Raw genomic sequence first — 57671 nt, 5'->3', positions numbered from 1 at the left:
AAATATTCGACTAATATGCATTCACTAGCAAAAAGGAGGGCACAAATGATCGCATATCTGTTCCCTGGACAAGGGGCTCAAGCCAAAGGCATGGGAGTAGAACTATTTGACGAATTTCAGGAATTGGTTGCAAAAGCGGATGCTATTCTTGGTTATTCTATTAAAAAACTGTGTCTTGAAGATCCTGCCAATCAACTAGGACAAACGGATTTTACCCAACCGGCGCTATTTGTCGTAAACGCTTTGAGTTATCTTAATACATTAAAAGAGACTGGAAGAAAACCTGATTATGTTGCAGGACATAGCCTGGGTGAATACAATGCCTTATTTGCCGCAGAGGCATTTGACTTTGAAACGGGCTTGAAGCTGGTTAAAAAAAGAGGAGAGCTGATGGTCAAGGCTACCGGTGGTGGTATGGCTGCGGTCATAGGCTTGAAGGAGGAAGTATTTAGAGAAGTTATCGAGAAAAATAATTTAAGGGAGATTGATGTTGCTAATTTTAATTCGCCAAGCCAGATTGTCATCTCAGGACCGAAGGGCATGATTGAACGGGCGCAGCCAATTTTTGAGGATGCAGGAGCCACAAACTATGTGATTTTAAATGTAAGCGGAGCATTTCACTCTAGGTATTTGGAAGATGCCAGACAGAGATTTGAGGCCTATGCGTCACAGTTCGAATTCTCAAAATTAAAAATACCAGTCATTTCAAATATCTATGCCAGACCCTACAGGCAGCAAGATGTAAGAAGTACGCTGATCAACCAGATCGTAAGTCCGGTCAAATGGTCGGAAAGTATAAGATATCTAATGGGTAAAAATGTAACCCAATTCATCCAGGTTGGACCTGGAAAAGTCATAACAGGGTTGGTTAACGCAATACAACGAGAAGCAGAACCGCTGATTGTGAGGGAGGGTGAAGAACGTAGCGAGCAGGTACAGGAAGTAAAGTCGAAGAATAGTATATCCGGCCAACGATTTACGGCAGAGTCTCTTGGTCATAGCGAATTCAAACAATATTATGGACTTAAATACGCGTATCTTATGGGTTCGATGTATAAGGGAATATCTTCAAAAGAGATGGTCGTAAAGGCAGGTAAGGCAGGAATGATGGGATTCTTTGGGGCAGGGGGAGTCAAGATTGGGGCCCTTGAAGAAGCTATAAAGTATATTCAGAAAGAATTGAACCAAGGCGAAGCCTATGGAATGAATCTTATTCATGTTCCCGATCACCTGGAAATAGAAAATAACATCGTTGATTTATACATAAAATACGGTGTTAGAACTATTGAAGCCTCTGCGTTTATGAGTATAACGCCTTCTTTGGTAAGGTACAGATTGAAAGGTTTGAAACGAAATGAAAAGGGGATCGTAACAGCGCAGAACAGGATTATAGCGAAAGTATCAAGACCCGAGGTTGTGGAGGCATTCTTAAGTCCTGCGCCTCAGAATATCGTGAATAAACTGCTAGAGGAAAATAGGATAAGCCGGGATGAGGCCCGGATGGCCATGGAAATCCCTATGGTAGACGATCTGTGCGTCGAGGCTGATTCAGGCGGGCATACGGATCATGCGGTTGCATATGTACTGGTTCCGTTGATGCTTAAAATGAGGGATGAAGCGTTACTTAAGTATAAATACAATAAAAGTATAAGGGTAGGGGCTGCCGGGGGAATAGGGACTCCACAAGCAGCTGCGGCAGCGTTTATACTGGGTGCGGATTTTATCATGACAGGCTCAATCAACCAATGTACGGTTGAAGCAGGGACAAGTGATGATGTAAAAGATTTGCTCCAGCAGTTAAATATACAGGATACAGACTACGCTCCCGCAGGGGATATGTTTGAAATAGGAGCGAAAATTCAGGTTATGAAAAAAGGAGTTTTTTTCCCGGCCAGGGCGAATAAATTATATGATCTTTACCGTAATTATAACTCCATAGATGAAATTGATAGCGGAACCAAAAAATATATTGAAGAAAAGTATTTTAAGAAGAGTATTGAACAAGTATATGAAGATATTAAAGTTTATTATCCGGCTGAGATCATTGAAAAAGCTGAAAGAATTCCTAAACGTAAGATGGCGTTGATATTTAGATGGTACTTTACTTATTCTACACGACTTGCAATGAATGGAGACAAACACAGTAAGGTTGATTATCAAGTACACTGCGGACCAGCCCTTGGCGCTTTTAACCAATGGGTCAAGGGAACAGTCTTTGAAAATTGGAAGAACAGGCATGTTGATGAAATAGGACAAAAAATAATGGTTGAAACTGCGGAATACCTGAATGAAAGGTATAAAGCTTTAACGATAATGTGAGTATAAGTATGGAGAAAAATAGAAATTATTAAGATAATAGGGGATAAAAGAAAGTGAGGTTTTTCATGCATAGTTATAGGACTCATAACTGTGGAGAACTGGATCAAAAACATGTCGGCGAAGTAGTGAGAATCGCAGGATGGATAAAAAATATGCGTGACCATGGCGGGGTTATTTTTATTAACCTTAGGGACCATTATGGAGTAACGCAGGTTGTTGTTTCTGATAATAACGAATTGAAAGATTTTGTATCAAAGATCAGCAGGGAGTCAACCATTTCTGTTACAGGTACTGTATGTAACAGATCTGAAAATACGATTAGTCCCACTATGAAAACCGGGCATATTGAGTTAGCTGCCAATGAGATAAAAGTTTTAGGGAAGGTAGTGAATCCATTACCTTTTGAAGTAACTTTAGCAAATGAAGCTCGGGAGGATTTAAGATTAAAGTATCGTTTCTTGGATCTGCGGAATGAAAAACTACACAATAATATTATACTTCGTTCTAAAGTAATTCAAAGTATCAGAAGAAAGATGATCGATTTGAATTTTTTAGAGATTCAGACACCTATCCTGACAAGTTCATCTCCAGAAGGCGCCAGAGACTATTTAGTTCCTAGTAGAGTGCATCCAGGTCAATTTTATGCCTTGCCTCAAGCACCTCAACAATTTAAACAATTATTAATGGTTTCGGGCTTTGATAAATATTTTCAAATTGCTCCTTGCTTTAGAGATGAGGATGCAAGGGCAGACAGATCACCAGGCGAGTTTTATCAGCTGGATTTGGAAATGGCTTTCGCAACACAGGAAGATGTCTTTAATGTAGTTGAAAATATGCTATATGAAGTTTTCTCTGAATTTACAAATTTTAAAATCTCAAAGCCTTTTAGCAGGATTCCATATCAAGAAGCCATGCTCAAATACGGGAGCGATAAACCTGATTTAAGAAATCCATTAATTATCCATGATGTTACAGAGCTGTTTACAGAGACTGATTTTAAAGTATTTGAAAATAAAACGATAAGAGTTATTGCTGTTCCTGGTTGTGGTGCACAGCCAAGAAGCTTTTATGACGATATAGTAAACTTTGCTGTTGAGGCTGGAGCGAAAGGCCTATCATGGATTAAGTTCAATGATGATATGTCTCTTAGTGGCTCTATTGCAAAATTCATCTCTGAAGAGGTGAAAAACCAATTAATACATGTTACGCAAGCTAGTTCAGGATATGCACTGTTTTTTGCTGCTGACCAACTTCAAAATGTAGAAAAAATAGCCGGTGCTGTCAGAAATCAATTAGGAAAAAGACTGGATTTGCTGGAAAAGGATATATATAAATTTTGCTGGATAGTTGATTTTCCTATGTTTGAATTGGATCCTGATACTCATAAAATTGGATTTAGCCATAATCCTTTTTCGATGCCACAAGGTGGTATGGATGCATTGCTGAATATGAATCCTCTTGATATCCTTGCGTACCAATATGATATTGTATGTAATGGGATTGAACTGTCCTCGGGTGCTGTCCGGAATCATGATACGGAGATTATGGTAAAAGCCTTTGAGATTGCAGGTTATACATATGGAGACATCAAGAGTAAATTTCCTGCACTCTTTAATGCTTTTCAATTTGGGCCGCCGCCTCATGCAGGTATAGCACCTGGAATTGATAGGATTGTTATGATCATTGCAAATGAATCGAATATCCGCGAGGTTATTGCTTTTCCAATGAATAGCAAAGCGCAGGATCTATTAATGGGAGCACCTTCGGAGGTTACTGAGAAACAATTGAGAGATGTTCATATAAAATTGGTAAATACTCAGCCAGAAACAGAATAAACAGATTCAACAACATACTGAAAGCAAAGGCTCAATCCGGCACGTATTTAAATCTCATTGAGTGTGTTAAAAACTCTCCCTGCTAGATGCAGAGGAGAGTTTTTTTATTTAGCTCAGATTAGGGTTGTTCACGATGACAATCTTTATCGGTACACTGGAAGGTATGCAGGCTTATCGAGTGGAGCTATACCAAAAAGTAGAAATTATAGGAATACAGGAAAATCGAAATAGCTAGAAACGAAAGAATCAGCGTCGCGGTGTATGCCTTTCTTAACCATGTAGTTTGGGTAACACTGCATCTTCTTACAGCAAGATAGGCGGCCGATACAAAGGCAAGCCCCAGCACCCAGAAAAAGATAATATTCAAATTGAAATTGGACATAGGCTGATAGGGGTCGCCTATCAATTGGATGCTTGAAGCAATGAGATTGACGATCACAAGCAGACCCAGCAAGGGGATTACGGTTACACTGTCAGGCAAGGGAAGCCGCGAAGTACTCTTCTGCTTTCTTGCGTCCTTGAGCTTCCGCAGCCATCCAATAATACCGAAAATAGACCCAAGCGCAAACCAAATACCACATCCCCCGACCAGAATATAACTGAAAATAGATGTTTGCAGGAAGGATATCGGCAATTGGTCATCGATCACTCCATATGACAACTGCGTCACTTTACCATCGGCATTGGTTAAGAAATAAAGACGGCTGATGTTTAGGCCCGCGTGATCATAAGGAGTGCTCCCTGGAGTCACGCGTTCAAAAAAATAGGGTTTGGTTTCTACATAATCAACATTAATATTCATGGATGGAATACTCAGAGTGATTCCGCCATGGCCGTTGGCTGTGACCACTTCTTCCGCATTGGATAATACGGGTATAAGCTTCAATATACCTGATGATACTGCGCGAGCAGAGCGGTATTTTCCCGCCACATCCGCGCTATGCTTCAACGTGCTGTCCGCTTGCGGAGTAGCGTCGGAACCCCCGACAAACAGGTCAATGAGTTCGCTTCTCGCCCCGGACATTTCATTTTCCACATTAGTCAGAATACTGATCCCAAAGTTTTGATCTGGCACGATAGAGACCAGAGAGGAGAATGAATCTGTATTTCCACCGTGCTCGATAACACGATAGCCTCCCGCAAACCGTTCCCAAAAGCCGTGGGCATTCCCCGGAAGCTCGGGATAGTGGGTATACGAAGCCTCATGCATTTCTCGCAAGGTTTCATTCATGTTGAACAGCGAATATTTTAAGGAATGGTCCATGTTCAGATGAGCAAGCATAAAATGAGCCATGTCTTCCGAAGTAATGTTTAACGCACCAGCCGGCACATCATTAAAGAAAACATTCGGCTTTGGCACCCAGTTTCCATCCTTCTTGGAGTAGCCTGTTGCTTTATGTTCGATAACCTCTGGGATAAGATCATACCGTTGTGTAAAGTAAGAATGTTTCATGTCTAGAGGCTCAAATATATGTCTCTGAATATAGGTTTCAAAAGGCATTCCAGATACACGTTCTATAATATAACCGGCCAGGTTGGTCCCATAGTTGGAATAAGCAATCACTGTTCCAGGCTCATAAATCTGCTGAGGCTGATTTCCGGGTGCGATATGCTCCTTGAGAGGCCTAAGATCAGCAGGATCATGAACCAAAAGTTTTTCCAGGCGCTCCTCAAAACCTGCCGTGTGGCTCATCAGTGATTTCAGGGTAATAGGCTTATCAAAAGAAGGCTTGAGAAAGCCGTTAGGCAAGTATGTGCGGATGTCCGTATTCAAATCCAGCTTTCCTTGCTCAACCAATTGCATTACTGCCGTCCAGGTGAACAATTTCGATACGGAACCGGCCTCCATATAGGTTGTTTCCGTACTCATGGGTGTTTGTTTCTCGATGTTTGCGTATCCGTAACCTTTTGAAAAAACAATTTTTCCGTCCTTTACTATGGAAACCGCAGCACCAGGAATCGCTGTTCCTATATATTTTTTCATAATTTGATCTGTTCTGTTTTCGATTTCGGAAATCGGAATTCCAGAGGGAGTGGTTGGGACGGACCCAGAAGCATATGCCTGGACCGGGATAAATGCCATCAATGCCAACAGGAACAAAGAGGCAAATCGTTTTTTCAATTTCATATTAAGTCTCCTTTTTGCTGCGCTTGAATCTTTAAGAGCAGTCTGTTTTTTGGAACATTTTTAGTGTAGCAGTCAAGTCTTTCTTATTTCTCTCCTGTTCCTTACTTTTTTCTTTCTCAAATGAAGCTTCAACTCTCAAATGATTTACCGAAAAAAAGCTATATTTACGTTGGTAAAGCTTTATATGTATGTTGACAACCTATAAAATAAAGACAAGAAGAATCCTCATAGCTGAAAAAATAGGAGATGACAATAAATGAAGGCCTGTGAACCTCTGACTATTTCATCTGAAAGCGGATACAATCTTCAAGCTGATAGAAGTGTGCCCATTGCCCACGCTTGGAATATGATTGCGCGAGATCATAAGCAAGTGTTTGGCTGCGAGCCATTGCTAACAGAAGTAGAGCCCTCGATCATTATCCGTTATGCGCAGGAAGGAGATAGCTGCCCGCATTGGCCAGAGGGCTATTGTCTGCGTTTTGTTGCTGGTAGCAAGGGAACGGTACTCCATATTATTGGCCGTGATGAATTAGGGATTATTTATGGACTGCTTCATTACAGCCGTTTCGCTCTGGGTGTGGAGCCGTTCTGGTTCTGGGCGGAGATTCTACCGCCTAAGCGGGATACCATAGTTTTGCCGAGTCAGAATGTTGACAGTATACCGTCCAAGGTCCGATATCGGGGATGGTTTGTCAATGATGAGGTATGCTTGATTGGCTGGAAGGATGATTATCCACCGACGGAGCAGGTGTGGCAGCCCGTTTTTGAAGCGTTACTGCGCTGTGGTGGAAATATGGTGATTCCCGGAACCGATTTACCACGCACAGGTATCCATCATAAGCTTGCAGCAGACATGGGCTTATGGATCACACATCATCATGCTGAACCGTTGGGGGCGGAGATGTTTTTGCGCGCCTTTCCGGGTAAACAAGCTAGCTACAGAGAGCATCCCGAGTTGTTTGAACAGCTGTGGCAGGAAGCGATTGAACGGCAAAAGGAAGAGAAGATTGTATGGGTATTATCTTTTCGCGGGCAGGGTGACAAGCCTTTTTGGGAAGATGATCCTTCCTTTAATACGCCGGACAAACGTGGACAATTAATCTCGTATGTGGTTCGCAAGCAGTACAATATGATCTGTGAATTTGTGGAGCATCCTGTGTGCTGTATGGCGATGTATGGTGAGATTGCCGAGTTATACAAGCAGGGGCATATTGAAGTACCCGAAGGGGTGATCAAAATATGGGCGGACAATGGTTACGGTAAAATGGTATCTCGGCGCCATGGGAATCTTAATTATCGTATACCAGCATTGCCTGAGGCGCAGGATGGGGGCAAGAATGGAGTATATTACCATGTGACCTTCCACGACTTGCAAGCGTCAAACCATCTTACCCAATTTCCCTCCTCAGCCAGCTTGATTGTAGAGGAATTAACAGCAGCGTTTACTTCAGGGGCGGACGAGTACCTGCTAGTCAATTCAGGTAATATTTTGCCACATGTATATACGCTGGATTTAGTAGCAAATTTATGGACGAAGGGTGAAGTGGATGCTGAAGATCAGCTTACTGATTTTATCGGGCGGCTGTACAGTAGTCAGCTTCAAGAGATTTCCCAATTATACCGGGATTATTCCCGTTGTACGATCGTTTATGGCCCGCACAAGGATGATCGAGCAGGGGAGGAATTCTATCACCATCCAGCTCGGCAAATTATGGGGTATTGGCTACAAGGCAAGGAAGGCCGTGATGAACGGCTGTACTGGGCTACTGGAAAAAGGCCTTTTCCTGAACAGATACGCTGGTTCAAGGAAAAAGCCGAGTCGGCAATCCCGGACTGGGTTGAACTGCGAGAGCGGTGTCTACGAATCATGAAGCAGTTGTCAGAAGATGAATGTCGAAGGCTGTATAATCAACTGCTTGTGCAGATTGAACTGCATCTAAGTGGCTCACGTGGACTGGCAAGCTTATGTAGCGCTTATGGGCTGTTCCTTGAAAAAGATTATCCACGAGCATTTATACAAGCTTCTCATGCCGTTTGGAGCTACCGAATGGGTAAAGAAGCTTTATCGCTCGCAGGAACTGGAAGATGGGAGCATTTCTACCGGGCAGATTGGTTAACCAATCTAGATAACACTATTTCTCATGCGGACACTGTGCGGAGATTTCTTCGTCTTCAGGGAGACAGTCCGGATATGTTCCTGTGGTCCAAACAATATTTAATGCCAGAAACAGAGAAATATATCTACCTAGAGAATACGCATCGCAAGCCCCTTCCCGATGATGAGTTGGCACGCAGTCTGGAGAAGGTATTATATTAAAAAGGAAGGCATGTAGCATAAGAAGCAACAGCGTCTGCTTGCAACTTTTCCAGCTTATACTACGTCAATGAAGTTGTTAATGGCCAAGCGGCCTAATTCAACTACAAGGTGGAACTTAACATGAGTATGAGAAAAAGTGCATTCGCAGCCATTACAACCGTAGCCATTTTGTCCTTCTCCTTTGGAAGTCAATTGTCTGCGGCAGACAGTCAATTCAAGGATTTGAACAACGTAAGCGGCAAAGAAAAAATCATATCCCTTAAAGATCAGGGTCTACTCAAAGGTGTCTCTGACACGCAGTTTCTCCCGTCATCTAAAGTGACCGCTGCCCAAGGCATTCAGTTGATCTCCGGCGGACTCCAGCTCAGTTTGGCCGCGATTGATTTTAATAAGGCACCACAGGCCAGCGGACTGTTTACCCATGTTAAGGATACTGCATGGTATGCCGAAGCCTTTATCAACGCGCATTATAATGGCGTAGACATTCCAAAAGATATCGATCCTGCCAAAGCGCTGACCAAGGAAGAGTTCACCCACATGCTGATTCAGGGCATGGAAAAAGCAGGCGTTCTTCTCATGATTAAAATTGCACCTGCGAATATTGCGGATGACAGCGAACTAGAGCCTTCCTACCAAGGTAGCATTCAACGCTCGCTAGTTTACAAGGTCAATGTCTTGGATGCGAATGAAAAGTTTCATCCAAAAAGCGAGATTACACGTGCTGAAGCTGCTGTTATGTTATATAATGCATTGGAATACTTGAATGCTCATACAAAATCGTAATAAATACAGCAATAAAGAGCTTTTCTTCTGAGGGAATTAAGCTTTCAGTTACTTGACATCATTATCGTTAATGTTATAATAAGGAAATCGAATTTAGACCTGCGGTAGCTGATTACCGTAAGGATATTTTCCTGGTCCTTCGGCATATAACACAGGTAACGAATAAATAAGCTGGCTCCGGATGAGGAGTTCAGCTTATTTTTTTGGATCAAAAAGCTTACCGTTTTCACAGATCTACATATTGAGAGGAGACAGGGGTATGTTTGGAAATGACTGGGATGATGTACTACGAGAAGAGGTCGAAAAGCCATACTTTAATGAATTAAGGTATACGTTAGCCCGAGAGTACAAGTTACATAAGGTATATCCTCCAAAAGAAGACTTGTTTTCCGCACTTAAATTAACGCCATTTCATCTGACCAAAGCGGTTATATTGGGACAGGATCCATATCATGGAGAGGGACAAGCTCACGGTTTGAGCTTTTCTGTTAGACCTGGTGTGCGAACACCGCCATCTCTACTAAATATATATAAGGAGCTTCGCGATGATATCGGTACTCCCATTCCGAATCAGGGATACCTCGTTCCTTGGGCTGAGCAAGGTGTGCTGCTGCTAAACAACGTGTTAACCGTGCGTGAAGGACAACCGCAATCTCACCAGGGAATAGGTTGGGAACGTTTCACGGATGCTGTCATTGAAGCGATTAATGAGCGCGAGCAGCCAGCAGTGTTTATTTTGTGGGGGAGCCATGCTCAGAAAAAAGCAAGCTTCGTGAATACCAGCAAGCATTTGGTGCTGAAATCCGTTCATCCGAGTCCATTGGCGGCTCACAGAGGCTTTTTTGGCAGCAAGCCTTTTTCGCGTACCAATGCATTTTTGCAGGAGCATGGAATGGAGCCGATTCGGTGGGAGATTCCTAACCGCTAGCACTGGAGGTGAGGACATGCGTCAATGGAAGGGACGTCAGGTCATTTTATATCACGGCAACAACGATCATACCCAGAAGGTGCGCGGCACGCTTGAAAAATGGGATGATATACGAAAGTGCGTTATTTTAGGCCCGAAAATGCTGGCTATTCCTTTTGAAAATATTACGTATATTACCATGCTTCCTCCGGGGCGTGAGCGTAGAAGCCGCCATCCGGCGAAGCTCAACGCTATCGGTTATGTAATGAGTGTTCCGTTACAGTTTGATAATGCCATTCATTTTCAGTCGGCGGTGATGATTTGGAGAGAAGATCAGCTGATTGCTTATAATGTAAAGCTGGTTAGTCACTCGGCACACAATGTAATCCTTGAAGATGGACAAACCTTATCTAAAGAAGAGCATTTGTTTGTGGTAAGGTCACTGCGTGGAGAACTTTAACTGTAATTATTCACCTTTTTTTGATGAAGGGTTCAATTTAGTAAGCTGCTAACCGATAAAAGTAATGGGATTGTTAATTCTATCCTATTTTATAGAGATGAAACTAAGGGAGAGAAACGAATGGAGCGTATGAAACGTATGAGCAAACGGAGTACCTTCTTACTTGCTTTGCTGATGTTTGTATTTGCAGCATGGCCAGCGGGTTTGATCCGGGCTGAGGAGAGCACGACCTCCACGGTACAGTGGGACAGTCAAAATCCGACTACATTGAATCTGGGTGGAAGCCCCGCTCAATTAAAACTGTGGTCATTGACTGAAAAGGGCAAAGAAGATGTTACCCAAAAGGCAGAATGGATCTCTGGGGATTCAAGCATTTTAAAGGTTGATAAGGGGCTCATTACTCCTGTGTCAAAAGGGCAGATTAAGATTGTTGCCACATATGAGAAGCAAACGGTAAGTACAACGATTACAGTAAAATCGCCTTACAGCAAGCTGCAATTAAATCCGTCTAATCCCATTAATTTGACGATTGGCGGAGAATCAAAGCAATTGACTGCTCAAGGTGTACTTACTGGAGGTGGGACGGAAAATGTATCCGGTGTCGAATGGACTTCTTCGAATGCGGCTGTTGCTACCGTTGAAGATGGTCTTGTTCGTCCACTTGCCAAAGGCGTGACTTACATTAAAGCAAGCAAAGATGAACTTAAAGCACAAACGATGGTGTATGTGCGTTCTTCTTCTCAGGCGTTAGTATTGAGTGCAACTGGGGCCAAATCGGTCTTTCTAGGTAGCTCCCCAATTCAGGTTAGTGCAACCGATGTCAACCTGACTGGCGGCAAAACAGATGTAACCAACACGGCAGAATGGACTTCCTCCAATCCGCTGGTTGCCACAGTCGAGCAAGGTAAAATCACACCAATGGATGCAGGCAATTCGACGATTACAGCGTCCTATCACGGTTTGAGCAAGACTCTGAAGATTAATGTACTTCCAACGGTTGAAAAACTGGTTTCGAGCAAAGCCAGTCTGACTCTCGAAACAGGAGGCAAAACTTCTCTTCCGAGTATATCTGCTTATTTGGTCAATGGAGCAAAAAAAGCAGTTCAATCCGATGTAAAATGGAGCTTAAGCAGTGAAAGTGCAGTTAAAATAGCAAATGGTAAGCTAGTTGCAGTGAACCCAGGCAGTGCAACATTGACAGCAACGGTAGGTGCACTCAAACTGGATATTCCAGTGACTGTGCAATACAAAGTACTTAAACTAACCGCTTCAGAGAAAAAATACGTATTGGTTGCAGGCCAAGAAGCAAGTATTCCGACAGTAAAAGCACACATGGCTGGTGGCGGAATCCTTGATGTTACCAATCAGGTAAGCTGGGTAGGTACAACAGCCGCAGTTACAGTAGCAAATGGTAAAGTAAAAGCGGTGAATGGCGGTAACTCTGGAATTAAGGCTATGTATATGAACAAATATGTGAAAGTACCTGTCATTGTGGAAGGAGCCATTTCTACATTGACACCAAGCTTTTCGAGTGCTGATATGAATTTGAAAGGAAGTAAGTCCATCAAAGTCATCGGCATATATACAGAAGGTAAAAAAGCTACGCTGAGCAGTAAAGTAAAATGGACAACATCGAATGCTTCCGTAGCGATCGTAAAAGGCTCTTCCATTAAAGCCGTTGGAATTGGAAACGCAACGATTACGGGCACATATCAGGATAAGTCGTTTAACGTTGAGATCAAGGTCACACCTAAGCTGCTCAAACTGGTATTGAGCAATAAAAACCTGAAGCTGCCTAAAGGTTCCTCTCAAGTGCTTAGTGTGAATGCAGTTTATGATTCAGGCGCAACTACCAATGTGACAAGCTCAGCGGTATGGACATCTTCCAAACCGTCGATCGTACAGGTTACTGGCGGTCAGGTGAAGGCGATTGATACCGGAAGTTCCAGTATCAAAGTAGTCTATGGTGGTAAGACTGTAGCGACATCGGCTAGAGTGTTAAAATAGTCTACGCATATTGCCACATCCACTTATACAAAATAACCCCCGGTCCAAAGACCGGGGGTTATTTTCAGCTTATTCTACGCCGTCCTGATAATGATTTTTCCAGTGCTTATCGCCTTTGTGTGCGAAGTCTTCAACTGTCTTTTCCAAAGTAGCTACCAGTTGGGCTTTAATCTCAGAAATTGTGTCTCGGAACAGTCTTTCTTCTGTACCATTGATTTTTTCACCATATAGAGCCTGAGCGGCTACAAATTGACGATGTTGCTCCACAAAACTGTCAATCGAATGCAATGCATGCTCCACGTATTGGGAAATGCTATGATGCTCGTTAGGCAGTTGCAATTTTAATTCATGAACTCTGTTTAATAATGCCATGATGATCACCTCGTGCGTTTTATTATGTCAATAATTATACATCATTTTCGGAAAACTTTCATTAAATTTTGATTAAAATGTGACTTTTATTATGTCATGATTGCATTTTCACTGGTGATTAGGCATAATTTTCGGAATTATTTCGTTATTTCCTTTGTGTCGTGATTTTAAAATTTAATATATATGATACGAAGATGATATAAGAGCAAGCTGCGACAGCTGTCTTTCTGACATGTTATAATGGGGAAAAAGCCCAGTCGGAAAGGTTGTCAGTAAGGTATGAAGCTTTTTAAAGGTTTATTTTGGGGGATTCTGATCAGTCTTCTCCTGTGGTGTGCTTTGTTCGGGCTTGTCCACTGGATGTCTCATTAAGTCGCTCCCTGTATCTTATACAATAACTCTTGCGACCGTATCCACGTCATTAACGGAAATCGTATATACGTGTTCGTCATCGTAGAGCTTGAATTGCTGAGTTTCTTGGTCAGATAGGAACTTAGGCCAGCCAATTAAGGTACTTCCATTCAGTAACCGGATTATAACGGCTTGCATTTGGCTCACGGCCAGTTTGATCTCATCGTTCATTCGTACAACCTCCTCTCTATACTATTTGTCGTCGAATATTCAACCTTTGTTTATAGTCAGTAAGGGGTTACAAAAAAATAAAATCCGGGGATTACCTTAGTTGAAGGTATCTACTGGAATAGCTTGAAGGGAAGAGGGAAATTGAAGAAAAAATTGCTAAGTTTTATAGCTTTAGTGCTGCTAGCTTTGGGCGCGTACTGGTTTGAAGGAGGCAATCTTCTTACGAAAATGACAGGAGAGAACCCGCCTTCATCGGCTCAGGTTACGCTGCAATTCCCGTCAGGTCGTTACCCTGAAACGGCGCAGCATATTAAGGAAGCCATTCAGGCGGGAAAATCACCGGTATGCACAATTGACCGTGAAGGAGCCGAGCAAAATCGCAAGCATTCGCTTGCAGGTGTTCCCACTCGTAAAGGATACGATCGTGACGAATGGCCGATGGCTATGTGCTCAGAAGGTGGTAAAGGTGCAAATATCAAATACATAGCCCCTAAGGATAATCGTGGGGCAGGATCATGGGTCAGTCACCAATTGGATGAGTATGAGGATGGAACTCGTGTGAAATTTGTTGTGAAATAGTGCTATTACTTTTTATTACCTTGGGCTGTTTCCTGTCTGGCCTTAATCAACGCCAGAAAATCAAAAAAATCACCTAGTGTATTGAAGCCGGCACCTAAAATGGCCAAGTCTTCAGCGGATAGTTGGTCAAACCATTCCATTTGCTTAGCATCAAACATATTATCACCGCCAACCATTGATAATGTATAGTATGTACTGACGGCAACGAAGGTCAGGGCTCTGGCATACCATTTAAGTATGCTTGTTTTTTGTGCAGAGGATGTGTAGAACGCATGTTTAAATTTAATTTTTATACTAAAATCGTCTCCATCGTTATTGTATTGCTTATACCTGTGCTGATCCTGTATGTCTATTCTAATCAGACAACGACAGGTGTATTACGTGAGGAGCTGAATCAATCTAATTATAATCAGCTGACTTTTTTTCAAAATCAGGTGAATACGAATATTGAAATGATTTCCTCCTGGCCGCATCTGCTGATTCATGATCCCGATGTAGCCAGTTTTCAAGCGATTTTTTTGAAGGACAAGGTTCTCAATCTGGATGGAATTAATCTGGTCAAACGAATCCAAACCAAGCTTGGGCTTCAGGAAAGCTCTTCTAATTGGAGAACAGGGCTGAGTATCTATTCTCCTTCGCTTGGACGAGTTGTATCGGAGAATGGAGCAGGTTTCTATGACCAGAAAAAACTAAATCAGCTGATAAAAGACGGCTGGCAGGTATCCAAAAAAAGATCATACGGGAAAGACCAATTTATATTTTCATTGTATACATTATCCCCATTTTCTTCGCTTGGTAATCCAGAAACCGCTAACACGATTATTAAAGTTGAATTTGACAGCAGTAATATTCAGGATATGCTTGACCGCTTCAAAGGTGATGGCCGAAAGGAGCCTTTTTATTATAAAAAAGGCGTAGGAGCGATCTATAATCGTACTGCCAATGAAGAGCTGTCTGGACAGCTGATTTCAAAATTAGAAAAAATGGGGCTCCATGAAGTTGATAATCTGACTGTGAAAATTGGAGAAGAAAGCTACCTGGTTCATGCCGTTCTTTCGCAAACGACGGGGTGGTATTTGATTGATTATATGCCTTTGTCCGATATGATGTCTCCGATTTACTCATCGAATCGACTGTTTTATATAACTGTTGTTGGCTCGCTGCTGGTAGGCTTGATTGGCGCTTACTTGCTTCATTCACAGGTACAAGTGCCGATTCTTCAGCTTGTGCGGGCATTTCGGAGACTAAAGGATGGAGACTATGCTGTTCGATTAAGTCTAAGGGGGAGTCACGAGTTTGCTTTCCTGTCTAGTCAATTTAATCTGATGGTCGAACAGATTCAGGAGCTGTTTGAGAAGGTGTATGTTGAGCAGCTACATGTCAAGGAAGCGCGACTAAAGCAGCTCCAGTCACAAATCAATCCGCATTTTTTTTATAATTGTTTTTCGTTTATTACAAGTATGGCGAAACTGCGCAATCATGAGGCGGTCGTGGCCATGGCTCATAATTTATCCAGGTATTATCGATACACAACCAGACAGGAGCGGGATTTGGTTCCATTGTCAGAGGAAGTCGAATTTGTTCAATATTATTTGAACATACAGCAGATGCGTATGCCAAGGCTAACGTTCTTAATTCATGTTTCTTCACAGGCTAGCAGTCTGCTGATTCCGCCGCTTGTAGTGCAGCCACTGGTGGAAAATGCGGTGCTGCATGGGATAGAGCCTCAAGCGGAGGATGGTGTAATTCATATTTTAACCGAGCGTGTTGGCTCGTATATGTACCTGATTGTGGATGATAACGGACTCGGTTTGAGTAGAGAGGCTATAACTGCCCTGACATCAACGCTTGACAAGCCTGTGGGAGAGGATCATGGATACGGTTTGTGGAATGTGCATCAACGTATGCGATTACATTTTGGAGAAGATGCAGGACTGGAATTCTCTTTGTCTCCAATGGGAGGATTGCGTGCAGTTTTAAAATGGTCGCTCTCAATAGAAGGAGAGCATGCGAATGGTTTAATTGAGCCTTCGCCAAATTCGAATATAGTTAAAACGGAGGGAACAGATGATTCAGATATTACTAGTAGATGATGAGAGTTATGTAACAGAAAGTCTGGCAGCTACCATTCCGTGGGAGACGCTAGGCATCGAGAGGGTTCATCAAGCGGCTTCCGCATTAGCAGCAGTGGATGTGCTGGAAGCGTACGATATTGATATTCTGGTTACGGATATTCGTATGCCTGGTATGACGGGACTGGAGTTGATTGTTGAAGTAAACGAGCGATGGCCGCATATCCGAAGTTTGTTACTGACAGGCTATGCCGATTTTGAATATGCTAAAAAAGCGCTCCAGCTTAAGGCTTTTGATTACATTTTAAAGCCGGTAGATGATGATGAGTTTATCAAATGTGTGTCAGCCGCTATGGATTCGCTAAAGGAAGAATGGGAAGCATTTGACAAGGTTCATCAATTACAATATAGCCGCAGAAACGATTTTGGTGTACTGCGGACCCATTTGATGCATGATTTGCTACTCGGGCGTGATTTACCAGTACCCAAAATAGAGAGCAAAATGTCTGAGTACGAAATCAAGCTACGCACGGGACATCCTGCCAGTATGCTGCTTATTCAGCTAGGAAAGCATTTTTCTGATATGGACTATCATTCAGTCTCCTTAATTGAGTATGCGATTGGAAATATTGCCGAAGAAGTGTTCGCACCTGATTTTCACGTTTGGCATTGTAAAGCGCCGCATGACTGCTTAATTGTATTAATAGAAGGGAATTGGAATTCATTTCCTGAACGGAGTGTGGATGAGCAGAATCGTTTTTTGAGTGCGGCGATTGAGACCTTTCGAAAAAATGTGAGCAATTACTTGAAAGGGGAAATTTACGTTGCATTAACCGGATGGTTTAAGTTTCCAGAGGAACTGCCTAAGCTATATCAGACAGCGATTAGATCCTTATACTGGAACCATCAGGAGGAGACGGATACACTGCTATTTATAGAAGAACAGACAGAACAGCCACACAGCTCAGTTAAGTCACTGGAGGGGCTATATATGCCCCCTACGCTTACTCATCTGCTTGAATCCAGACAATGGGACGAGGCCGAAGCGAAAGTGAGCCGTGTATTTGGAAAAATGGAAGAGGTGGGATATACACGCGAGCATTTATATGAGCTGTTTATCTCGGTGACGAGTGCCTTTATGTATACAGCGCACAAACAAGGACGTTTCATTACGCAGATGGATCAAGTAGGCTTCGATCCGTTACATGCGCAGAAAATGGTTCATTCGTTCTCCCACCTCAAAGAGTGGATATTTTCCATGATGAACAAACTTAAATCTGAATGGTCCGCAAGCGAGCAAAGCGCTAAAAGCTATGTGGTCAAGCAGGTTCAGGAGCTCATCTCCCAGGATAAAGGCCAGGAGCTGTCTGTTAAGACGATTGCTGATCAGGTTTATCTTCATCCGGTCTATCTGTCTAAAATTTATAAAGCTGAAACCGGAGAAGGTCTGGGTGACTATATTATCCGAATGAGAATGGAGCGGGCTCTTTATTTGCTCAAATATTCCAACAAAAAAATATACGAAATTACGACGGAACTAGGCTACCAGAATCCCCAATATTTCAGTAAGATGTTCAAAAAGCATTACGGAATAACTCCGCATGAATTTCGGGACCAGTAAGGACGAAACCAGCAAAGATCAGTTGGGAAAGGTGCAGAAATATTTATTTTGTGACATAGGCTGTGAAGAAAAGCCCTCTTATAATAAAAGAGTAGATAATGATTTTTAGAGGGGGAACAATATGCGAGTTCATTCGAAGAAAAAGCTGTTGTCGTTGCTCGCCGCAACTATGGTATTAGGAGTGGGCCTTGTGGGCTGCTCAGGTACGGGGAATGATGGAAATGCGGACAGCACAGCTAAAACTGAAAACGTATACAAAGAAAAATACAATCCAGAAGTCACAATTTCCACGGTATGGGGTGTAGATCCCGCCTTGAAATTTAAAAATGGTGAATCTATCGAAAATAACATTGCGACAAAATGGGCTAAAGAGAAATTCGGTATTAATATCAAATCACTCTGGTCCGTCACGGATACGAATGGCGCATTTGCTACGAAACTGCGTTTGGCTATGTCCTCCGGTCAGGAGATGCCGGACGTCGTTGTACTGGGGACGGAGAATGAGCAACTGGCACAAGACATGATTGATTCTGGTATGTTTGCAGAGGTGGACCCGTTGTTTGATAAGTACGCTTCGGATTCTTGGAAGCAGGCGATGAATCAGGATACAAACGTATGGAATCAGTATAGCCGAGATGGTAAGAAAATGGGTATTCCTGTGCTTGATTTTGCCTACAACCATGATTATGTATTGTGGGTACGACAAGATTGGTTGGATAAGCTGGGTATGAAGGCTCCTGAGACGATGGATGATCTGGAAAAAGTGATGGATGCCTTTAAAAATAAAAATCCGGACGGACTGGCTCCGAACAAAGTGATTCCGCTCAGCATCGGTTTCAAAACATCCATGAACACTTGGATGGGTGACCCATCCTGGATTTTCGGGGCATATGGCACTCTACCTCAGCAGTGGAACAAAGGTACAAATGGCAGTTTGGAATATGGCTCCGTGCAGCCTGGCATGAAGCCGGGTTTGCAAAAGCTGAGCGAGTGGCTCAAAAAGGGATATATTCCTCAGGAAGCAGCATTGTGGGATGAAAATAAAACGGCAGAACCTACAGTCGCAGGAACAGCCGGTATGATTCCTGGACCATATTGGATGAGCGGCTGGCCGCTTCAGGATACAGTCAAAAATGCGCCGGGTGCCGTGTGGAAGCCGATCAAGATTCCAGCGGGTCCTGACAACAAAGCCATGCGTCACGGAACGCAATACACCAATGGTGTTGTATTAATCAACAAACAAATGCAGCATCCTGAAGCCTTTTTCACTTATCAAAATTATTTGTTTGACCATTATGCTAATGCCAAACCGGACGGCGATTTGTCGAATGGGCTGTTTAAGGGCTACGATTATGATTTGGATGCGGGCGGAAAGCTAATGTCTATCGATAAAATACCAGGCGGTTATGTAAACTCTATTCGTTATTTGCTGGTTCGTGATGGTGCGCGTATACCTGATGCCCAAATGAAGGCTTTGCTAAGTTTGGCTAACGGCGCAGAACCGAAGACCCGTCTGGAGAAAGATGTAATGGTGAACTACGGGAAAGATACTCCCGCAGCTGCCAAAGTGCTTATGGAACAGAAAGATATCTCCATGAAAGATCAGTTCACGGGCCCTACTACGCCAACTATGAAGGCTAAAAAGGACTATCTGGATAAGATTGAAAGTCAGACCTTCAATGAAATTATTTATGGCAAGCAGCCGATCTCTGCTTTTGATACCTTTGTGCAGACGTGGAAAACAGCTGGTGGCGAACAAATTACAAATGAAGTAAACGAATGGTATAAAAGCGTCGAAAGTAAAAACCAATGATGTTGTAACAGAGTAGGAGGGCTGTCCCGAGGTGGGCAGCCTTTTTACTACAGCTTTACCCGTATCGAGTAGAAATGAATGCGCTATCATGGTGTATTTGAAAAAAAGTTTTATTCGTTTGGCGAGCTTAAAAAAATGATTGCTTTTGTGCCATGTATGTTGGTTTTTTGAACTGTTGGGACAGCGAAAACGCTTTTATAATTGAAGTATACCATGAGAGTTACAGGAGGAACTGCAATGAGAAGTCTGCAACGTACGTGGCCATTTCATATCATGCTGCTGCCAGCCATCATTTTCTTAATTGTATTCAGCTACATTCCGATGGGCGGCATCGTGATGGCCTTTCAAAATTACAAACCTTGGCTAGGCATAACGGGTTCCGAGTGGGTTGGACTGGATAACTTCCGCTTTTTGTTTCAACGGGAGGACAGTCTTCAAGTCGTCTGGAATACGCTAATTATTGCTGTGTTAAAGATGTTTTTCAATCTGGTGGTTCCGTTTGTTTTTGCTATACTGCTGAATGAAATTCGCAAGGTTGGACTTCAGCGATCCATTCAAACACTGGTTTATCTGCCACACTTTCTGTCGTGGGTCATCTTGGGCGGAATTCTGATTGACCTGTTGGCTACAGATGGATTTATGAACCGTATTCTCGGTAGTTTCGGGATTCAGCCTATCTTTTTTCTAGGAGATAATAACTGGTTTCGGTTTACTGTCATTGTATCGGATATATGGAAGGAGTTCGGATACAACACCATTGTATTTCTTGCTGCACTGGCGGGTATTAATCCTTCGTTGTATGAGGCTTCTGAAATGGATGGAGCAAGCCGCTGGAGACAGACGCTACACATCACTGTACCTTCGTTAATTCCGATGGTAGTCGTTGTTGGAACGCTTGCACTTGGCAATGTACTGAACGCCGGTTTTGACCAGATTTTCAACCTTTATAATCCGCTAGTTTACCAAAAAGGCGATATTATTGATACATTCGTCTACCGGACAGCGTTAATCAATGGGGAAATGGGCTTTGCCACTGCTATCGGGTTGTTCAAATCCGTTATCAGTATGATTCTCATTCTGATATCTTATCGACTTGCTTACAAATGGGCAGGTTACCGCATATTTTGATTCCACGAGGCTGAAAGAGGGAGAGTCATGTATCATAAAACAACGCCATACCGCATCTTTAATGTGTTTAATATTTGCTTGCTTGTGATTTTGTCCATCATGTGTATCGTTCCGCTGATTCATGTGTTAGCTGTATCATTTAGTGCTAAATCAGCTGCAGATGCCAATCTGGTTGGACTGTGGCCGGTACAATTTTCATTAGAAGCCTATAAGAAGACGATGAATAACCCGATTTTTCTGCACTCCATCTGGATTTCTGTCTGTCGGACTGTATTGGGAACCGGCTTAACACTGCTTATTACCTTTTTAGCTGCTTATCCACTTTCAAAGGAAACATCTGTGTTCCGTAGCCGAAACGTATATTCATGGTTGTTCGTATTCAGCATGATTTTTAACGGTGGTCTGGTTCCATTCTATATGGTTATTCAAAAGATCCACCTCATGGACAGCTTCTGGGTACTTGTTTTGCCAGGAGCGGTCAACACATTTCTGGTCATCCTTATGTTGAACTTTTTTAGAGGAATTCCCAAAGAGATGGAAGAGGCCGCATTGATCGACGGAGCAGGACATTTTCGGACATTGTTTAGTATTTTTTTACCGATATCCATGCCTTCCATTGCGACGATTGCGCTGTTTAGTATGGTATTTCATTGGAACTCCTGGTTTGACGGTCTGCTCTATTTGAGCAATGCAAAGGATTATCCGCTGGCGACGTTCCTGCAAACTGTAATTATTCAGAAGGACATGAGTTCCATGAGCATGAGTCCCAAAGAGATGGAATTACTTTCTCAAACGACGGTTAATGCAGCGCAAATTTTCATTGGTGCAGCGCCTATTCTCATTGTATATCCATTTTTACAAAAGTATTTTGTTAAAGGTATGACGCTAGGTTCTGTCAAAGAGTAATAGAATTTATAGAAGGAGATGATTTGTAGTGACGAATCAAAACATAATCAAGTACCCTCCCATTAGTGAGCGAGTTCCACGTATGCTGCATGGAGCGGACTATAACCCGGAGCAATGGCAGCATTACCCTGAGGTGTTAGCGGAGGATATCCGTCTAATGAAACTAGCCAAATGTAACGTGATGTCTGTCGGCATTTTCTCATGGGTTTCATTGGAGCCTGAGGAAGGCGTATTTACGTTTGAATGGCTGGATCGTATTCTGGATTCGTTTGCTGAGAACGGAATCTATGCGTTTTTGGCCACTCCGAGTGGAGCAAGACCAGCCTGGATGTCACAAAAATATCCTGAGGTGCTGCGTGTGGAGGCTAACCGTGTCCGTAATCTGCATGGGTTTCGCCATAATCACTGTGCTACGTCGCCTGTTTACCGGGAAAAAGTACGTATCATGAATACGAAGCTAGCCGAGCGTTATGCTAACCATCCTGCTGTTATTGGCTGGCATATTTCAAATGAATTTGGTGGAGATTGCCACTGTGATTATTGTCAGGAGGCATTTCGCGCTTGGGTCCAGGATAAATACGGTACGCTGGACAAGCTTAATCACGCATGGTGGACGACCTTTTGGAGTCATACGATTACGGACTGGAGCCAAGTTGAGTCCCCGGCACCTCACGGTGAAACACAGGTCCATGCCATGAATTTGGACTGGAGACGGTTTGTGACCGATCAAACCGCAGATTTTATCAAGCATGAGATTATGCCGCTCAAGGCTGCCAATCCAGCCATTCCAGTCACAACCAATTTAATGGAGTTTTTTGAAGGATTGAATTACTGGAAGTTTGCTGATCTGCTCGATGTTATATCCTGGGATAGTTACCCGACGTGGCATGACCGTGAGGGAGATGATAGCCGTCAAGCTGCGAAAGTGGCATTGATGCATGATATTATTCGCTCAATTAAGGGAGGAAAGCCTTGGATGCTCATGGAGAGCACGCCAAGTTTGACGAACTGGCAAGACGTTAGCAAGCTGAAGCGGCCGGGAATGCATCTGCTATCGTCTTTACAGGCTGTGGCACACGGGTCAGACACCGTTCAATACTTTCAGTGGCGGAAAAGCCGCGGTTCGAGTGAAAAGCTGCATGGTGCGGTTGTCGATCATGTCGGACATGAGCACACTCGGGTATTCGGGGATGTGACCCATGTCGGTAATGCGCTGGAAAAACTGGAGGAGGTTATCGGGACATCTGTACCGGCGGAGGCCGCAGTCATTTTTGACTGGGAGAACCGTTGGGGAATCAACGATTCACAGGGACCGCGGAACAAAGGTGTGAAATATGAGGAGACAGCTGAAGCGCATTATTTGGCACTTTGGGAGCAGGGTGTGCCTGTAGATGTCATTCATATGGATGCAGATTTCTCCAAATATAAACTTTTGGTAGCTCCGATGTTGTATATGGTCCGCAGTGGTGTGGGGGAGCGTATACAGAAATTTGTTGAAAATGGCGGCGTTTTCGTAGCAACCTATTGGTCTGGTATCGTAGATGAACATGATTTGTGCTTCCTTGGAGGCTTTCCGGGCCCGCTTCGTAAGACGCTGGGGATCTGGTCGGAAGAGATTGACGGATTGCATGATCATGACCGTAATCACATTTTGCCGGTTGAAGGCAATGAGCTGGATCTGCAAGGGGAGTATGAAGCTGTAGAATTGTGTGATCTCATTCATACGGAGGGTGCAGAGGTACTGGCTGTGTACGGCTCAGACTTTTATGCAGGACGTCCGGCTTTGACGGTGAACCGTTTGGGACAGGGAAAGGCTTATTACATCGCATCACGCAACATCGGACTATTCCACAGTCATTTTTACAGAAGTTTAATTGATGATGCAGGAATCAGTAAAGCGCTCAATGTGAAGTTGCCTCATGGAGTGAATGCGGCGATTCGTACCGATGGGGTTCATGATTATATTTTTATACTGAATTTCACGCATGAGCCGCAAAAGATTACGTTGGATGGACGAACTTATGCGGATATGCTTGAAAATCATGCGATAGAAGACGGTAGCGTTCAATTGGATGCCTACACTGTTAAGGTTTTAAAGACAGAGCGCAATAAATAGAACATGATATTAAAGTGTGATCTCTATCGTTTTCCCGAGTGAGGGAGCTGGTAGATTGGACAGAGGCAATGAGAAGTATACAATTCGGATGGGAGATGACTTATGAAAACAGGTAACCGCACGATGGTATTTGCGATGTTGATCTTGTTATCCAGCTTATTGTATCCGTTCGGCTCTGTAGGGTTGGGTGCGGCTTCGGCCGCCCCTGCTTTCGCCAAAGGAGCAGATATAAGCTGGGTAGCAGGAATGGAAGCGCAAGGTATGACTTGGAAGGATAAAAAGGGTGTTCGTCGAGATATACTGCAAATTTTGCGAGATGACTATCAGATCAACTCGGTACGTATCCGTGTGTGGGTAAACCCTGACATGAAAGATTATGCAAGCGGATACATGAATGCCGAAAAGGCAGCAGAGCTGGCACAGCGAGCTAAAAAATTGGGCATGAGCGTGATGCTGACTCTACATTATAGTGATTCCTGGGCAGATCCAGGGCAACAGAACAAACCTTATGCGTGGCGCAATTTCACATTTACACAACTTATGGATGCAGTCTGGTCTCATACGGTCTATGTTATGAACACGATGAAAAGCAAGGGGGTAACACCGGACTGGGTGCAGATCGGTAATGAGACGAACAATGGAATGCTCTGGGAAGACGGCAAAGCTTCGGTGAACATGAAAAACTATGCCTGGCTCGTCAATACAGGTAATAATGCTGTAAAATCGGTTAGCAGCAGTACTAAAACGATCGTACATTTAGCCAACGGGGATAACGGTTCCGTGTTGAACTGGAATATCGGTGGGCTGATTGATAATGGAGCTCAGTTTGATCTCATCGGGCTGTCTCTGTATCCGTCTCCTTCTGACTGGCAGGGTAAGGTGGACCAGACGATTACCAATGCCAATAACCTCATTGCCAAATACGGCAAAGGCATTGTCATCAGTGAAATCGGAATGGAATATAACGAACCTGCTGCTTCCAAGGCATTTATTTCTGCAATCAAAACAAAGGTTCGGAACATTGGAGGCGGCAAGGGTACAGGGGTATTTTATTGGGAGCCGGCTGCAACTCCAGGTTATAATCAAGGTTATAACAAAGGTGCTTGGCAGGCTGACGGTAAACCAACCTCAGCTTTGGAAGGGTTTATAAATTAAGAAGTATGTAAGAGTATATCAAAGAACCTCTAGTTTGCTTCTATGCAGACTAGAGGTTCTTTATTGTTATCTTGAGTTACTTGGAAGTTATAAAATTAAGCTTCTCGGTTCACTTTGAAGAACGAAATGAGCTCTTCCAGCTCCCCGGACATCAATGTAAGCTTGTCAGAAGCTTGGACAATAGAAGCCATAGACTCAGCCTGTTCTCCAATGGTATGCTCGATTTGTTTGCTGCTGTCGACTGTTTTGCTAACTGTCGAAGACAACTCGTCAGAGGTAGCTGACATTTCCTGCGTGCTGGCTGAAATCTGCTCCGTTGCGCTGGATACCTCTTGAATTTGTGACGACACTTTATTAGACGCATCTAAGATTTCAGAGAACATTTCGCCTGTTTGCTTCGTAACTTCTAGCCCAATGTGAACTTCTTTTGTACCAAGGCTGATGCCTTTTACAGTCTGCTCAATTTCTTTTTGGATTTCTTCAATAAGCTCTGCAATTTGTTTGGCAGACTCTTGAGACTGTTCAGCCAAATTACGCACCTCTCCCGCTACTACTGCAAAACCTTTGCCCTCTTCACCGACTCTGGCAGCTTCAATAGAAGCGTTCAGTGCAAGCAGATTCGTTTGACTGGCAATGCCTGTAATGATGCTGACGATGTTGCTGATTTCGTTAGAACGGTTCTGCAGCGCATTAACGGAATCAGCTGTACTTTCCATTGTAGTGGAGATGGAGTCCATTTGAGCGGAAAGCTTTTGGGCTACTTGATTGCCTTCAACGGAGCGTTTTTCCATAGAATAAGCTTGATCCGCTACGGAAGAGGAGCTCTCGGCAATCGTTTGGATAACTGTCGACATTTCATTCATAGCTCTGGAGCTTTCATGTGCTGCGTGATCCTGAGCTTCAAGCCCCTGGGTTATTTCCTGAATATTGCTGTTAATGACGTTCGTATTCGTACTGTTTTTCTCGCTAATGCTTAACAATTCCTGGGCAGATCCCGTAACTTCTTGCGTCGTATCCTGTACTTTCACCATGGTATCGTTAAGGCGTTTGATCATAGAATTAAATTTTTGATTGATAATGCCAAGGTCGTCCTCGCCTGTCTTGATTTGTACATTCAGATTCCCCTCGCTGACTTCTTCAATGCCCTTCATCAGGCTACGAATCGGGGAGAGGGTACGTTTTACCAGTAAATATTGGACCGTTAAGAAGATCGCAAGGAACAGAATGAGCAATGAAACACCATATACAAGCAATTTATGAAGTCCGTTAGGTACAGAGCTCGCGTCTACGTCAAAGTATATCGCACTTGTGATTTTACCGCTTTCATCTGTAATTGGGTAAACAATGGTCGTCCATGTACCAAAATCGTCAGTATAAAAGCTGCTAAACGCTGAGTCTTTAGATTGAAGCATTTTATTTACACCTTGTACATTTTCGTCTGGAAGAGTGTACATATCCCCAATATTCAACTTCGAGTCTTGGAAAGCTTGGACTAAATTTGTAGGAACGCCAATAATGGAGGTTTGATTTCCTTCTGTTAGTTCTGTGCCAAATATGTAAGCTTGGGCAACATTAGGATAAAATGTGTGGATAGAATCTAGGAATTTGCGTAAATCCTGTTGAGCAGAACCGTTATAATCTTTTTCGCTTAATGCTTGTTGTACTTTTGTTTTGTCAACATCTTCTGCCCATTTTTTAGTCAATACTTTAACTTGGTCTTGCAGTTGCGTGGTGAGAATGTTCTTTTGAAGTATATAGCTGGATGTGATGAGAATAGCACCTATTAATACGATGTTAAGAAAAGAGATTAATAGATTTTTACCAAAAAAGGACATAGTTCTCCACTTCAAGTTTTTCACGTTTTCTTCTCCTTTGAATTAGCAATTTAGTTTCATATACAACCTACCCCATATATATTTCGACAATTTGCTTTCTAAATGTTAGGTATTTATTAAAAGGGAGAGTAGAAGGTTATTCAAAAAGAACGGCGGCCCCTAGTGAATGAAACGATGGGACCGCCGCTTGTCGGCAAAACTGGATTTTATGTTGTTTTTCCAACTCAATTCTTACTAAATCACTTTATTGTTCAAACAATATTTAAAAAATAAGATAAATGAGAGCAAACGGGTATGCTTTATACCTATAAATACCTGGATTGCATTGAGGGTTCTTAAGTTTCTGTCCCTATAAAAGAAGTGAAATAAGTAAGGGTAGTGAAATGAGCGATAAGACTGAGCTAATAACAAATGCAGATGCAGCTTCCGTTTCTAGTGTTTCATAACGGGTAGCAATCATAGCGGCCACAGCCGAGCCGGGAAAAGCGACAAGCAGTACGGCTTTGGTTACATCTTCATGGGATAGTCCTATTAGAACAGCAATACCGAGCATAACAATAGGCATCACGATGGCTTTCAGCACAGCGATGCTAAGTGCTTTTGGACTGAACGTAATCTTTTTGATACCAATGGTTACCCCGATGGCAAATAGGGCTGTACCAGCAGTAATATTGCCGATTTGATCAAACATGGATTGCAAAAGTTTCGGAGCGTGGAATCCACATAGAGTCAATACGACACCAAACAAGGGTACGCAGGCAAGCGGCTCGCTGAGTCCATGAAGGACTGATTTCATAGTGACTTTAAATAAGTTGCCTTTAGTGCCGTCGGATTCTGTTGTTTTGCGCTGACCGACCGTTCCCAAAATACTTGCAAGCGGATCAAGAATGGCATTAACGACGATCCCAGTAATCGCAATCGGGATGGCGACTGCCGCACTTCCGAACAAGCTGCCCAGAACCGGAATTCCCATGAATGCAAAAGAAGGCTGTGTCGAATTCAATGCGAACATGGAGGATTCAGTCAGGCCTTTTTTGGCAATTAAGCGATAAACAATGAGCAATACAATATAAAAGCCGATTACACCAAGTAGCAAAGCCACAAGAAAGGGCCACTTTTGAATCAACGTCTCTCTGGGTGTCGTCGTGATACCAATAAACAAGTGTGCAGGTAGAGCAAACTTCGTCACGAGTGTATTTAATCCCTTAGAAGAAGCAGGGTTAAAAGCCTTAAACAATCCTGCGAAATAACCAATTAAAATGACAAAGAAAATAGGAATTAAGATAATAAAAATATGACCTGTAGCCATGATGTCGCCTCCAATGAAGATGTCCGCCAAAAATGGCGGACATCAGTTAAATAATCACTTTGCATATGCAAGTACAAATTTGATGTTGTTCGCTATTTTTTAAACCAGGACCGCTTCCTGACCATATTGTTTGATGGGTTTATATTTGCAGTCCCACATCGCATCTCGAACCGCTTGTGCGATATCGTCCGGTTGATGACGCGCTACTCCATCCTGAACTGCTGCCTTAGCTACAGCCACGGCTACCGCTTCAGATACTTCTCGTAGCTCGTTGATTTTTGGCAGCAGGGAAGCACCAGGCTGCGACAAATCAACCATTTGAGCTACTGCATGGGCAGCTGCTGCAAACATGCTATCTGTTATAATTTTGGATTTTACCACGATTGCGCCGAGACCCAGACCCGGGAATACGAAAGCATTGTTGGATTGCCCAATTTCAAACTTAATATTGTTATAGATCACTGGCTCGAAAGGACTTCCTGTTGCAATGAGGGCTTTTCCTTCGGTCCAGTGGATCAAATCTTGCGGAGTTGCTTCTGCCAGTGGAGTCGGGTTGGACATAGGCATAATAATAGGACGTTCTGTATGCTTGGCCATTTCTTTAACGATTTCCTCACTGAATGCCCCAGTAACACCGGAAGTACCGATCATAATCGTCGGTTTCACGCGGCGAATGACTTCAAGCAAAGGGATTTTGCCATCCTCAGCATGTTCCCAGTCACGGCATTCTGCAACATCACGCACATAAGGGACCTGGAATGGAAAAAGTCCTTCTGTTTCGTTGGTGAGCAGGCCGCGGTAATCATAAGCCCAGAAGTTACGTCTTGCTTCTGCTTCTGACAGTCCTTCCAGCATCATGGCAGCGCTAATTTGGTCTGCATTGCCGATTCCGGCAGCTCCTGGACCAAAGACTAGCACCCGATGCTTGCTCAGTGGGATTCCGGACAATTGAACACCAGACATCACACCTGCGAGCGTAACCGCTCCAGTACCTTGAATATCGTCATTAAAAGTCAGAATACTATTTCCGTATTTATTGATAATGTTCCGTGCGTTGACATTGCCCAGATCTTCCCAGTGCAGCAGGGCATTCGGGAAAAAGGAAAGTGCAGCTTGAACATAAGTGTCAATAAATTGGTCATATTGTTCTCCACGTACACGTTTATGGCGATTCCCCATGTATAAAGGATCTTCCAATAGCTTCTCGTTGTTTGTACCTGCATCAAGAACAACTGCCAGCACCCGGCTAGGATCTATACCAGCAGCAGCTGTATACACAGCAAGCTTACCAATAGAGATATTAATACCTCCGACTCCCCAGTCCCCGATTCCCAAAATACTCTCGGAATCTGTGGCTACGATCAGGTCGATATCATCAGGGTCTAGGTTCAAATTCTTAAAAGCCTCTCCAATACCCGCAAGATTATCGATAGATAAATACATACCACCAGGCTTGTGATATTCATGACTGTATTCCTGTATAGCCTGGCCTACTGTTGGTGTATAAACAATCGGGAGCATTTCGCTTAGGTGCTCAGAGAGCAAACGATAATAAAGAACGGTATTCCGATTAAAAAGATCATTTAACGCAACATTTTTACGCAAATTATCCGGTTGGCTCTGAAATTGCTCGTAAACCCGCTGAACCTGCTCCTCAATAGTTAATATCGTAGGAGGAAGGAGACCATCAAGTCCAAGCTGTTTCCGTTCTTCCAGGGTAAAAGCCACTCCTTTATTTAGCAGGGGGTTGGCAAGTAGATCTTTTCCGGTTAATTTAGTTTCGATAGATCCGTCTTCCGTAAAATGAAAAGCACGCATTTTCAATTCCTTCTTTCTAAAAAATTACATTTAGTTAATCCTTGAACAATTCGTGAACAAGTATACGCCTTATTTTAAACCAAGTGAAGAAGTATGTTGTGTGAAAAATGGTTATATAAGTGTTTACATAAGAAAAATTATGAAAATGAAAGCGATTTTCAATGTTTTTCGAATGAAAATTTCATTTAATTTTCATAATATTTTCGGAAAATATTGATTCAATGTGATAATTATCATAGTTTTTATAGGTGTGATTCGACTGAGTGGGCATGAAAAATAGCTTAACTTCATTTTATATAAACGAAGTTAAGCTATTTTTTTGACTATAGGGATGGTTGAGGGACAATTCAATGCTTCGCAGCTCTATGTTTAATGAACATCAGGCATTTAATTCTCCGATGCGCTTGACGGCTTCATCAGTAACTGTAGCAGAGCGTCGCATCCAGCTGTTACGCCATTTCAATTGCATGATGATGACGAGGGTAAAGGCACAGAACGTGATCAGGCTCAGACAGATGAAGCCTGGCATATAGGAACCTGTTGATTTGTATAGATGACCCAGTATAAGGGGAAGAAAGTACCCGCCTATGCCACCAGCAGCGCCGACGATACCGGTCATGAGCCCGATTTCGTTGCCGAACCGCTGCGGAACGAGCTGGAATACGGAGCCGTTGCCAGCGCCAAGGCACATCATGCCTACGAACAGCAGCACGACTACCACGGCAAGTGGCGGTAAAAACGCAATGCCGGCGAGCATAATCCCGGCTCCTGCATACAAGTACATTAACATGCGTGAACCACCAATCCGGTCGGACAAAAAGCCACCTACAGGACGAAAGAAGCTTCCGGCAATCACACAAATGGTCGCAAAATCGGCGGCATGTACCGCGGAGAGGCCATATTGGGTATTAAAGAAAATAGTCAAATAATTAGAAAGGCCAACGAATCCGCCAAACGTCACGCAGTAAAAGGCACAGAATACCCAGGCATCCCTCTGTTTGAGCACCGAAGCATATTGCGACAGACTTTTTGGTGCTGGGCGGTGAGGGCTATTGCGGGCAAAAATACTGAACAGAACGAAGACGGTTAAGATGGGGAGGATGGCCAATCCGAAAACGGCTTCCCAACTGCCAAAATGTTGAGCAATGCGGTTGGCGAACAATGTCGCAAGGACGGTACCGCTATTCCCGGCACCGGCAATTCCCATAGCCAAGCCTTGATGCTCTTTGGGGTACCATTGACTGGCCAACGGCAGCGCAGCTGCAAATGATGCTCCGGCTACGCCCAGGAGCAGGGCAACAACGTACATGTGCTCTAGCGAATCAACCCACAGCCAGCCGAGCAAGAGAGGGATTATCGTGACAAGCATACCAATCTGTCCCGTGAGCTTCGGACCGATATAATCAGACATGAATCCGAGCACGAGCCGCAGCAGGGAACCACCAAGTATGGGTAGGGCGACAAGATTGGCTTTTTGTACAGGGTCCATTGGATAATCATTAGCAATTACAACGGCCAATGGTCCGATCATTCCCCATATCATAAAACTGATATCAAAATACAGAAAGGAGCCAAATAGGGTGGGCTTGTGTCCGCTTTTCCAGAAACTTTTTTTGTTCATTCTCCATCTCTCCTGTTCTAATTGTTGTTCTTTGTCTGAAAAATGTAATTTGAACATGAAAAAGCCGCAAATCGCCCCTACATGGTATCTAGGAAACGGTTTGCGGCCTCATTGCCGTGGTTGACACACCTCATTGTGAGTCGACTTGGTATGATCACGTTGGAGTGATTTTAATCAAATTATAAAAAAGGATCTGTTTTATGTCAATATACATAACACAAAATCGTAAAAAAATTAAATATCAGGTAAAAATATAACTTTCATGTATTGAATATTGACATGACATTCACAATTCAGTAATCTTAGGTACATATCGGCACAACGATGTGCCGACATTAATGGCAACGGCGCCCTTTTCCATTGAATGGAGAAGGGCTTTTTCTGTCATTTTATTCGGAGAATGGGGCTGGTTTAATATGATGAAAAAACTGGTCGTCGTCGGTAACGGTATGGCAGGCATCAAATGTGTGGAGGAAATACTTGATCTGGAGCCAGAGCGGTTCCAAATCACGATATTTGGTGCAGAGCCCCGTCCCGGGTACAACCGAGTGCTCCTGTCCAAAATGCTTCAGGAGGAGAGCTCATTTAAGCACATCGTTACCCATGACTGGGACTGGTATGAAGAGAACGGGGTAAAGTTGTACGCGGGTGAACGCGTCTGTCGTATTGATGTTGCAGCCGGGATGGTGGAAACGGAATCCGGCATCAAAGAACCTTATGACATGCTCATATTGGCAACGGGCTCATTGCCTTTCATGCCGCCCATTCCCGGAGCTCGAAAACAGGGGGTAATCGCTTTTCGTGATGTGAATGATTGCGAAACCATGGAAAGATATGCCAAAGCATACCGTAAGGCCATAGTTATCGGAGGGGGGCTGTTAGGACTTGAAGCCGCTCAAGGCCTGTTGAATCTAGGGATGGAAACTGAGGTTGTTCATAATGCGCAGTATCTTATGAACCGTCAGCTTGATCGGACGGCGGCTATGCTTCTGCAGCGAAAGCTGGAACAACAGGGCATGAGGTTTCATTTGGCGAAGGAAACGGTCAACATCATAGGCCGAAACAGGGCGCAAGGATTGATGTTTTCGGACGGGAACAGGTTGGAAACGGATTTGGTTGTGCTGGCGGTTGGTATCCGACCGAATATCGAATTAGCTCAGGACAGCGGTCTGACCGTAAACCGTGCCATTGTCGTGGATGATTATATGCGCACGAGTATTCCCGGTATTTATGCCGTCGGCGAATGTGCTGAGCATCGCGGGATTTCATACGGGCTAGTGGCGCCACTATATGAGCAGGGCAAAGTGCTGGCAAAAGTTATTTGTGGGCGTGAAGCGGCTCCCTATGAAGGGACGGTTCCGTATGCGCAGCTCAAGGTAGCGGGAATTCATCTATTTTCCGTAGGAGACATTCGCGAAGAGGGAAACGAGACAGCAGTCATGGAATATAACGGGATGCTGGAGGTTTACAAAAAAGTAATGATGCACGGCGGTGCTGTCACTGGCGCCATTTTGTTCGGAGATACATCTGAAAGTACCTCGCTACTCGGAATGGTACGGCGCAGCGCGCCCGCTACAGAGCTTACATCCCGGGATAACAGCGTGAGCAGAGCAGAGGATGCGGCAGCCGCACTCCCGGAAGAGGAAACGGTATGTGCGTGCAATAGCGTGAGTAAGGGGGCTATTTTGCGAGCGATTGCCACGGATAAGCTGAAGACGGTGGAAGAAGTGAAAAGCCGGACCAAAGCATCCGGTTCCTGTGGGGGCTGTCGGCCGCTGGTGGCTGCACTGGTCAAAAATAGTTTGTCCCGATCGACAGCTTCCGGACCTGTAGTTACTCCCACCGCCCAAGAAGTTGTCCCTGTATGTGGATGTACGCATTACGATCATGATTCGCTTAAAACAGCTATGGTGGACACAGCATGTCAGACTCCAGATGAAGTAGTGTCCCGTCTCGGTTGGACCAGACAGCAGGGGTGTGAATTATGTCGTCCGGCTGTACTTTATTACTTGGAATCTCTCGGGTTGCGCGACAGATCTGCGACAAATCCATTAAGTTCTGGTGTTACGGTTCAGGTCACACCGCAGTGTGGAGGAGAAGCTCCCTCTGCGGGCCTGCGCTTTACGAACCTAAATGCCGAGAATCAGGCTTTTGTTAAGTCGGACCTGATGGATCAGACTTTTGTAGAAGTAGCCTGGCTAAGAGAGCGGTTGGCAACTTTATGGGGAAGTCTTGCATTGCCCTCGTTGGTTACAGTTTCTGTTTGTCCTGGATCGGAGTATCCCGGAGGTGTACTTGTCCACGATATTGGAATATCCCGATCTCCAGCAGGCTGGGAGGTTTATGCCGGTGGTCATGCTGAGCATCCGGTTCGCCAGGGGCAGCTGCTTGGATTGGAGGAGGACCCGACAGAAGCGGTCCTGCTGGCTGCAGTTTGCTTGCGAATATACCGACATAGTGCCCGGTACGGGGAGAAAATGTGGGAGTGGATTGAAAGGACTGGCGTTATGGTGCTACGGGAAAGTGTGCTTGATGCTGCTCTTCGAAGTGAACTGGCGGGCAGCCTACGGACCACAATGCTGACAGGATGACGGGTTGAATTGGAGTTGTGGCGATATATCTAGCGTGTGCAGACAATAAAATTACGAAAAATGGCAAAGGGGAGGTGACTTTGATGTGTCAGTCAGGAGAAAGCAAACCGGAAGCTGGGCTACATGTATCGTCAGTAATGGATACGCAGTGCCCGTTTTGCAGCGTGCAATGTAAGATGACCGTTAGCACGGGTACAGAGACACTCGCGGGTATCATCCGTACAGTGTATAACGCGGAAGGGAAGCCTAATGCAGCCTCGCAGGGTAGGCTGTGCATCAAGGGAATGAATGCGCATCAGCATGCGACTCATGCGGAAAGGCTGGTACAGCCTCTCATACGCAAAGAGGGCAAACTTGTTCCCGTCAAGTGGGAGGAGGCATTGGATACTATAGCTAGCAGTTTCTCTACGCTACTGTCCACACAGGGTGCCGATGCAATCGGAATTTACGGTGGAGGTTCACTCTCCAATGAAACGGCCTATTTACTCGGTAAATTTGCAAGAGTGGCTGTAGGTACGCGATATATCGATTATAACGGGCGCTTCTGCATGTCGGCAGCGGCATCCGCTGGTAGTAAAGTGTTTGGCGTTGATCGCGGACTGACCTGCAGATTGGCTGATATTCCATTAGCTCGTTGTATTGTACTCGCAGGTACAAATATCGCTGAATGCCAGCCGACGTTAATGCCTTATTTTCACGAGGCGAAGGAAAACGGCGCGTTTATCATCGTGATTGACCCGCGCGCGACACCAACGGCGGCGGCCGCCGATTTGCACCTACAAATCAAGCCGGGTACGGATGCTGTGCTGGCCAATGCCATGCTAAAGGTCATCGTGGATGAAGGATTTGCGAATGAAGAGTTTATCCGCAAGCGGACCAACGCCTATGACCAGCTGTTGACTCATTTGAAGGGTGTGGATCTGAGCGAATCGGCTGCGTTGTGCGGAATTGAGGTAGAAATGATCCGGCAGGCAGCACGTGCCTTTGGCAGTGTGGAGACTGGCATCGTTTTTACGGCCAGAGGTGTCGAACAGCAGACAGATGGACATATGGCGGTGCGTGCATTTCTTAATCTGGTGCTGGCCACTGGCAAGATAGGAAGGGAAGGATGCGGTTATGGGGCTATCACAGGACAAGGAAACGGGCAAGGGGGGCGAGAGCACGGCCAAAAGGCTGACCAGCTTCCTGGCTACAGATCGATTGAGAATGAAGAAGATCGATTCTATGTGGCGTCCGTGTGGGGAGTTGAACCAAGCGGTTTGCCGGGAAAAGGGGTGTCCGCCTATGAAATGATGGAGCTTGTTCATCAGCGAGAAATCCAAGCTCTGTTCGTGATGGGCTCTAATCCTGTTGTATCTAACCCGAATGTCCGGCTGGTGGAGGAAGCCCTCAAAAAGCTGAATCTGCTGGTTGTGGCGGATATGTTTCTCACTGAAACCGCGCGGATGGCCGACGTTGTTTTACCTGTGACGTCTTATTTGGAGAATACGGGGACGATGACCAATCTGGAGGGCCGCGTTCTGCTACGGGAAGCGGCGAGGCCCGCACCGGGCGAGGCTAGAGATGACTGGAACATTTTGTGTCAGTTGGCTGCAAAGCTAAACAAGGGCAGCTATTTCTCTTACAGGGATGCTGAGCATATCTTTGAAGAACTGCGGCTTGCCAGCCGGGGCGGTCCTGCCGATTATTATGGGATCACATATGACAGGCTGCGTCGTGAAGAAGGAGTATATTGGCCATGCCCGTCTACGGACAGAGCCGGTATGGATATGATGTTTCGGGAAACCTTTGCCCATTCCGATCAAAAGGCTGTTTTTACGGTGGTTGAAAGCTGTGGAGCAGGAGAGGGGATATCAGAGGAGTATCCGCTTATTTTGACGAACGGCCGTGTACTGGCTCATTATTTGACCGGTGCACAAACGCGCAGAAGTCCGTCGCTGGCCGCGCAAGAGATTGAAAATTATGTGGAAATTCATCCGCGGACAGCGCGACGCTGGCATATCAGGGACGGGGAGTGGGTAGAAATAGCATCACAGCGCGGCAGCTTCACTGTCCGCAGCCGGATCAAACCACATATCCGCGAAGACACGCTCTTCGTGCCCATGCATTGGGGTGGGATACAAAATGTAAATCGGGCGACCCGACCCGATCTTGATCCGTTCTGCCGGATGCCTGGCTTCAAAACGGCAGCTGTACGTATTCGTCCCCTTCATCTGGCTGCAGTTGCAACAAGTGCAGATAATGGGGGATGGTCTGAGTTCTAGAGCAGGACTGAGTAAGTGACTTCTTCTTTGCATAAAAGACCAGCCCTCATTGTATGAATGAGGGCTGGCCTTTTTGGGTTGGACAGTTATTGGCCTGCAATCACAGACTGCGTGAGGCCGATATTATAATTGCAATCGGGTTTCGGATATGTTTGCTCCCGTTTTTATTTCTGTTCTGAGCATAGCTTCCCGCCATTGTTTATACAAATTCCAGGCGTCCCCGTTTTCTAGCAGCGGTTTGCAGGTATACAAACCTTCCTCTATGGAGTCGACTCGTCCTGCAACGAACAGTCGGACCGCACTGTTGAGTAACACTTGATTCGAAAAGGCTATAGAAGCTGTACCTTGTAGCACTTCCTCCGTAATGCGCAGTTGTTCAGCGGGGGTCCAGTTATGCTCTGGTACCACCGAATCCAGCCCGTACATTTCTGGATCAATAACCTGTAGTGACACCTCGCCGTTAGCAAGCAGGTAAGTCCGGGTCGGTCGATCGATGAACAGGTCCTCCGATCCTTCGCTCCCCTGGACGATCAGAGCCCTGCGGTAATTGAGATTTTGCATGAGTTTCGCCGTCTTCTCGAACACAGTATTGTGGAAAACGCCGAATACAATATAGGGGGAAGAACCGTAATCAACCAGTTTCTCGGCAGTATTCAGCACCGTGCGAAGCCCCAGCTCTTCGCGAATGGACCGCAGATCTCGCAGGGGCGCGCACCATTGTTCGGAGGCTATGAATAGTACACCAGTCAGCTTCGCGGCATGAATGGCGGTTTCGCGTGTCATGTTCCTGGACGTAACCCCCATTTCCTGCAGTAAAAGCGGTAGCGTAACCCCCCATTTGGGAGGGAGAGGTGCGCTGCCATGCATCGTTACAGGTATTCCGCATGAGGCGAGTACGAAGGCTGTTGCGAAGGTGGTGATAAACGATGACTTCCTGCCATCGTACGGACCGGCAAAATCAATACCTTCCTGCATCGGGAAGCGATGGGTATATTTACGGCAGACGTTTACGAATGCTTCCAGCTCGGCAACGCTCTCCATTTTAATGCGCTCCGCGGCAAAGAAAGCTCCGATTTGAGCAGGGGTTGCCGACTGGGTCATAATAAGTTCGGCAGCAGCTTCGGCTTCGGCATAATTCAGATCTCGGGCGCCTCTTTTGCCACGACCCACTTCTTTTAATATTTCAACGATATTCATGTTCAGGCCCCTTTCAGATTTATGCTTTTAGCATTTGCTGTGCTTTGACGATGGAGATGGCCACATCAACGATACGTTTGCGTTCGTTCATTGCTTTTTTGCGTAGCACATCGTATGCTTCCGCTTCCGGGATGCCGTTTACTTCCCCCAGTATTCCTTTGGCCATATCAATCCATTTGCGTTCTTCCAGTCGAGCGGTCAGTTGCTTGCGTTCACTTTGCCAATGCTGGCGTTCAAAAAAGCGTTTGGCACTAAAATGAAGAGCCCAATTCAGTTCATGGGCTGCCATTGAAGGGGTTAGAATGCCATCGACAGTGACATCAGCTTCACAAGCCTCTGTCGATGATAGCGCTGATTCTGCGCTGCACCACCAGAGCAATGGGACCGCTTTGGCTTGCTCCAGCCTATCACTCCATATGCTGATAGTGCCGACAGGTATGTTTAGTACCGCCGCATCTGCATTAAGGATTAGCTGTTTGATTTCGGATTCATTGCGGCAGGGCAGAGTTAGGTATCCGTTGGACTCTAAAAGGTACTCAGGTCCTGCCTGCCATGAGGAAACGGCGTGTGTCTGCTCAGATACATGGTCAGAATGTAAGTGAATTACCAACAAGGAACGCAAGCGGGCTCCTCCTCTCTGTAACATGAAGGGTGGTTAGGGATGGGATGGTATTCATTGATAACAAATATGACATGGAATTTTATCTGTCAGCTTATTTTTTTAACCATCATCAAATTAAAACGGACTTTTAAACCATTTTGGCGTGTTTTGTTCTGAAAATCAATCCTAATTTTGTAGGAGAGTGATATTTTATACGTCATAGATATGTTACATGGTGATAAAATATAATTTTTTATAAGATATTGCGTAAGGAATGTTGACATATCATTTGAACCATTATATATTAGCTACAGTACTTTTTAATTCCATACTCTGATGGATACAACGGCGTATTCGATGAAACGGCAATGGAGCCTGTTTTCTCATGTGAGGGATATTTTGAATCCCCATATGTGAAGCAGGCTTTTTATGTTTTAAGGATACAAATGGAAGGGGAGTGACCTGATGAACGATATCCAAAAGTTAGTGTTGATCGGCAACGGAATGGCGGGAATACGCACTCTCGAACATTTGCTGAAGCTTGCACCAGGTAGCTATGAAATTACGGTATTCGGGGCCGAGCCCCATCCAAACTATAACCGGATCATGCTGTCCTCCGTTCTGGCGGGAGGGGCTGGTTTGCAGGATATTGTCATCAACGACTGGAGTTGGTATGAAGACAACAATATTCGATTGTATACCGATGATCCTGTCACCGCTATCGATACGGAAAAGCAGCAGGTGACGTCGCGCTCCGGCGTATGCATCTCTTATGATTTGTTGTTGTTGGCAACGGGTTCTAAAGCCTTTATTCTGCCGCTTCCAGGAGCCGACAAGGAAGGTGTTATCGGTTTTCGGGATATTCGTGACTGTGAAACGATGATGGAGACGGCAAAGACGCACAAAAAAGCAGCCGTCATCGGCGGCGGATTGCTTGGGCTAGAGGCAGCTAGGGGGCTGCTTAACTTGGGGATGGACGTCACCGTTATTCATATTAACGGATATATTATGGATCGGCAGCTGGATGAGGCTGCTTCCCTTATGCTACGGCGCGAGCTGGAGGAGCAGGGAATGACTTTTCTGGTCAATAAGCGGACGGCGGCTATTACGGGGCGTCGCCGCGTGGAAGGGTTGAAATTTGCCGATGGCAGCGAGCTGGAAGCAGATCTGATCGTTATGGCGGTAGGCATCAAACCAGACATTGAACTGGCGGTGTCGGCGGGAATCCCTGTAAACCGCGGCATCATCGTAAATGATTACATGGAAACGAATATCCCTGGAATCTACGCCGTTGGCGAATGCGCAGAACACCGGGGAATCACTTACGGGCTGGTTGCTCCATTATATGAGCAAGGTGGTGTACTGGCTCAGCGGCTCGCGGGAATGGAGATTCCCGGCTACAGTGGTTCTGTTACCTCGACAAGGTTGAAGGTATCGGGTGTCGACGTGTTTTCAGCAGGGGATTACAAGGATGAACCGGGAACACGTTCCCTGCGGTATCAGGATGATATTGGCGGCGTCTACAAAAAAATCGTGATCAAGGAAGAAAAACTGATCGGAGCTGTTCTGTTTGGGGATACGTCTGACGGAGCCATGCTGTTTTCTTTGATCAAAAGTGGCGAGTCGGTGGTTGGCCGAGAGAAAGAGTTATTACTTGGCTTCAATCCCGGTCAACCTGAAGCTAGTGGCGCCATGATGCTAGAGCAGATGCCTGATGACGAAATTGTATGCGGATGTAATGGTGTATCCAAGGGTGACATTGGAGAGGCGGTTGCGGCTGGCTGCCGGAGTGTCGGGGAGATTAAGGCATGCACAAAGGCATCGGCATCATGTGGCGGCTGCAAGCCATTAGTGGAGGGACTCTTACAGCTATACGCAGGCGCAGAAGCCGGAGAAACGCTGAAAGAGGGAATTTGTAGTTGTACGACGCTTGACCGGGAAGCGATCATTGATGGCATTCGGGAGATGGGATTGAAGAGCGTCAAAGAAGTGATGAATGTGCTGGGCTGGAACGAACCGGAAGGTTGCACTAAATGTCGACCGGCCCTCAATTATTATCTAGGTATGCTATGGCCGCTGGATTATGAGGATGAGAAGGAATCCAGATTCACGAATGAACGGTACCATGCCAATATACAGAAAGATGGCACCTATTCTGTCGTGCCCCGCATTTATGGAGGAGTTACTTCACCTGCCGACTTGAAGAAAATTGCTGCTGTCGCAGAGAAATACAATGTGCCTCTGGTGAAATTTACGGGGGGCCAACGCCTTGACCTGCTTGGTGTGAAGAAGGAGGATTTGCCGGGGATCTGGGCTGAGTTGGATATGCCGTCTGGATATGCCTATGGAAAGACGCTGCGAACGGTTAAGACGTGCGTAGGTAACACCTTTTGTCGCTTTGGCACTCAGGATGCTATGGGTATGGGCATCCGGTTGGAAAAGGCATTTGAACGTCTGAATGCGCCATCCAAAGTCAAACTGGCTGTATCTGGTTGCCCGCGTAACTGCGCTGAAGCGACGATCAAGGATTTGGGCGTCGTTGCTATTGACGGTGGATGGGGGATCTACGTTGGAGGTAACGGCGGTATTAAGGTTCGGGCAGCTGAACTGCTTTGTACCGTTAAAACTGAGGATGAAGTGATGGAATGGACCGGTGCCTATCTGCAGTATTATCGCGAGCAGGCCAATTGGAACGAACGCACAGCCCATTGGGTGGAACGGGTCGGAGTTGAATCCATCAAACAGGCACTCGCGAATGCAGAGACGAGGAAGCAACTGGTGACCAGAATTGAGGAGACGTTAAGCACGACGACTGATCCGTGGCACGAAATTATTCACAACGAAGAGCTGCGCAAAAATTTTGTGCAACTGCCGGAACTTAAGCCAGTAATGGAATAGGGGGCTGACAAAATGGAGACTAATACGACAACCAACAGAATCAGAATAGCTGATCTGAACGAAATTGACCGACGTGGAGCAAGGACAGTTCGCATTCATAATACAGAGATAGCTGTATTCCGTCTGAGCGATGGCAGCGTGCATGCGCTTGAGAATCGTTGTCCGCACAAAGGGGGACGGTTATCTGAAGGAATGATATGTGGCTCAGCGATCCATTGTCCGCTCCATGACTGGAAAGTTGACCTTTCCACTGGCCAGGTGCAAGAGCCGGATACTGGATGTGTGACTGCTTACCCCACGGAGATTGACAGTGAGAGCGGGGAGGTTTATATCGTAATCTAAGAGTTCTATGCGTATTGTGCTGGAGGTTCTGCTTTTTTTTCTTCTATATAATAGAAGGATCAAGGTGAAAGGCTTTGTTGAAGAAGTAGGCATCATTTTGATTGAAAAATAGGTTATTGACTAAATTTTGGTCAATAACCTATTTTCTTTTCACAGGATAACTGGATTTATCTCGAGACAAACAAAAAAGCCTTGAGTATCAAGGCTTTTGACGAATAGGACGGATGGGGATCGAACCCATGACCCTTACCCTGTCAAGATAATGCTCTCCCGCTGAGCTACCGTCCTGCGGTTACTAGATAATATCATGTATTAACCATATATGTAAAGTGGAAAAATAGAAGTCAGCCTGTACTTCATGAGCATTTATATATATAATTCGAATTTAGTGAGTTTGCAATCTGGAATTAATGATAGGGGGAACAGATGATGGCCGCAGAAATTATAAGTGTAACAACAGAGGAGCAGCTACAGGAGGCAATATCGATCCGTACCAAAGTGTTTGTCGAAGAGCAAAAAGTTCCTCTCGATTTAGAAGTTGATCATTATGACAAGCTGGGAGATACGGCCCATCATTTGCTAATTTGTGAACATGGTGAAATGGTGGCCACTGGTCGGTTGACATACTATGAGGAAGATACAGCTAAAATGCAACGTATTGCCGTCCTCAAGGAGCATCGTGCCGCAGGCTATGGACGTGTATTACTACTAGCACTGGAGGAACGTGCACGTGAATTGGGGCTAAGATACTCGCTGCTAGATGCCCAATGTCAAGCCGAGAAGTTTTACGAAAAGCTCGGTTATGAGACGATCTCCGATGAACCTTTTGACGATGCGGGAATACCGCATGTACGTATGCGTAAAAAGTTGTAGTCGACAGCGTAAGGTGCATACAAATCTGTACAATGTGCATGCTAGTAAAAGTTCCTCCACTATACTATGGATAAGGAGCGATACAGCATGGCTAATACAGAACGGGAGCAAATTACAGCAGTACGTAAAAACGGAGATGGCGACCTTACGTCTTTTCAGACATCTACCGGTCGGATTTTAGATTATAGCCAAGCATTGAATGAGATTGAGGCAGGCTCAATTGCAGGCGTTAACGTGTTCAAGGCCAAGGATGGAAGCAAACGAATTCGGGGAGATGCCGATGGAGATCCTTCTAATAACCTGGATCAACTGCCATTGTTCTGACCTTAACTCGCAACATTAGAATGCAAGTTCATCATTATATTCAAGAACAGCAAGCCGCCTGGCTATCCTTTGTAGGAAAGCCAGGCGGCTTTTGTTAATTGTTCAAGCTGTATTTAGTATGCTACTCTGCTACTCTGCACGTTCCAACTCTGTAAGTTGATATACTCGTTGCTGCTCCAGAAAGGACATGACCCCTGCCTTCTCCCTGAACTGTTCCATATCATCACTATAGTGCATTAGATGAATCCGTTCTTGAAGAGATGGCGCCAAGCTTAGCAGCTCGTCCAATGTCGTATGGACTTCTCCAGCGCCTTGTAATTGAACCTCATGGAGAATACTCCGACATCCTCGTTCATGCACCAGATGATGAAGCAAATTAGGGTCAAAAACCATATCTGCACTATAAAAAAGGCGGTCATTAATGAATATGGAATAACTGTTTTTACCAGGAATATGCCTTGTAGGGATTAGCTCCACCTGAATACCGGATACTAATGTAGTGGGTACACCAGGCGTTATTACGTTTACCTCGAATACATCTTCAAGCTTGTCAATCATACCCTGCTGTGACATTCCGCCCTTGAGTGTATGCTCCCATAAAGGGTAGATTAGTGGTTCGGCAATATAAAGTAGAGGCTTGCGACGATGGAGAATGTTCATTTGAAAACCGAATTCCTCCAAACCTCCGACATGATCTGCGTGAATATGTGTGATTAAAATTGCGTCAATATCAGGCAAAGGGACGCCCATTTGGTGTAATGCTAAAGAAGCGGTTGTACCGCAATCGATCAGCAGTTTGCCTTCTCCGCTGTCCAGCAGCGCGTTGTTGTTGTAATAATGCTTGGCAAAGGCACTGCCTGTGCCAAGCATTTGTATCGTTAGGCTCATTATGGATTTATCCTCCAGACTTTGTGTACTAGGACTTCTACAGTCGTATTTTATCACCTATGCTACCGGAACTAAAGATTTGGCTCCTTATGTAAAAACTTTGGACAATTTGTGAAACACAGCGCAACTTGTGCGGCTGAGCTAGGTATAAATGTACGACAGAAGGTTTTAAACAGATGACGATGGAGGGATTAGTAGTTATGAAATGGAGAAGAGTGATGGCCCTGATGATGGCCTTTTCAATAATGGGAGGGACCGCCATTTCGGCGGAATCCGCCAAGGACCAAGTGCAGTTGATTATTAATGGAGAAGTGTCAAAAGATGGTGCAGTTGTCATTGATGGGAAAACCTATGTGCCCATCCGTGATTTTAACGGACTTGTCAATTTTGATCCATCCGGTGGAAAAGTTGTTTTCGATCAGCCGAACGTGCATATGTTCCTGTTCAAGGGAGATACTGTGTTTGGTAACGTGAATAAAGGCAATAAAGTGAAATTTAATGTATTTAGTCAAATTGATACCTTGAAAACAGATATCTCCGGAGTGAAGGTAGCGATCACCGACCCTTCGGGCAACGTGAAGGATATTCAGTCTCAAGATATCAAAGGAGCGCAAAAGGATAACTTCTGGTTCCGTACGAACGACTTTACGTATGATTTCAAAACAGCAGGGAATTACCGGGTTGGTTTCTATATTAAAGAGAGCAAAGACGGCAGCTATACCTTGGTGTCCGAAAAAGTCATTACAGCGATAAATTAGGCATACCACAAATTGACCTGCACCCTTGATCATGTTACGATACGGGGGAAAATAAAACAATTTGAAGGTAGGTATTTCCATGAGTGATCACAAACATGAACACGGTGAAGCCTGCAACCACGATCATGACCACGAACATGAAGAAATGGTTCTTACGCTAACTGATGAAAATGGTAAAGATGTAGAAATGGTGCTGGTAGAGACCTTTGACGTAGAAGATCACATTTATGCTCTTCTGCTTGAGCGAGGCAATCCTGAAGCGGATGGCATTATTCTTCGTATGGAAGAAGAAAACGAAGAAATGGTGCTTTACAATATTGAGGACGAAGATGAGTGGAAACGTGTAGAAGCCGCATATAGCGAGCTTGTTGCCCAATACGAATAGAATTGGATGTAGCAGCTGTATAGCTCTTTAAGAAAAAAGCCCCCGAATGGGGGCTTTTTTTCTTGACTATCAACATGTTTTTTAAGCATGTGTTGACAGTTCAATATTATGAAATAGCGTCAGTTTCGACGATAACCTTCACCTGATGTACTGTTCGGTCCTCAGGTCCTTTAACAGGCAGGCCTACTTCTACATGATCAACAATATAATCAATATTGTCCTGCGAAATAACTTCTCCTGGCAATAAGATTGGAATACCAGGTGGATACACATAGATGAATTCTGCAATAATACGACCTGCAGATTCTTTGAAAGGCACGATTTCCGTATCTCCATAAAAAGCGTCTCTTGGAATGAGGGAGAGCTGAGGGATATCCGGTATCTTTACAACTAGCTCATGCTCCTGACCTGTGGAATAGTGCAGAGAAGCCAGCTCACGCAGAGCTTTCAACAAAATTTCAATTTCCTCTTTGGTATCACCAGGGGTCACCAAACAGAGAATATTGTACATATCGCTAAGCTCAACCTCGATATTGTAGTGATCTCTCAGCCAATTCTCCACATCGTATCCGGTAAGGCCCAAATGGCGGATATGAACCGTAATTTTGGTTGGATCATAATCATAGGTAGCTTCCGTGCCAAGAATTTCGCTGCCAAAGCAATATAGCCCTTCAATCTTGTTGACCTCTGAACGACAATATTCAGCCAATTCCAGAGCGCGTTGTGCTATTTCATGACCGTTAAGGGCCAGATTACGTCGGGATGTGTCCAACGAAGCCAGCAGAATATACGAAGTCGACGTTGTTGTCAGCATACTGAAAATCGTTTGTACACGCTGTGGGTTAACGTATCCGTTTTTCGTATTTACATTCAGAATTGAGCTTTGAGTCAAGGAACCACCCAGCTTGTGAACGCTTGTAGCTGACATGTCTGCTCCCGCCTCCATGGCGGACATCGGTAGATCAGAGTGAAAATGAATCAGTACTCCATGAGCCTCATCGACCAGGACCGGCACATTATAGCTGTGAGCGAGATCTACAATTTCCTTCAAATCGGCGCACACACCGTAATATGTCGGGTTGATAACAAGGACGCCCTTGGCGTCAGGGTGGCGTTCCAATGCCCGGCGTACGGACTTGGTTGTAACCCCGTGGTGAATACCGAGATTCTCATCACTGACTGGAGAAATAAATACCGGCTTTGCACCAGCAAAGATAATGGCAGACATTATAGATTTGTGTATGTTTCGGGGTACAATAATTTTATCACCAGGTATGCAAATCGACATAATCATGGTGATGATGGCTCCGCTTGTCCCCTGTACACTGTAATACGTATAATCAGCTCCGAAGGCCTCTGCTGCAAGCTTTTGAGCTTCTTCGATGACGCCTGATGGCTGATGCAGATCGTCCAATGGAGCGATGTTGATCATATCTATGGAAAAGGCATTATCCCCCATAAATTCGCGAAATTCCGAATCAGCTCCCACTCCCTTTTTATGGCCTGGGATGTGAAATTGAACCGGGTTGCTCTGAGCATGCTTTTTCAAAGCAGTAAAAAGCGGGGTGTTGCTTTGATTCATTAGTGTTGTCACAACCTTTCGTGCAGGATTTCGACAATCCTGTGCAAGTGATAATAGAACAAAATTGAGTATAGCAGTTTGAAGTAGGAATGCAAGCGATTGAGGGCGCATTTATTTGCGAAAGAGTGGAGTAGGCTGAGAACCCGGTCTATACAGCCAAAAAACGAAGGTGGAGGAAGTGGATTAAATGAGGCAAATAGGAAGAAAAAAAGCTTCGCAGCGGTGGTGGACTCCTTTTTTTACCAAATTGTGGATTTTGGTATTTCTGGTCGAATTTATGAAAGGATCTCTTCTGGTATCCATCCTGCCGGTATATATGGGAGAAACGCTTGGTTTGTCGGCCGGGATTATTGGTTTGGCCTTTTCACTTCAGTATTTTGGAGACAATGCGTTCCGGGCACCGGCGGGCTGGATGGCTGAACGGCTCGGCTACCGTGGAACGATGTCGACCGCACTGTTGTTTACGCTTGTAGCGATTATTATGCTGAGCGTATTGACAGAGCCCGTGTGGCTCGTCGTTGCGTGTCTGCTGCTCGGTCTGGGTACTTCTCCGCTCTGGCCTTGTGTTATGACCGGAACGACCGAAATGTCCGGGCCTAATAACAGCAATGGCGCGGCGATGGGCACACTGGAAATTGCGTCTATGGGTGGAACGGGATTGGGTCCGCTCATTATGAACTTTGCCATATCCCACTATGGGCATTCTTACGGCATGGTGTTCATGATTTTGATAGGATGCAGTATTGTATTGTTGTTGGTTGCTCTTATGCTGCCAGGACCGAAAAGGTCTCCTGATAAAGGTGACCTCGAACAGAGCGCTCTAGTGTCGTCTGATGGGTACACAAAGCAGAAACAGCAAATTCTGAAAGGAATCCAGGAGACGATCGGTGTGCTCAAAACAAAGCTTAACGTCAATCCGTTAATTTACCCGGCGCTATTTTTGCAGTCTTTTGTTATCGGTTTGATCAGCCCCGTACTGACGCTGTACGCTCGGACGGACCTCGGGATTTCACCAAACCTGTACAGCGTGCTTCTGATTGCAGGCGGTGGAGTGACTGTGCTGGCACTGATCCCTTGTGGCAAGTTGGTCGACAGACTTGGAACGGAGTATTTTCTACATGTTGGCTTTTTGCTAGCCGGAATTACGCTGTTTTTCTTCTCAATCGTTCGATCTATTCCGCTGGTGTTTGTATCCGTGGCGCTTATTGGTTTGGGATATGCGCTCATTTTGCCTGCATGGAACACCTTTCTTGCCCGATTGATTCCGGAAAGCGAGCGAGCAACGGTGTGGGGCTTTTTTTTAACACTTCAAGGCTCCGGCATGGTTATAGGCCCGCTCGTTTCAGGAGTGCTATGGGACCGTGCCGGACACACAGCTCCATTTATCATCAGTGGGGTCGTGATGCTGCTCATGTTTGGCTGCCACCTGGCTCTGGCGCGCAATCCACGCAGGAAGACTGTGGAGGCCTGAGTATCGCCCTGAAAAGCGACAAGAGCTACTCTTTCGGGAAAGCCATTCGGTACAGCGGCAGCAAACGCTCAAAGGTGGAACGCACTGCTTGCAGTAACGCAGCTCCGTCACTGGCAAGTGGATCTTCTCGGTCAATACGGATTCCACACATGACCTCCGCTTTTTTTACCTGTTGCAGCTTATGGATGATCGTTTGAAAATCTTCATTATCCATGTGTTGTTGTTCTGTGCCTTCTGGAGCCATATGATCCATGGACCAGTAAAAATGATCAGGCAGGTTAGAGCGCACATCGCTCAGATTGGCTTCGAGTGCCTGGGCAAATGTAGCTTTGTTAGGACTTTCATAAATAATTGCAAAAATAACGAATAGGTGGGAAGCGAACATACCTACCTCAAAATGCGGCAGTGCCTTGTACCCGCGCTTATTTGCCGCCCAGGCTACCCAAGTATCTTTGGGGGGATTGACTTTGCGTCGTGCATGCTTGGCGACGTGAACGTGCATAGGCTCTCCACATAAGTCCGTCAGAAATGGGGCTAATTCCTCGCCAATTGCCTCCAGCTTGGGCCGAACCTGCTGAATCAGCACTTCCATACGAGGCTCCAATCCCGGTATTTCAAAAACATCGAAGTCCTTTGCAGTAAATCCACTAAATGTCATTCCTTTTCCTCCTGTAACTGGGTTAAGCCATAACGTGTGGCGTAATATGTCCAATTATAGCATAATGCCGCTGGGCTTGGCCGACTTTAGACTAGGTTTGAAACAAGCATATAAGGCAAAAGTAGGATTGTTCGCTGTTACTCATAAAAATAGGTCAAATAACCAAGTACCCTTACATAAAATGAAGTATAAAATAGAGCAAGGGAAGATCAAGCGGGAAAGCCGCAGGCTTGCTGTAGCCGGACTTCTTGAATCGGACTTGAAAAAGGAGGGAATGCCGTGAACAAGGGCTGTGAGGTAGAATATTGCAATCTAGAGCTCCGGTTTAGCCGTCGGCATATCCATAATCTGATCAAGGATTTGATATCGGAAGGGTATTCGCTGTACTGGAGCGAGGATGAGTCGTACCTGGTTTTGTCGGTGAGAACCGGGCGCAAGCTGGTGAAGCTCCGGTTTCAACAGCTGCGCACAGGACACTACAAGTTGGCTGGAGATTATGTAATCCGCGATGCCAAGCTGGCTGAATGGTTGGAGAAGCTGATTGGAAGCACCCGAGGTCATGCCATTGTCAAAAGAGTCAAGGATCATCATATTTTGGTAGAAAATATTTTATTTGGTGAGGTCATTCGTCTGGTCGAGGTTACAGGCTTTAAGCAGCGTGTCATTTATCAGAAGGGACCGGTGCTGTCCGCACAGGAAATGGAGGATATGTACGCTTCCAATGAAGGAGAAACCCGACTGCTGCTGCTTAAAATGGAAGTGGACGATGAATTGGAGAAGCTGTTCATAGCAATGACAGACGGAGATAAGGCTAAAATCGGGAATTGCCATGAACGCCTGCAAACGCTATCCCACCAACTGCTGATGATGGAAGCGTAGTACATCTGAACACCTCATGTAAATGGGGTGTTTTGATCTGTGAATAGACAGGGGTTCACTTCTTACATCAAAAACGTTAAAATAGAAGTGCACGTGTTCCGATTCACATAAAGTGTAATGCGGTAAAGCGGCGATATAGAAGACAAAATATGTTGCAAAGGATGAGGAACCAGATGGCAAAACAGCAAATTGGTGTGATCGGCCTGGCGGTAATGGGTAAGAATTTAGCCCTTAACATTGAGAGCAGAGGCTTCACCGTCTCGGTTTTTAACCGCTCTCCAGAAAAAACGCACGATCTTATCAAAGAAGCAGAAGGTAAAAAACTGACGGGTACTTTCTCTATTGAAGAATTTGTGAACTCATTGGAATCCCCCCGTAAAATCCTGATCATGGTTCAAGCTGGTAAAGCAACAGATGCCACGATTGAACAGCTTGTGCCTCATCTGGACAAGGGCGACATTATTATAGACGGAGGCAATGCCTACTTCCCTGATACACAGCGTCGCAGCAAGGAGCTGGAGGAAAAAGGACTTCGCTTTATTGGTACAGGCGTATCCGGTGGTGAAGAAGGTGCCTTGAATGGTCCTGCTATCATGCCGGGTGGACAAGAAAGTGCCTATAAACTGGTAGAGCCGATTCTAACGGCAATCTCTGCTAAAGTGGAAGGCGACCCTTGCTGTACATATATCGGTCCTGACGGTGCTGGTCACTATGTAAAAATGGTGCATAACGGTATCGAGTACGGCGACATGCAATTGATCGGTGAAGCGTATCACTTGTTGAAATCAGTCCTGAATGTGAATGCGGAAGAGCTTCATGAAATCTTCACGGAATGGAATAAAGGGGAACTGGACAGCTACCTGATCGAAATTACAGCTGACATTTTCTCTCAGTACGATGCTGAAACAGGCAAGCCAATGGTAGACGTTATCTTGGATGCTGCTGGTCAAAAAGGTACAGGTAAATGGACAAGCCAAAGCGCGCTGGATCTGGGTGTGCCATTGTCCATGATTACCGAATCCGTATTCTCCCGCTTCTTGTCTGCTATGAAAGACGAGCGCATTGCGGCAAGTAAAGTGCTGAGCGGTCCTAATGCTGAGTCCTTCAGCGGCGACAAAAAAGAATTTATCGAAAGTGTACGTAAAGCACTGTTTGCAAGTAAAATCGTGTCCTATGCTCAAGGTTTCGCTCAAATGCGTGCAGCTTCCGATGAATATGATTGGGATTTGAAATACGGAAAAATCGCTATGATCTTCCGCGGCGGTTGCATTATCCGCTCGCAATTCCTGCAAAACATCAAGGATGCATATGACCGCGATCCTGCCTTGAAAAACCTGTTGCTGGATTCTTACTTCAAAAATGTAGTTGAAACGTATCAAGATGCATGGCGTCAAGTGATTTCCGTGGCTGTATCCCAAGGTATTCCAGTGCCTGGCTTCTCCAGCGCGCTTGCATACTATGACAGCTACCGCACTGAGCGTTTGCCAGCAAATCTGCTGCAAGCACAACGTGACTACTTCGGTGCCCATACGTTCAAACGTGTGGACAAAGAAGGCGTATTCCATCATCAATGGTTCTAATGAACGGACGGATATGCATGAATAGCATTATGTAATACAACGGAAGCTTTTTTGCCCTATGGGTAGAAGAAGCTTCCGTTTTTTAATTTATAATTATGGATACGATTATGATGGCAGTAGAGGATTGTGTAATCTTTTGGCGCTATGGTATGATAGGGACAAAATATTTTAATGCATTACCGCGTCTAAGCTTTGAGTCAAAACAAAAAAGACGAGAAGGTTCCCGTCTCTTTTGTTAAGTAGGTTTTCTATTGCTCCTGTGACCATTGCAGCATGCCGCCAGTCATGTTAGTACAGCCTTCATAACCTAGCTGCTGTAGATATTCGCAGGCTCGTTCACTGCGGTAACCGCTCCGGCAAATAAAGATAATTTCACCGGTGCGTTCAATTTCTTCAAGACGACCCGGAAGCTGTCCGAGCGGAATGTGCTTGGCACCTTCAATCATGCCTTCCGCTACTTCTTCCGCTTCGCGGACGTCGATTAATTGCAATTGCTCTCCTGCTTGCAGACGTGCGCGCAACTCAGAAGGTTCAATCAGGGCGATTTGCGTCATGGCCGGACCTCTTTTCTGATATATATTGGGTGCTACGTATGTTTTTGACGTGTGCAAAATGTCACACACACTCTATGTATGATAGCTAAGCTATCTCCGGGCTGTCAATCCGCTTAATCCTAAAGGCAGGTATAGATTAATTAACCGGCGGGATTCACTCGGGTGACCTAGATTAATATTTCTTATTTTTTGGGTGGAGAAATGAATGCTACAACTTGTATAATTAACGTAAAATAGCATGGTTTGAACCGAAAAGGAGCATGTACATTATGGATGTTATCGTTAGACCTACCCCTTCCTTGCAAGGAGAGATTGGGGCCCTGTCCTCCAAAAACTACACTACTCGTTATCTGCTCACTGCGGCACTTGCTGAGGGACAAAGTACCATTTATTATCCAGCTCATAGTGAAGACAGTGATGCTATGCGTCGTTGTATCGCCGATCTGGGTGCAGTACTGGAAGAGGATGATGAAAAAATAGTGATTACAGGTTTTGGTAGCCATCCTCAAGCTGTGAAGGAATTGAATGTGGGAAACGCAGGAGCGGTGCTCCGTTTTTTGATGGGTATTGCATCTCTTTGTCCGGATGTTACATTTGTTAATACATATCCCGACTCATTGGGCAAGAGACCACATGATGATTTAATCGATGCATTGGGGCAACTGGGCGTGAAAGTAGATCATCGTGAAGGTAAGTTGCCAATTCGTATTCAGGGTGGTCAGACGAAGGGCGGTAAAATTCAGGTGTCCGGCTCGGTTAGCTCACAATATTTGAGCGCCCTGCTATTCCTTACGCCTTTACTGGAGGAAGACAGTGAAATCGAAGTGCTGCATGATTTGAAATCCAAGGTGGTCATTGGGCAGACCCTGGAGGTATTACAAGAGGCTGGTATTATCATTCATGCAAGCGATGATTACATGTCTTTCCGTGTCCCGGGGCGGCAATCTTATCAGCCACGTACGTATACGGTACAGGGAGACTATCCAGGGAGTGCAGCGGTGCTGGCGGCGGCTGCAGTAACGAATTCCGATGTTACCATCCATCGTCTTAAAGAGCAGAGCAAACAGGGAGAACGCGCTATTGTAGATGTGCTGCGTATGATGGAAGTGCCACTGACACATGAGAACGATACCGTCGTTGTGAAGGGCAATGGCCGATTGAAAGCTGTTGAGTTTGACGGTGATGCTGCAACAGACGCTGTGCTTGCAATGGTGGCTGCGGCTGTATTTGCTGAAGGCACGTCCCGTTTTTATAACGTGGAGAATTTACGGTATAAGGAATGTGACCGCATTACCGATTATTTGAATGAGCTGACCAAGGCTGGAGCTCGGGTAGAAGAACGTCAAGCGGAAATTATCGTACATGGCAGACCGGAGGGTGTCGAAGGTGGCGTGGAAATTAACGCGCACTTTGATCACCGTGTTATTATGGCCTTGACGATTGTTGGTTTGCGCGCACAGAAGCCGTTAGTGATTAAGGACGCACATCATGTCGCCAAATCGTATCCGCAGTATTTTGACCATCTAACGACGCTTGGTGCTTCTGTAGAATGGGTAAAATAAAAACAAACGAAGATGCGAATAGGAGGGAACAGAATGGCTTTTGAAAATCCGTCGAGAGAAGAGATTAAAAGCATTTTGGAACAAGTAGGAAATATTGCGGTTGTTGGTTTGTCTGATAAATCGGACCGTACCTCATACATGGTTTCTTATGCCATGCAGAAGCGGGGATACCGGATTATTCCAGTTAACCCTGCGGCGGCAGGGCAAACGATTCTTGGGGAGACTTGTTATGCCAGTCTTGCTGAAGTACCTGACCCTGTGGAGCTGGTCAATGTATTCCGCCGCAGTGAATACTGTGCAGAAGTTGCGCGTGAAGCAGCTACTATTGGAGCTAAGATTTTGTGGCTTCAACAGGGAATTATAAGCCAGGAAGCCGCTGACATTGCGCAGGAGCATGGAATGACGGTTATTATGGATCGTTGCATTAAGGTCGAGGACTCAGTGACCCAAGCTGTACGTAAAGGATAAACATGGATCAGTGATCTGTGCTATACGCAGATGAATAAAAACCTTCTTCCCTTGCTTCACAGGGTTGAAGGTTTTTGGTGCGAAACGAGGAATATGGTACAGTATATTATACTTTCATGAATCCATATAATGTATGTATGTCTTGATGATGAAATAGCTCTAAACGAATTCATAGTGTTATCTGTTGTGATGATAAAGTTTTTGACCTGTAGTAGCGTAAATAAATATTTTGGCAGATGGAATCATTGCTTTGACAAAAGTATTTATTCGGCTTACCATCAGGGATAGAAAGGAGAGGAATGCCATGAATTGGCTCGGATCCTTACAACAGCTCGGTCGTGCTGTCATGCTCCCGACGATGGTGCTACCAGCCGCTGCAATATTGCTAAGTCTCGGCAGCCTTCCTTGGTCCACATGGGGATTCCCTATGGTGTCTGATATGGCAAATGCGGCTGGACACGGGATTTTTTATTTTTTGCCATATTTATTTGCGGTTGGTGTTGCCCTGGGTATGTCGAATCAGGCAGGTCAGGCGGGACTGGCAGCATTGGCTGGTATGGCTATATACGATCAGGTCACATTGAGATTTGGAAACGGACTCATTCAACCGGCGACGCTCATTGGTATCATTTTGGGGGTCATTTCAGGGGTGGCCTATAATCGCTTCAAAAGCATCAAATTGCCCGAGGTGCTTCAATTTTTTGGAGGTACCCGATTTGTTCTGCTGCTTATTGGTCTCTTCTCGGCTGTGTTTGCAGGACTCATGCTAATTATTGCCCCACTCATACAGAGAGGGCTGCAATTTATAGTAGGTCTGGAATCAAGCTTGGGCGGCTTTGGACTGTTTATCTACGGTATTCTATACCGGTTGCTGGCGGCCTTTGGTCTGCACCATCTGCTTAATAATATTTTTTGGTTTCAACTGGGTACATATAAAACGCCGTCTGGCAACGTTGTGCAGGGCGATTTACCCCGGTTTTTTGCTGGCGATCCGACAGCGGGCTATTTCATGTCCGGGTTGTTCCCCATTATGATGTTTGCCATCCCTGCCATTGCGCTGGCGATCATTCAGGAAGCGCGTGAAGATTTGAAGCCAAAGGTGCAAAAAACATTTTTGACAGCTGCGCTTGTTTGCTTTTTTACTGGAGTGTCGGAACAGATTGAGTTTGCCTTTTTGTTTGCTGCTCCTTATTTGTTCCTCGTTCATGCAGTTATGTCTGGGCTGGCCATGTGGCTTACCTTTGAGCTGGATATTCATCACGGATTTTCCTATTCGGCGGGTTTTATAGATTATGTGCTTAATTTTCATCTCTCACATAACGCCTGGTTGTTAATTCCAGTGGGGGTGGCGTACGGGCTTGTGTATTATGTACTGTTTCGATGGGCTATCCGGCGGTTCCGTATTCCAACTCCTGGGCGCGAGGAAGGTTCAGTTCTGGAGGATTGGGCCGGCAATATTCCTTATAGTGCTCCGCTTATTTTGGAAGCACTTGGCGGTAAGGAAAATATTGTGCAGGTAGAGGCCTGCATCACACGTTTGCGGCTGACCGTCCACAATGACAGGCTGATTGATACCGGAGCGATGAAGGCTTTGGGATCGGCCGGACTTATCAATCTGGGTGGGGGTAATTTGCAGGTTGTATTCGGAACGTATTCAGAACTGATTCGTGAGGAAATCGCGAAGCTGATGGAGCGTGATCTCCCTCAAATTTTGTTCAACGCTCCTGTACATGGAAAAATGCTACCGATTCATGAAGTGCCTGACAAAATTTTTGCGACGAAGCTGGTCGGGGACGGTGTTGCTTTTGTTCCTGAACGCGGTGAACTTGTTTCTCCGGTGTATGGTACTGTGATGCATTTGTATCCGACTATGCACGCTTTAGGCATCTCCACACGAGAAGGACTTGAAGTTCTACTTCACATCGGGATTGATACTTCACAGCTAAAAGGGAATTTTACTGCTATGGTAGAAGCAGGCGATACGGTGGAACCGGGGCAATTGCTGATCAAATTTGATTTGCAGGCGCTGCGAGAGCAAGCTCCATCGCTGGTGACTCCTATGGTCATCACGAATCCGGATCGCGTCAAGTCGTGGAGCTTTGCTCCGTTTAAAACAGTGAAAAAAGGTCAGGCCTCGGTAATGTCCGTTGTGCTGCATGACAGGAATGTTGGAGGGGTAGAAACATGATAGAAGGCATCGGCGCCGCAGCAGGTGTGGCAATCGGGAAGGCATTTGTCCTGCCGAGCTGGGAGTGGGATTTACCTGATCAAAAAATGGATGCGGTAGATCTTGCAAAGGAATTTGAACGTTTGTATGAAGGGATACGCACATCCAAAAGTGAAATCCAGTTTATTAAGGATGAGTTTCGAGAGATGGTGGGGCCAGAAGAATCCAGCATCTTTGATGCTCATCTTGCGATATTGGAAGATCCGGAATTCATGAATGAAATTCGTGGAATTATTGAGCGTCAGTACAAGGCGGCCGAGGTGGCCGTGAAGGAAGCCATTGATCATTTTGTGACAATGTTTGATTTACTGGACGATGAATATATGAAGGAGCGGGCAATCGATATCAAAGATGTGGGGAACCGACTGCTCAAGCATTTGCTGGGTGCACCGGAAGTGACTCTTCCCAAGGACACACAGCCCTATATTCTGGTAGCCAAGGAGCTCTCACCCTCCCAATCGGCACACTTGAATCCTAGCTATGTTTTAGGGATTGTAACTATGAATGGTGGTAAAACATCGCATTCTGCGATCATGGCCCGCGCACTTGGTATTCCACTTGTTTCAGGACTGGAGAGCAATCTGAATTTGCCCGTTCAAACGGGAGATATGATGGTTGTGGACGGAGACCTGGGCAAAGTTTATGTGAATCCGGAAAAAACGGTAACTGACCATTATAAAATTTTGCGCGACGAGCAGCGACGCAGAAAAGAGCAGCTTCAGGTACTTGCTTCTGTAGATGCCGTGACCAAGGATGGAACCACCCTGAGGCTGGCGGCCAATATTAGTTCGATTAAAGAGCTGGAGGCAGCTTTGAAGCATGGCGCTCAAGGTGTAGGACTGTTCCGCACGGAATTTTTATACATGGATCGCAAATCTGCTCCAGATGAAGAGGAACAGTATGAAGTATATCGGCTGATAGCGGAAAAGGCAGGAAACCACTCCGTAGTCATCCGTACATTGGATATCGGTGGAGATAAGCCGTTGGACTATCTTCAACTACCAGAGGAAGAAAATCCTTTTCTAGGTTACCGTGCTATACGGATCAGTCTGGATTGGAAGGAATTGTTTAAAACCCAGTTGACTGCAATTTTGCGAGCCAGTGCAATGGGAAATATCAAGGTAATGTATCCGATGATTTCATCCGTGGAGGAGGTCCGCCAGGCAGATGCTCTTTTGAAGGAGGCTATGGCGGATTTGGATGCAAGAGGACTTGCCTATAATCCGAACATTCAGCGAGGAATTATGATTGAGGTACCGGCTGCGGCGATGATCGCTGATCTATTGGCAGCTGAAACAGATTTTTTTAGTATCGGAACGAATGATCTGGTTCAGTATGTGCTGGCTGTAGACCGTATGAATGAGCAGATTGCACATATGTACCATCCATACCATCCAGCTGTACTTCGAATGCTGCGCATGACTGCACAAGCGGCACATCAAGCGGGAATTGATGTGAGTGTATGTGGTGAGATGGCTGGAGATGAACGGTCCGTTCCTCTTTGGCTGGAACTGGGGATACATCAACTCAGCATGTCTCCCCAATCATTATTGCGGGTCAAGCATCGTGTGCTGAATACGACTGCATCTGAGGCAAAGACAGTCGCTCAGGTTTGCTTTGGCATGTCCACTGGTGCAGCGATCGAAGACAAGCTCACTGCAGCTAATGTCAGCTGCACTCCGGCCGGGCCTGGACGACAGTAATATCTAATGTCCGTATACATCTTCAGGAGGAGCCGAACTCCGTACTGTTAGGTTTGTCGTAGCATGGTTTAGACGAAAAAGAACCTTTAAAACCACTTTATTCATGGGGAACTGACCCCATAACGTGAGACAAATCAAAACACCTTCAAGAGAATCAAGCCATGTCGTAAGATATGGAGATAA

Annotated in this window: 45 protein-coding genes and 1 tRNA gene (1 of these 46 running past the window's edge); 31 read left to right on the top strand and 15 right to left on the bottom strand. The window is 45.2% G+C overall.

The genetic code is table 11. The features are described from left to right. From NLX74_RS20400 to aspS, 3 genes are all read left to right on the top strand, one after another. Nucleotides 1-14 carry the 3' end of an acyltransferase domain-containing protein gene (locus NLX74_RS20400; RefSeq protein ID WP_254329801.1) on the top strand. Its footprint begins 940 nt before the window's first position, so only the last 14 of its 954 coding nucleotides appear in the window; the start codon falls outside the window, past its left edge; it ends in the stop codon at nucleotides 12-14. Between the two features lie 31 nt (nucleotides 15-45). Further along, on the top strand, nucleotides 46-2319 hold the full coding sequence (gene fabD / locus NLX74_RS20395; protein ID WP_254329800.1) for an ACP S-malonyltransferase: 2274 nt from the start codon (nucleotides 46-48) through the stop codon (nucleotides 2317-2319). Nucleotides 2320-2384: 65 nt separating this feature from the next. Next, a complete protein-coding gene (gene aspS / locus NLX74_RS20390) occupies nucleotides 2385-4154 on the top strand; it encodes an aspartate--tRNA ligase (protein WP_254329823.1) in 1770 nt (589 codons plus the stop codon). A 184-nt stretch (nucleotides 4155-4338) separates the two neighbouring features. Here the strand turns inward: aspS and NLX74_RS20385 are convergent, their stop codons facing one another. Beyond that, nucleotides 4339-6282 carry a serine hydrolase domain-containing protein gene (locus NLX74_RS20385; RefSeq protein WP_254329799.1) on the bottom strand — a complete coding sequence of 648 codons (1944 nt, stop codon included), beginning with the start codon at nucleotides 6280-6282 and terminating at the stop codon, nucleotides 4339-4341. 256 nt (nucleotides 6283-6538) lie between these two features. On the opposite strand from NLX74_RS20385, the gene NLX74_RS20380 reads away from it, so the two are divergent. From NLX74_RS20380 to NLX74_RS20360, 5 genes are all read left to right on the top strand, one after another. Beyond that, a complete protein-coding gene (locus NLX74_RS20380) occupies nucleotides 6539-8599 on the top strand; it encodes a glycosyl hydrolase 115 family protein (RefSeq protein WP_254329798.1) in 2061 nt (686 codons plus the stop codon). A gap of 120 nt (nucleotides 8600-8719) precedes the next feature. Further along, nucleotides 8720-9382, top strand: a complete 663-nt coding sequence (locus tag NLX74_RS20375) for an S-layer homology domain-containing protein (protein ID WP_254329797.1) — start codon at nucleotides 8720-8722, stop codon at nucleotides 9380-9382. 259 nt (nucleotides 9383-9641) lie between these two features. After that, nucleotides 9642-10310 (top strand): uracil-DNA glycosylase, encoded by a 669-nt coding sequence (locus NLX74_RS20370; protein ID WP_013310967.1) that lies wholly within the window; start codon nucleotides 9642-9644, stop codon nucleotides 10308-10310. A gap of 16 nt (nucleotides 10311-10326) precedes the next feature. After that, nucleotides 10327-10749, top strand: coding sequence for a hypothetical protein (locus tag NLX74_RS20365; protein WP_235309471.1), 423 nt, complete (start codon nucleotides 10327-10329; stop codon nucleotides 10747-10749). A 120-nt stretch (nucleotides 10750-10869) separates the two neighbouring features. Continuing rightward, on the top strand, nucleotides 10870-12756 hold the full coding sequence (locus tag NLX74_RS20360) for an Ig-like domain-containing protein (RefSeq protein WP_254329796.1): 1887 nt from the start codon (nucleotides 10870-10872) through the stop codon (nucleotides 12754-12756). A 69-nt stretch (nucleotides 12757-12825) separates the two neighbouring features. On the opposite strand, the gene NLX74_RS20355 is transcribed toward NLX74_RS20360, so the two are convergent. Both NLX74_RS20355 and NLX74_RS20350 read right to left on the bottom strand, forming a co-directional pair. Next, the gene (locus NLX74_RS20355) at nucleotides 12826-13128 is read right to left on the bottom strand and encodes a hypothetical protein (RefSeq protein ID WP_061828458.1); all 303 of its coding nucleotides are present in this window, start codon (nucleotides 13126-13128) and stop codon (nucleotides 12826-12828) included. A gap of 387 nt (nucleotides 13129-13515) precedes the next feature. Continuing rightward, the gene (locus NLX74_RS20350; protein WP_235309475.1) at nucleotides 13516-13710 is read right to left on the bottom strand and encodes a hypothetical protein; all 195 of its coding nucleotides are present in this window, start codon (nucleotides 13708-13710) and stop codon (nucleotides 13516-13518) included. A gap of 141 nt (nucleotides 13711-13851) precedes the next feature. Here NLX74_RS20350 and NLX74_RS20345 point away from each other — a divergent pair, with 141 nt between their 5' ends. Then, nucleotides 13852-14289 carry a NucA/NucB deoxyribonuclease domain-containing protein gene (locus tag NLX74_RS20345; protein ID WP_023989364.1) on the top strand — a complete coding sequence of 146 codons (438 nt, stop codon included), beginning with the start codon at nucleotides 13852-13854 and terminating at the stop codon, nucleotides 14287-14289. Nucleotides 14290-14294: 5 nt separating this feature from the next. Here the strand turns inward: NLX74_RS20345 and NLX74_RS20340 are convergent, their stop codons facing one another. Then, nucleotides 14295-14447 carry a hypothetical protein gene (locus tag NLX74_RS20340; protein WP_172828254.1) on the bottom strand — a complete coding sequence of 51 codons (153 nt, stop codon included), beginning with the start codon at nucleotides 14445-14447 and terminating at the stop codon, nucleotides 14295-14297. A gap of 114 nt (nucleotides 14448-14561) precedes the next feature. On the opposite strand from NLX74_RS20340, the gene NLX74_RS20335 reads away from it, so the two are divergent. From NLX74_RS20335 to NLX74_RS20305, 7 genes are all read left to right on the top strand, one after another. Then, nucleotides 14562-16382 carry a sensor histidine kinase gene (locus NLX74_RS20335; RefSeq protein ID WP_254329795.1) on the top strand — a complete coding sequence of 607 codons (1821 nt, stop codon included), beginning with the start codon at nucleotides 14562-14564 and terminating at the stop codon, nucleotides 16380-16382. Beyond that, nucleotides 16357-17982 (top strand): response regulator transcription factor, encoded by a 1626-nt coding sequence (locus NLX74_RS20330; protein WP_254329794.1) that lies wholly within the window; start codon nucleotides 16357-16359, stop codon nucleotides 17980-17982. Before NLX74_RS20335 ends, NLX74_RS20330 begins: the two co-directional genes overlap by 26 nt. A 121-nt stretch (nucleotides 17983-18103) precedes the next feature. After that, nucleotides 18104-19795, top strand: a complete 1692-nt coding sequence (locus NLX74_RS20325) for a type 2 periplasmic-binding domain-containing protein (protein WP_254329793.1) — start codon at nucleotides 18104-18106, stop codon at nucleotides 19793-19795. A gap of 237 nt (nucleotides 19796-20032) precedes the next feature. Then, the gene (locus NLX74_RS20320) at nucleotides 20033-20923 is read left to right on the top strand and encodes an ABC transporter permease (protein WP_029517681.1); all 891 of its coding nucleotides are present in this window, start codon (nucleotides 20033-20035) and stop codon (nucleotides 20921-20923) included. Between the two features lie 27 nt (nucleotides 20924-20950). Then, nucleotides 20951-21829, top strand: coding sequence for a carbohydrate ABC transporter permease (locus tag NLX74_RS20315; RefSeq protein WP_069010559.1), 879 nt, complete (start codon nucleotides 20951-20953; stop codon nucleotides 21827-21829). A gap of 28 nt (nucleotides 21830-21857) precedes the next feature. After that, nucleotides 21858-23945 carry a beta-galactosidase gene (locus NLX74_RS20310; protein WP_367997051.1) on the top strand — a complete coding sequence of 696 codons (2088 nt, stop codon included), beginning with the start codon at nucleotides 21858-21860 and terminating at the stop codon, nucleotides 23943-23945. A 102-nt stretch (nucleotides 23946-24047) separates the two neighbouring features. Then, nucleotides 24048-25100: a glycoside hydrolase family 53 protein gene (locus NLX74_RS20305; protein ID WP_235309481.1), complete on the top strand. Its 1053-nt coding sequence runs from the start codon at nucleotides 24048-24050 to the stop codon at nucleotides 25098-25100. Between the two features lie 95 nt (nucleotides 25101-25195). Here the strand turns inward: NLX74_RS20305 and NLX74_RS20300 are convergent, their stop codons facing one another. The 4 genes from NLX74_RS20300 to NLX74_RS20285 form a co-directional block, all read right to left on the bottom strand. Next, nucleotides 25196-26959 (bottom strand): methyl-accepting chemotaxis protein, encoded by a 1764-nt coding sequence (locus tag NLX74_RS20300; protein ID WP_254329792.1) that lies wholly within the window; start codon nucleotides 26957-26959, stop codon nucleotides 25196-25198. Between the two features lie 325 nt (nucleotides 26960-27284). Continuing rightward, nucleotides 27285-28244 carry an AEC family transporter gene (locus NLX74_RS20295; protein WP_025718424.1) on the bottom strand — a complete coding sequence of 320 codons (960 nt, stop codon included), beginning with the start codon at nucleotides 28242-28244 and terminating at the stop codon, nucleotides 27285-27287. A 99-nt stretch (nucleotides 28245-28343) separates the two neighbouring features. Next, a complete protein-coding gene (locus tag NLX74_RS20290; protein WP_023989354.1) occupies nucleotides 28344-30062 on the bottom strand; it encodes an NAD-dependent malic enzyme in 1719 nt (572 codons plus the stop codon). Between the two features lie 379 nt (nucleotides 30063-30441). Beyond that, a complete protein-coding gene (locus NLX74_RS20285) occupies nucleotides 30442-31683 on the bottom strand; it encodes a nitrate/nitrite transporter (protein ID WP_235309484.1) in 1242 nt (413 codons plus the stop codon). A 416-nt stretch (nucleotides 31684-32099) separates the two neighbouring features. Between NLX74_RS20285 and nirB (NLX74_RS20280) the strand changes: the two genes are divergently transcribed. Both nirB (NLX74_RS20280) and nasC read left to right on the top strand, forming a co-directional pair. Beyond that, nucleotides 32100-34274 carry a nitrite reductase large subunit NirB gene (gene nirB / locus NLX74_RS20280; protein WP_254329791.1) on the top strand — a complete coding sequence of 725 codons (2175 nt, stop codon included), beginning with the start codon at nucleotides 32100-32102 and terminating at the stop codon, nucleotides 34272-34274. An 83-nt stretch (nucleotides 34275-34357) separates the two neighbouring features. Then, on the top strand, nucleotides 34358-36538 hold the full coding sequence (gene nasC, locus NLX74_RS20275; RefSeq protein WP_254329790.1) for an assimilatory nitrate reductase catalytic subunit NasC: 2181 nt from the start codon (nucleotides 34358-34360) through the stop codon (nucleotides 36536-36538). Between the two features lie 123 nt (nucleotides 36539-36661). On the opposite strand, the gene NLX74_RS20270 is transcribed toward nasC, so the two are convergent. Further along, nucleotides 36662-37735, bottom strand: a complete 1074-nt coding sequence (locus NLX74_RS20270; RefSeq protein WP_254329789.1) for an anthranilate phosphoribosyltransferase — start codon at nucleotides 37733-37735, stop codon at nucleotides 36662-36664. Between the two features lie 19 nt (nucleotides 37736-37754). Further along, nucleotides 37755-38357 (bottom strand): ANTAR domain-containing response regulator, encoded by a 603-nt coding sequence (locus tag NLX74_RS20265; RefSeq protein WP_061828979.1) that lies wholly within the window; start codon nucleotides 38355-38357, stop codon nucleotides 37755-37757. A gap of 444 nt (nucleotides 38358-38801) precedes the next feature. Here NLX74_RS20265 and nirB (NLX74_RS20260) point away from each other — a divergent pair, with 444 nt between their 5' ends. Continuing rightward, entirely contained in the window at nucleotides 38802-41234 is a 2433-nt protein-coding gene (gene nirB, locus NLX74_RS20260; RefSeq protein ID WP_254329788.1) for a nitrite reductase large subunit NirB, read from the top strand. Between the two features lie 12 nt (nucleotides 41235-41246). After that, on the top strand, nucleotides 41247-41576 hold the full coding sequence (gene nirD / locus NLX74_RS20255; protein WP_061828981.1) for a nitrite reductase small subunit NirD: 330 nt from the start codon (nucleotides 41247-41249) through the stop codon (nucleotides 41574-41576). Nucleotides 41577-41792: 216 nt separating this feature from the next. Here the strand turns inward: nirD and NLX74_RS20250 are convergent. Further along, nucleotides 41793-41864, bottom strand: a tRNA-Val gene (locus NLX74_RS20250). Between the two features lie 141 nt (nucleotides 41865-42005). Between NLX74_RS20250 and NLX74_RS20245 the strand changes: the two genes are divergently transcribed. Together NLX74_RS20245 and NLX74_RS20240 are read left to right on the top strand one after the other, a co-directional pair. Further along, the gene (locus NLX74_RS20245) at nucleotides 42006-42449 is read left to right on the top strand and encodes a GNAT family N-acetyltransferase (protein WP_069289898.1); all 444 of its coding nucleotides are present in this window, start codon (nucleotides 42006-42008) and stop codon (nucleotides 42447-42449) included. A gap of 87 nt (nucleotides 42450-42536) precedes the next feature. Next, nucleotides 42537-42773 carry a DUF3892 domain-containing protein gene (locus NLX74_RS20240; RefSeq protein WP_013371899.1) on the top strand — a complete coding sequence of 79 codons (237 nt, stop codon included), beginning with the start codon at nucleotides 42537-42539 and terminating at the stop codon, nucleotides 42771-42773. Nucleotides 42774-42902: 129 nt separating this feature from the next. On the opposite strand, the gene NLX74_RS20235 is transcribed toward NLX74_RS20240, so the two are convergent. Continuing rightward, entirely contained in the window at nucleotides 42903-43661 is a 759-nt protein-coding gene (locus NLX74_RS20235; protein WP_254329787.1) for an MBL fold metallo-hydrolase, read from the bottom strand. Between the two features lie 200 nt (nucleotides 43662-43861). Here NLX74_RS20235 and NLX74_RS20230 point away from each other — a divergent pair, with 200 nt between their 5' ends. Next, the gene (locus NLX74_RS20230; RefSeq protein WP_013310940.1) at nucleotides 43862-44419 is read left to right on the top strand and encodes a hypothetical protein; all 558 of its coding nucleotides are present in this window, start codon (nucleotides 43862-43864) and stop codon (nucleotides 44417-44419) included. Between the two features lie 79 nt (nucleotides 44420-44498). Beyond that, entirely contained in the window at nucleotides 44499-44804 is a 306-nt protein-coding gene (locus tag NLX74_RS20225; protein ID WP_061828984.1) for a DUF1292 domain-containing protein, read from the top strand. Nucleotides 44805-44910: 106 nt separating this feature from the next. Here the strand turns inward: NLX74_RS20225 and NLX74_RS20220 are convergent, their stop codons facing one another. After that, entirely contained in the window at nucleotides 44911-46386 is a 1476-nt protein-coding gene (locus NLX74_RS20220; protein WP_061828985.1) for an aminotransferase class I/II-fold pyridoxal phosphate-dependent enzyme, read from the bottom strand. Between the two features lie 187 nt (nucleotides 46387-46573). Between NLX74_RS20220 and NLX74_RS20215 the strand changes: the two genes are divergently transcribed. Further along, nucleotides 46574-47857, top strand: coding sequence for an MFS transporter (locus NLX74_RS20215; RefSeq protein WP_061828986.1), 1284 nt, complete (start codon nucleotides 46574-46576; stop codon nucleotides 47855-47857). 25 nt (nucleotides 47858-47882) lie between these two features. Here the strand turns inward: NLX74_RS20215 and NLX74_RS20210 are convergent, their stop codons facing one another. Then, nucleotides 47883-48515, bottom strand: a complete 633-nt coding sequence (locus NLX74_RS20210) for a YktB family protein (RefSeq protein WP_061828987.1) — start codon at nucleotides 48513-48515, stop codon at nucleotides 47883-47885. Nucleotides 48516-48794: 279 nt separating this feature from the next. On the opposite strand from NLX74_RS20210, the gene NLX74_RS20205 reads away from it, so the two are divergent. Continuing rightward, on the top strand, nucleotides 48795-49394 hold the full coding sequence (locus NLX74_RS20205; RefSeq protein ID WP_165177417.1) for a hypothetical protein: 600 nt from the start codon (nucleotides 48795-48797) through the stop codon (nucleotides 49392-49394). Nucleotides 49395-49567: 173 nt separating this feature from the next. Then, nucleotides 49568-50974, top strand: coding sequence for an NADP-dependent phosphogluconate dehydrogenase (gndA, locus tag NLX74_RS20200; RefSeq protein ID WP_013310934.1), 1407 nt, complete (start codon nucleotides 49568-49570; stop codon nucleotides 50972-50974). A 248-nt stretch (nucleotides 50975-51222) separates the two neighbouring features. On the opposite strand, the gene NLX74_RS20195 is transcribed toward gndA, so the two are convergent. Further along, entirely contained in the window at nucleotides 51223-51528 is a 306-nt protein-coding gene (locus NLX74_RS20195) for a rhodanese-like domain-containing protein (RefSeq protein WP_010345522.1), read from the bottom strand. A gap of 269 nt (nucleotides 51529-51797) precedes the next feature. Between NLX74_RS20195 and aroA the strand changes: the two genes are divergently transcribed. The 4 genes from aroA (at nucleotide 51798) to ptsP (ending at nucleotide 57488) form a co-directional block, all read left to right on the top strand. Continuing rightward, a complete protein-coding gene (gene aroA / locus NLX74_RS20190) occupies nucleotides 51798-53090 on the top strand; it encodes a 3-phosphoshikimate 1-carboxyvinyltransferase (RefSeq protein ID WP_254329786.1) in 1293 nt (430 codons plus the stop codon). 33 nt (nucleotides 53091-53123) lie between these two features. Beyond that, nucleotides 53124-53558 carry a CoA-binding protein gene (locus NLX74_RS20185; protein ID WP_254329785.1) on the top strand — a complete coding sequence of 145 codons (435 nt, stop codon included), beginning with the start codon at nucleotides 53124-53126 and terminating at the stop codon, nucleotides 53556-53558. A 304-nt stretch (nucleotides 53559-53862) separates the two neighbouring features. Beyond that, nucleotides 53863-55746, top strand: coding sequence for a glucose PTS transporter subunit IIA (locus NLX74_RS20180; RefSeq protein ID WP_023989337.1), 1884 nt, complete (start codon nucleotides 53863-53865; stop codon nucleotides 55744-55746). Continuing rightward, on the top strand, nucleotides 55743-57488 hold the full coding sequence (ptsP, locus tag NLX74_RS20175) for a phosphoenolpyruvate--protein phosphotransferase (RefSeq protein WP_254329784.1): 1746 nt from the start codon (nucleotides 55743-55745) through the stop codon (nucleotides 57486-57488). Before NLX74_RS20180 ends, ptsP begins: the two co-directional genes overlap by 4 nt. The last annotated feature ends 183 nt before the right edge of the window (nucleotides 57489-57671 follow it).

The sequence above is a fragment of the Paenibacillus sp. MZ03-122A genome (genome assembly GCF_024213325.1).
GTDB lineage: Bacteria > Bacillota > Bacilli > Paenibacillales > Paenibacillaceae > Paenibacillus > Paenibacillus polymyxa_B.
This window is presented reverse-complemented; position numbering and strand designations above follow the sequence as displayed.

Bases quoted from the DNA above. Each gene is read 5' to 3' on its own strand.
- NLX74_RS20290 (WP_023989354.1), bottom strand. From the start codon at position 30,062: ATGCGTGCTTTTCATTTTACGGAAGACGGATCTATCGAAACTAAATTA.
- NLX74_RS20270 (WP_254329789.1), bottom strand. From the start codon at position 37,735: ATGAATATCGTTGAAATATTAAAAGAAGTGGGTCGTGGCAAAAGAGGC.
- NLX74_RS20195 (WP_010345522.1), bottom strand. From the start codon at position 51,528: ATGACGCAAATCGCCCTGATTGAACCTTCTGAGTTGCGCGCACGTCTG.
- NLX74_RS20320 (WP_029517681.1), top strand. From the start codon at position 20,033: ATGAGAAGTCTGCAACGTACGTGGCCATTTCATATCATGCTGCTGCCA.
- NLX74_RS20225 (WP_061828984.1), top strand. From the start codon at position 44,499: ATGAGTGATCACAAACATGAACACGGTGAAGCCTGCAACCACGATCAT.
- NLX74_RS20380 (WP_254329798.1), top strand. From the start codon at position 6,539: ATGAAGGCCTGTGAACCTCTGACTATTTCATCTGAAAGCGGATACAAT.
- NLX74_RS20235 (WP_254329787.1), bottom strand. From the start codon at position 43,661: ATGAGCCTAACGATACAAATGCTTGGCACAGGCAGTGCCTTTGCCAAG.
- NLX74_RS20285 (WP_235309484.1), bottom strand. From the start codon at position 31,683: ATGAACAAAAAAAGTTTCTGGAAAAGCGGACACAAGCCCACCCTATTT.
- NLX74_RS20215 (WP_061828986.1), top strand. From the start codon at position 46,574: ATGAGGCAAATAGGAAGAAAAAAAGCTTCGCAGCGGTGGTGGACTCCT.
- NLX74_RS20355 (WP_061828458.1), bottom strand. From the start codon at position 13,128: ATGGCATTATTAAACAGAGTTCATGAATTAAAATTGCAACTGCCTAAC.
- NLX74_RS20240 (WP_013371899.1), top strand. From the start codon at position 42,537: ATGGCTAATACAGAACGGGAGCAAATTACAGCAGTACGTAAAAACGGA.
- NLX74_RS20365 (WP_235309471.1), top strand. From the start codon at position 10,327: ATGCGTCAATGGAAGGGACGTCAGGTCATTTTATATCACGGCAACAAC.
- NLX74_RS20340 (WP_172828254.1), bottom strand. From the start codon at position 14,447: ATGTTTGATGCTAAGCAAATGGAATGGTTTGACCAACTATCCGCTGAA.
- nirB (WP_254329788.1), top strand. From the start codon at position 38,802: ATGAACGATATCCAAAAGTTAGTGTTGATCGGCAACGGAATGGCGGGA.
- NLX74_RS20385 (WP_254329799.1), bottom strand. From the start codon at position 6,282: ATGAAATTGAAAAAACGATTTGCCTCTTTGTTCCTGTTGGCATTGATG.
- NLX74_RS20210 (WP_061828987.1), bottom strand. From the start codon at position 48,515: ATGACATTTAGTGGATTTACTGCAAAGGACTTCGATGTTTTTGAAATA.
- NLX74_RS20325 (WP_254329793.1), top strand. From the start codon at position 18,104: ATGCGAGTTCATTCGAAGAAAAAGCTGTTGTCGTTGCTCGCCGCAACT.
- NLX74_RS20245 (WP_069289898.1), top strand. From the start codon at position 42,006: ATGGCCGCAGAAATTATAAGTGTAACAACAGAGGAGCAGCTACAGGAG.
- NLX74_RS20295 (WP_025718424.1), bottom strand. From the start codon at position 28,244: ATGGCTACAGGTCATATTTTTATTATCTTAATTCCTATTTTCTTTGTC.
- NLX74_RS20360 (WP_254329796.1), top strand. From the start codon at position 10,870: ATGGAGCGTATGAAACGTATGAGCAAACGGAGTACCTTCTTACTTGCT.
- NLX74_RS20230 (WP_013310940.1), top strand. From the start codon at position 43,862: ATGAAATGGAGAAGAGTGATGGCCCTGATGATGGCCTTTTCAATAATG.
- aroA (WP_254329786.1), top strand. From the start codon at position 51,798: ATGGATGTTATCGTTAGACCTACCCCTTCCTTGCAAGGAGAGATTGGG.
- nirB (WP_254329791.1), top strand. From the start codon at position 32,100: ATGATGAAAAAACTGGTCGTCGTCGGTAACGGTATGGCAGGCATCAAA.
- NLX74_RS20180 (WP_023989337.1), top strand. From the start codon at position 53,863: ATGAATTGGCTCGGATCCTTACAACAGCTCGGTCGTGCTGTCATGCTC.
- aspS (WP_254329823.1), top strand. From the start codon at position 2,385: ATGCATAGTTATAGGACTCATAACTGTGGAGAACTGGATCAAAAACAT.
- NLX74_RS20375 (WP_254329797.1), top strand. From the start codon at position 8,720: ATGAGTATGAGAAAAAGTGCATTCGCAGCCATTACAACCGTAGCCATT.
- NLX74_RS20330 (WP_254329794.1), top strand. From the start codon at position 16,357: ATGATTCAGATATTACTAGTAGATGATGAGAGTTATGTAACAGAAAGT.
- nirD (WP_061828981.1), top strand. From the start codon at position 41,247: ATGGAGACTAATACGACAACCAACAGAATCAGAATAGCTGATCTGAAC.
- NLX74_RS20220 (WP_061828985.1), bottom strand. From the start codon at position 46,386: ATGAATCAAAGCAACACCCCGCTTTTTACTGCTTTGAAAAAGCATGCT.
- nasC (WP_254329790.1), top strand. From the start codon at position 34,358: ATGTGTCAGTCAGGAGAAAGCAAACCGGAAGCTGGGCTACATGTATCG.
- NLX74_RS20370 (WP_013310967.1), top strand. From the start codon at position 9,642: ATGTTTGGAAATGACTGGGATGATGTACTACGAGAAGAGGTCGAAAAG.
- fabD (WP_254329800.1), top strand. From the start codon at position 46: ATGATCGCATATCTGTTCCCTGGACAAGGGGCTCAAGCCAAAGGCATG.
- gndA (WP_013310934.1), top strand. From the start codon at position 49,568: ATGGCAAAACAGCAAATTGGTGTGATCGGCCTGGCGGTAATGGGTAAG.
- NLX74_RS20335 (WP_254329795.1), top strand. From the start codon at position 14,562: ATGTTTAAATTTAATTTTTATACTAAAATCGTCTCCATCGTTATTGTA.
- NLX74_RS20305 (WP_235309481.1), top strand. From the start codon at position 24,048: ATGAAAACAGGTAACCGCACGATGGTATTTGCGATGTTGATCTTGTTA.
- NLX74_RS20350 (WP_235309475.1), bottom strand. From the start codon at position 13,710: ATGAACGATGAGATCAAACTGGCCGTGAGCCAAATGCAAGCCGTTATA.
- NLX74_RS20185 (WP_254329785.1), top strand. From the start codon at position 53,124: ATGGCTTTTGAAAATCCGTCGAGAGAAGAGATTAAAAGCATTTTGGAA.
- ptsP (WP_254329784.1), top strand. From the start codon at position 55,743: ATGATAGAAGGCATCGGCGCCGCAGCAGGTGTGGCAATCGGGAAGGCA.
- NLX74_RS20315 (WP_069010559.1), top strand. From the start codon at position 20,951: ATGTATCATAAAACAACGCCATACCGCATCTTTAATGTGTTTAATATT.